This window comes from Amycolatopsis thermalba (assembly GCF_023376025.1).
In the GTDB taxonomy this organism is placed as follows: domain Bacteria; phylum Actinomycetota; class Actinomycetes; order Mycobacteriales; family Pseudonocardiaceae; genus Amycolatopsis_E; species Amycolatopsis_E thermalba.
In genome coordinates, this window is record NZ_CP091196.1 from 4815046 (window position 1) to 4872109 (window position 57064).

Annotated in this window: 52 protein-coding genes and 2 pseudogenes (2 of these 54 running past the window's edge); 12 read left to right on the top strand and 42 right to left on the bottom strand. The window is 73.0% G+C overall.

The features are described from left to right. The 5 genes from L1857_RS23315 to L1857_RS23340 form a co-directional block, all read left to right on the top strand. Positions 1 to 1130: the 3' portion of a glucose-6-phosphate isomerase gene (locus tag L1857_RS23315; protein ID WP_094008071.1), read on the top strand. 487 nt of this gene lie to the left of the window's left edge; 1130 of the gene's 1617 nt are visible here — the last part of the coding sequence; its start codon lies beyond the left edge, outside the window; it ends in the stop codon at positions 1128 to 1130. Then, on the top strand, positions 1127 to 2659 hold the full coding sequence (gene zwf, locus L1857_RS23320) for a glucose-6-phosphate dehydrogenase (RefSeq protein WP_094008072.1): 1533 nt from the start codon (positions 1127 to 1129) through the stop codon (positions 2657 to 2659). The genes L1857_RS23315 and zwf overlap by 4 nt, the downstream gene beginning before the upstream one ends. Continuing rightward, on the top strand, positions 2656 to 3630 hold the full coding sequence (gene opcA / locus L1857_RS23325; protein ID WP_094008073.1) for a glucose-6-phosphate dehydrogenase assembly protein OpcA: 975 nt from the start codon (positions 2656 to 2658) through the stop codon (positions 3628 to 3630). Before zwf ends, opcA begins: the two co-directional genes overlap by 4 nt. Continuing rightward, positions 3630 to 4409, top strand: a complete 780-nt coding sequence (pgl, locus tag L1857_RS23330) for a 6-phosphogluconolactonase (RefSeq protein ID WP_094008074.1) — start codon at positions 3630 to 3632, stop codon at positions 4407 to 4409. Before opcA ends, pgl begins: the two co-directional genes overlap by 1 nt. A gap of 516 nt (positions 4410 to 4925) precedes the next feature. Then, a complete protein-coding gene (locus tag L1857_RS23340; RefSeq protein WP_249466318.1) occupies positions 4926 to 6122 on the top strand; it encodes a sensor histidine kinase in 1197 nt (398 codons plus the stop codon). 184 nt (positions 6123 to 6306) lie between these two features. Here L1857_RS23340 and L1857_RS23345 read toward each other — a convergent pair whose 3' ends face one another. The 7 genes from L1857_RS23345 to L1857_RS23375 all read right to left on the bottom strand — a co-directional run bounded on the left by L1857_RS23345 (position 6307) and on the right by L1857_RS23375 (position 11902). Next, on the bottom strand, positions 6307 to 6648 hold the full coding sequence (locus tag L1857_RS23345; RefSeq protein ID WP_094008076.1) for an RNA polymerase-binding protein RbpA: 342 nt from the start codon (positions 6646 to 6648) through the stop codon (positions 6307 to 6309). 61 nt (positions 6649 to 6709) lie between these two features. Continuing rightward, positions 6710 to 6940, bottom strand: coding sequence for a preprotein translocase subunit SecG (secG, locus tag L1857_RS23350; RefSeq protein WP_017983033.1), 231 nt, complete (start codon positions 6938 to 6940; stop codon positions 6710 to 6712). 75 nt (positions 6941 to 7015) lie between these two features. Then, positions 7016 to 7804: a triose-phosphate isomerase gene (gene tpiA, locus L1857_RS23355; protein ID WP_116110777.1), complete on the bottom strand. Its 789-nt coding sequence runs from the start codon at positions 7802 to 7804 to the stop codon at positions 7016 to 7018. Continuing rightward, entirely contained in the window at positions 7804 to 9042 is a 1239-nt protein-coding gene (locus tag L1857_RS23360; protein WP_094008078.1) for a phosphoglycerate kinase, read from the bottom strand. Before L1857_RS23360 ends, tpiA begins: the two co-directional genes overlap by 1 nt. 4 nt (positions 9043 to 9046) lie before the next feature. Further along, entirely contained in the window at positions 9047 to 10051 is a 1005-nt protein-coding gene (gap, locus tag L1857_RS23365; RefSeq protein ID WP_094008079.1) for a type I glyceraldehyde-3-phosphate dehydrogenase, read from the bottom strand. 149 nt (positions 10052 to 10200) lie between these two features. Next, positions 10201 to 11367, bottom strand: coding sequence for a winged helix DNA-binding domain-containing protein (locus L1857_RS23370; protein ID WP_249466322.1), 1167 nt, complete (start codon positions 11365 to 11367; stop codon positions 10201 to 10203). A gap of 31 nt (positions 11368 to 11398) precedes the next feature. Further along, positions 11399 to 11902, bottom strand: a complete 504-nt coding sequence (locus tag L1857_RS23375) for a DUF6069 family protein (RefSeq protein ID WP_094008081.1) — start codon at positions 11900 to 11902, stop codon at positions 11399 to 11401. Positions 11903 to 11975: 73 nt separating this feature from the next. On the opposite strand from L1857_RS23375, the gene L1857_RS23380 reads away from it, so the two are divergent. Then, on the top strand, positions 11976 to 12620 hold the full coding sequence (locus tag L1857_RS23380; RefSeq protein WP_116110775.1) for a LysE family translocator: 645 nt from the start codon (positions 11976 to 11978) through the stop codon (positions 12618 to 12620). On the opposite strand, the gene L1857_RS23385 is transcribed toward L1857_RS23380, so the two are convergent. After that, positions 12617 to 12961: an ArsR/SmtB family transcription factor gene (locus L1857_RS23385; protein ID WP_116110798.1), complete on the bottom strand. Its 345-nt coding sequence runs from the start codon at positions 12959 to 12961 to the stop codon at positions 12617 to 12619. The two genes, L1857_RS23380 and L1857_RS23385, sit on opposite strands and share 4 nt — an antisense overlap. Positions 12962 to 13062: 101 nt before the next feature. Here L1857_RS23385 and L1857_RS23390 point away from each other — a divergent pair, with 101 nt between their 5' ends. After that, the gene (locus tag L1857_RS23390) at positions 13063 to 13320 is read left to right on the top strand and encodes a hypothetical protein (protein ID WP_240323200.1); all 258 of its coding nucleotides are present in this window, start codon (positions 13063 to 13065) and stop codon (positions 13318 to 13320) included. Positions 13321 to 13535: 215 nt separating this feature from the next. On the opposite strand, the gene L1857_RS23395 is transcribed toward L1857_RS23390, so the two are convergent. The 4 genes from L1857_RS23395 to L1857_RS23410 all read right to left on the bottom strand — a co-directional run bounded on the left by L1857_RS23395 (position 13536) and on the right by L1857_RS23410 (position 20820). After that, positions 13536 to 17978, bottom strand: a complete 4443-nt coding sequence (locus L1857_RS23395; RefSeq protein WP_249466324.1) for a coiled-coil domain-containing protein — start codon at positions 17976 to 17978, stop codon at positions 13536 to 13538. A 10-nt stretch (positions 17979 to 17988) separates the two neighbouring features. Then, complete coding sequence (locus L1857_RS23400) at positions 17989 to 18789, bottom strand: hypothetical protein (RefSeq protein ID WP_116110773.1); 801 nt, start codon at positions 18787 to 18789, stop codon at positions 17989 to 17991. An 82-nt stretch (positions 18790 to 18871) separates the two neighbouring features. Beyond that, positions 18872 to 20344: a hypothetical protein gene (locus tag L1857_RS23405; RefSeq protein ID WP_249466327.1), complete on the bottom strand. Its 1473-nt coding sequence runs from the start codon at positions 20342 to 20344 to the stop codon at positions 18872 to 18874. 11 nt (positions 20345 to 20355) lie between these two features. Further along, positions 20356 to 20820, bottom strand: a complete 465-nt coding sequence (locus L1857_RS23410) for a MarR family winged helix-turn-helix transcriptional regulator (RefSeq protein WP_094008130.1) — start codon at positions 20818 to 20820, stop codon at positions 20356 to 20358. 34 nt (positions 20821 to 20854) lie between these two features. Here L1857_RS23410 and L1857_RS23415 point away from each other — a divergent pair, with 34 nt between their 5' ends. Together L1857_RS23415 and L1857_RS23420 are read left to right on the top strand one after the other, a co-directional pair. Further along, positions 20855 to 21292, top strand: coding sequence for a PPOX class F420-dependent oxidoreductase (locus tag L1857_RS23415; RefSeq protein ID WP_094008090.1), 438 nt, complete (start codon positions 20855 to 20857; stop codon positions 21290 to 21292). 43 nt (positions 21293 to 21335) lie between these two features. Next, positions 21336 to 22037, top strand: coding sequence for a 2OG-Fe(II) oxygenase (locus L1857_RS23420; RefSeq protein ID WP_094008091.1), 702 nt, complete (start codon positions 21336 to 21338; stop codon positions 22035 to 22037). A gap of 124 nt (positions 22038 to 22161) precedes the next feature. Here the strand turns inward: L1857_RS23420 and L1857_RS23425 are convergent. From L1857_RS23425 to L1857_RS23440, 4 genes and pseudogenes are all read right to left on the bottom strand, one after another. Continuing rightward, positions 22162 to 23189: pseudogene (locus L1857_RS23425) on the bottom strand (glucosyl-3-phosphoglycerate synthase). A 153-nt stretch (positions 23190 to 23342) separates the two neighbouring features. Then, complete coding sequence (locus tag L1857_RS23430) at positions 23343 to 23870, bottom strand: GerMN domain-containing protein (RefSeq protein WP_249466330.1); 528 nt, start codon at positions 23868 to 23870, stop codon at positions 23343 to 23345. After that, positions 23867 to 25285, bottom strand: coding sequence for a sensor histidine kinase (locus L1857_RS23435; protein ID WP_094008093.1), 1419 nt, complete (start codon positions 25283 to 25285; stop codon positions 23867 to 23869). Before L1857_RS23435 ends, L1857_RS23430 begins: the two co-directional genes overlap by 4 nt. Next, the gene (locus L1857_RS23440) at positions 25282 to 25956 is read right to left on the bottom strand and encodes a response regulator transcription factor (protein WP_116110770.1); all 675 of its coding nucleotides are present in this window, start codon (positions 25954 to 25956) and stop codon (positions 25282 to 25284) included. Before L1857_RS23440 ends, L1857_RS23435 begins: the two co-directional genes overlap by 4 nt. A gap of 102 nt (positions 25957 to 26058) precedes the next feature. On the opposite strand from L1857_RS23440, the gene L1857_RS23445 reads away from it, so the two are divergent. After that, complete coding sequence (locus L1857_RS23445; protein WP_094008095.1) at positions 26059 to 26853, top strand: serine hydrolase; 795 nt, start codon at positions 26059 to 26061, stop codon at positions 26851 to 26853. Between the two features lie 408 nt (positions 26854 to 27261). Here L1857_RS23445 and whiA read toward each other — a convergent pair whose 3' ends face one another. Genes whiA through L1857_RS23470 form a run of 5 tightly spaced genes read right to left on the bottom strand, consistent with a single transcriptional unit; the run spans position 27262 to position 32965 of the window. After that, positions 27262 to 28248 carry a DNA-binding protein WhiA gene (whiA, locus tag L1857_RS23450; RefSeq protein WP_094008096.1) on the bottom strand — a complete coding sequence of 329 codons (987 nt, stop codon included), beginning with the start codon at positions 28246 to 28248 and terminating at the stop codon, positions 27262 to 27264. A gap of 9 nt (positions 28249 to 28257) precedes the next feature. Continuing rightward, the gene (locus L1857_RS23455) at positions 28258 to 29223 is read right to left on the bottom strand and encodes a gluconeogenesis factor YvcK family protein (RefSeq protein ID WP_094008132.1); all 966 of its coding nucleotides are present in this window, start codon (positions 29221 to 29223) and stop codon (positions 28258 to 28260) included. 8 nt (positions 29224 to 29231) lie between these two features. After that, positions 29232 to 30089 (bottom strand): RNase adapter RapZ, encoded by an 858-nt coding sequence (gene rapZ, locus L1857_RS23460; RefSeq protein ID WP_094008133.1) that lies wholly within the window; start codon positions 30087 to 30089, stop codon positions 29232 to 29234. 35 nt (positions 30090 to 30124) lie between these two features. After that, positions 30125 to 32068, bottom strand: coding sequence for an excinuclease ABC subunit UvrC (gene uvrC, locus L1857_RS23465; RefSeq protein ID WP_094008097.1), 1944 nt, complete (start codon positions 32066 to 32068; stop codon positions 30125 to 30127). A 51-nt stretch (positions 32069 to 32119) separates the two neighbouring features. Further along, positions 32120 to 32965 (bottom strand): esterase/lipase family protein, encoded by an 846-nt coding sequence (locus L1857_RS23470; protein WP_249466332.1) that lies wholly within the window; start codon positions 32963 to 32965, stop codon positions 32120 to 32122. A 108-nt stretch (positions 32966 to 33073) separates the two neighbouring features. Here L1857_RS23470 and L1857_RS23475 point away from each other — a divergent pair, with 108 nt between their 5' ends. Together L1857_RS23475 and L1857_RS23480 are read left to right on the top strand one after the other, a co-directional pair. Then, a complete protein-coding gene (locus L1857_RS23475) occupies positions 33074 to 33712 on the top strand; it encodes a TetR/AcrR family transcriptional regulator (protein ID WP_094008099.1) in 639 nt (212 codons plus the stop codon). Between the two features lie 13 nt (positions 33713 to 33725). Continuing rightward, on the top strand, positions 33726 to 34502 hold the full coding sequence (locus L1857_RS23480; protein ID WP_249466334.1) for an exodeoxyribonuclease III: 777 nt from the start codon (positions 33726 to 33728) through the stop codon (positions 34500 to 34502). A gap of 440 nt (positions 34503 to 34942) precedes the next feature. On the opposite strand, the gene L1857_RS23485 is transcribed toward L1857_RS23480, so the two are convergent. The 21 genes and pseudogenes from L1857_RS23485 to L1857_RS23585 all read right to left on the bottom strand — a co-directional run. Next, on the bottom strand, positions 34943 to 35407 hold the full coding sequence (locus tag L1857_RS23485; RefSeq protein WP_094008101.1) for a PH domain-containing protein: 465 nt from the start codon (positions 35405 to 35407) through the stop codon (positions 34943 to 34945). Next, on the bottom strand, positions 35404 to 35910 hold the full coding sequence (gene ribH / locus L1857_RS23490) for a 6,7-dimethyl-8-ribityllumazine synthase (RefSeq protein WP_094008102.1): 507 nt from the start codon (positions 35908 to 35910) through the stop codon (positions 35404 to 35406). The genes L1857_RS23485 and ribH overlap by 4 nt, the downstream gene beginning before the upstream one ends. Next, positions 35907 to 37184: a bifunctional 3,4-dihydroxy-2-butanone-4-phosphate synthase/GTP cyclohydrolase II gene (locus L1857_RS23495; RefSeq protein ID WP_116110763.1), complete on the bottom strand. Its 1278-nt coding sequence runs from the start codon at positions 37182 to 37184 to the stop codon at positions 35907 to 35909. Before L1857_RS23495 ends, ribH begins: the two co-directional genes overlap by 4 nt. Positions 37185 to 37213: 29 nt before the next feature. Next, entirely contained in the window at positions 37214 to 37849 is a 636-nt protein-coding gene (locus L1857_RS23500) for a riboflavin synthase (protein ID WP_116110762.1), read from the bottom strand. 23 nt (positions 37850 to 37872) lie between these two features. Then, positions 37873 to 38562 carry a ribulose-phosphate 3-epimerase gene (gene rpe, locus L1857_RS23505; RefSeq protein WP_094008105.1) on the bottom strand — a complete coding sequence of 230 codons (690 nt, stop codon included), beginning with the start codon at positions 38560 to 38562 and terminating at the stop codon, positions 37873 to 37875. A gap of 44 nt (positions 38563 to 38606) precedes the next feature. Beyond that, entirely contained in the window at positions 38607 to 39116 is a 510-nt protein-coding gene (locus L1857_RS23510; RefSeq protein WP_249466337.1) for a flavoprotein, read from the bottom strand. After that, positions 39113 to 40528, bottom strand: coding sequence for an RsmB/NOP family class I SAM-dependent RNA methyltransferase (locus tag L1857_RS23515; protein ID WP_249466341.1), 1416 nt, complete (start codon positions 40526 to 40528; stop codon positions 39113 to 39115). Before L1857_RS23515 ends, L1857_RS23510 begins: the two co-directional genes overlap by 4 nt. Further along, complete coding sequence (gene fmt / locus L1857_RS23520; protein WP_094008108.1) at positions 40525 to 41451, bottom strand: methionyl-tRNA formyltransferase; 927 nt, start codon at positions 41449 to 41451, stop codon at positions 40525 to 40527. Before fmt ends, L1857_RS23515 begins: the two co-directional genes overlap by 4 nt. A gap of 253 nt (positions 41452 to 41704) precedes the next feature. Continuing rightward, a complete protein-coding gene (gene ggt, locus L1857_RS23525; RefSeq protein WP_116110759.1) occupies positions 41705 to 43480 on the bottom strand; it encodes a gamma-glutamyltransferase in 1776 nt (591 codons plus the stop codon). 63 nt (positions 43481 to 43543) lie between these two features. Beyond that, a complete protein-coding gene (locus tag L1857_RS23530; RefSeq protein ID WP_249466343.1) occupies positions 43544 to 45607 on the bottom strand; it encodes a primosomal protein N' in 2064 nt (687 codons plus the stop codon). 30 nt (positions 45608 to 45637) lie between these two features. Then, positions 45638 to 46840, bottom strand: a complete 1203-nt coding sequence (gene metK / locus L1857_RS23535) for a methionine adenosyltransferase (RefSeq protein WP_094008134.1) — start codon at positions 46838 to 46840, stop codon at positions 45638 to 45640. A gap of 57 nt (positions 46841 to 46897) precedes the next feature. After that, complete coding sequence (coaBC, locus tag L1857_RS23540) at positions 46898 to 48118, bottom strand: bifunctional phosphopantothenoylcysteine decarboxylase/phosphopantothenate--cysteine ligase CoaBC (RefSeq protein ID WP_233157469.1); 1221 nt, start codon at positions 48116 to 48118, stop codon at positions 46898 to 46900. Next, a complete protein-coding gene (rpoZ, locus tag L1857_RS23545) occupies positions 48111 to 48383 on the bottom strand; it encodes a DNA-directed RNA polymerase subunit omega (RefSeq protein WP_017983069.1) in 273 nt (90 codons plus the stop codon). The genes coaBC and rpoZ overlap by 8 nt, the downstream gene beginning before the upstream one ends. A 4-nt stretch (positions 48384 to 48387) precedes the next feature. Next, the gene (gmk, locus tag L1857_RS23550) at positions 48388 to 49065 is read right to left on the bottom strand and encodes a guanylate kinase (RefSeq protein WP_094008113.1); all 678 of its coding nucleotides are present in this window, start codon (positions 49063 to 49065) and stop codon (positions 48388 to 48390) included. After that, positions 49062 to 49379: an integration host factor, actinobacterial type gene (mihF, locus tag L1857_RS23555; RefSeq protein ID WP_017983071.1), complete on the bottom strand. Its 318-nt coding sequence runs from the start codon at positions 49377 to 49379 to the stop codon at positions 49062 to 49064. The genes gmk and mihF overlap by 4 nt, the downstream gene beginning before the upstream one ends. A gap of 118 nt (positions 49380 to 49497) precedes the next feature. Next, positions 49498 to 50307 carry an orotidine-5'-phosphate decarboxylase gene (gene pyrF, locus L1857_RS23560; protein ID WP_116110797.1) on the bottom strand — a complete coding sequence of 270 codons (810 nt, stop codon included), beginning with the start codon at positions 50305 to 50307 and terminating at the stop codon, positions 49498 to 49500. 19 nt (positions 50308 to 50326) lie between these two features. Continuing rightward, on the bottom strand, positions 50327 to 53641 hold the full coding sequence (gene carB / locus L1857_RS23565; RefSeq protein WP_249466346.1) for a carbamoyl-phosphate synthase large subunit: 3315 nt from the start codon (positions 53639 to 53641) through the stop codon (positions 50327 to 50329). Then, positions 53641 to 54771, bottom strand: a complete 1131-nt coding sequence (gene carA, locus L1857_RS23570) for a glutamine-hydrolyzing carbamoyl-phosphate synthase small subunit (protein WP_094008115.1) — start codon at positions 54769 to 54771, stop codon at positions 53641 to 53643. Before carA ends, carB begins: the two co-directional genes overlap by 1 nt. Next, a complete protein-coding gene (locus tag L1857_RS23575) occupies positions 54768 to 55274 on the bottom strand; it encodes a PH-like domain-containing protein (protein WP_094008116.1) in 507 nt (168 codons plus the stop codon). Before L1857_RS23575 ends, carA begins: the two co-directional genes overlap by 4 nt. Continuing rightward, a pseudogene (locus L1857_RS23580) lies at positions 55274 to 56568 on the bottom strand (dihydroorotase). The gene L1857_RS23575 and the pseudogene L1857_RS23580 overlap by 1 nt, the downstream one beginning before the upstream one ends. After that, positions 56565 to 57064, bottom strand: partial view of an aspartate carbamoyltransferase catalytic subunit gene (locus tag L1857_RS23585; RefSeq protein ID WP_116110754.1) — the 3' portion only. Its footprint extends 460 nt past the window's final position; the window shows 500 of its 960 coding nt (coding positions 461-960); its start codon lies off the right edge, out of view — the gene reads right to left on this strand; the stop codon is at positions 56565 to 56567. Before L1857_RS23585 ends, L1857_RS23580 begins: the two are co-directional and overlap by 4 nt.

Consider the following 57064-nt stretch of genomic DNA (forward strand, 5'->3'; position numbering starts at 1 on the left):
CCGCGCGCCGCATCATCGTGGTCACCGACCCGGGCTCGCCCCTGTCGGAGCTCGCCGAGAAGGAGGGGTACCGCAAGGTGTTCCTCGCCGACCCGCACGTGGGCGGGCGCTACTCGGCGCTCACCGCGTTCGGGCTGGTGCCCGCGGGGCTGGCCGGGGCGGACATCGCCCGGCTGCTCGACCAGGCCGCGGCGGCCGCGCAGGTGCTCGGCGAGGACAGCGCGGACAACCCGGCGGTCAAGCTGGCCGCCGCGTGGGGCGCCGCGCACAACGCGGGCGCGGAGAAGGTCGTGCTGGCCGACACCGGGTCCGGCATCACCGGGTTCGCCGACTGGGCCGAGCAGCTGATCGCCGAGTCGACCGGCAAGCTCGGCACCGGCCTGCTGCCGGTCGCCGTGGACGGCCCGGCCGCGCCCGGGTTCGCCGACGCGGGCGCCGACGCGACCCCGGTCGCGATCGGCCCGGTCACCGGCGCCGCCAAGGTCGGCACCACCGGCTCGCTCGGCGCGCAGTTCCTGCTGTGGGAGTTCGCCACCGCGATCGCCGGGCGGCTGCTGAAGATCAACCCGTTCGACCAGCCGGACGTGGAGGCCGCGAAGAAGGCCGCCCGCTCGCTGCTGGACGACCCGTCGAAGCTGTCCGGCGGCGAGACGCCGAGCGCGGTGGACGACGCGGTGGAGATCTTCGCCCCGGCCGGGGTGTCCGGGGACGGCTCGCTGTCCGACGTGCTGCGGGAGTTCCTGGCGACCGCGCCGGAGGGCGGCTACCTCGCGGTGCAGGCCTACCTGGACCGGCTCGACGACGCCTCGGCGGCGCTGCTGCGTCCGGAGCTGGCGAAGCGGACCGGGCTGCAGACCACCTTCGGGTGGGGGCCGCGGTTCCTGCACTCGACCGGCCAGTACCACAAGGGCGGTCACCAGAACGGCATCTTCCTGCAGATCACCGGCGCGAACGAGCACGACCTCGACGTGCCGGACCGGCCCTACACCCTGGGCCAGCTGCAGCACGCGCAGGCGCTCGGCGACGGCCAGGTGCTGACCGAGCGCGGCCGTCCGGTGCTGCGGCTGCACCTGACCGACCGGGCCGCGGGCCTGGCCGAACTGATGCGCGCCGTACAGGAGGCCGAGTGACGAGTAAGGCGTGGCACAACCCGCTGCGGGATCCTCGCGACAAGCGGCTGCCGCGGATCGCCGGGCCGTCCAGCCTGGTGATCTTCGGCGTCACCGGTGACCTCTCCCGCAAGAAGCTGATGCCGGCGATCTACGACCTGGCCAACCGCGGCCTGCTGCCCGCCGGGTTCTCGCTGGTCGGTTTCGCGCGGCGGGACTGGGAGAACGAGGACTTCGGGCAGCTCGTGCACGACGCGGTCGCCGAGCACGCCCGGACCCCGTTCCGCGAGTCGGTGTGGAACCGGCTCGCCGAGGGCATCCGCTTCGTGCAGGGCACGTTCGACGACGACGACGCGTTCGACCGGCTCGCGCAGACGGTGCGCGAGCTGGACGCCGAGCGCGGCACCGGTGGCAACACCGCGTTCTACCTGTCGATCCCGCCCAGCGCGTTCCCGGTGGTGACCAAGCAGCTGGCCCGCTCGGGTCTGGCGACCTCCGACGACGAGTCGTGGCGCCGCGTGGTGATCGAGAAGCCGTTCGGCCACGACCTGGCCAGCGCCAAGGAGCTCAACGCGATCGTCAACGACGTCTTCCCCGAGGAGTCGGTGTTCCGCATCGACCACTACCTCGGCAAGGAGACCGTCCAGAACATCCTCGCGCTGCGCTTCGCCAACCAGCTGTTCGAGCCGATCTGGAACGCCAACTACGTCGACCACGTGCAGATCACCATGGCCGAGGACATCGGCCTGGGCGGTCGCGCCGGGTACTACGACGGCATCGGCGCGGCGCGGGACGTGATCCAGAACCACCTCCTCCAGCTGCTCGCGTTCACCGCGATGGAGGAGCCGCTGTCGTTCGAGCCGCGCGCGCTGCGGGCGGAGAAGATCAAGGTCCTGCGCGCCACCAAGCCGATGCAGCCGTTCGCCGAGACCACGGCGCGCGGCCAGTACACCGGCGGCTGGCAGGGCGGCAAGAAGGTGCCGGGGCTGTTGCAGGAGGCCGGGTTCGCGAAGGACTCGACCACCGAGACCTACGCCGCGGTGTCGCTGGAGGTGCAGAACCGCCGCTGGGCGGGGGTGCCGTTCTACCTGCGCACCGGCAAGCGGCTGGGCCGCCGCGTCACCGAGATCGCGGTCGTGTTCAAGCGGGCGCCGCACCTGCCGTTCGACTACACCTCCACCGAGGAGCTGGGGCAGAACGCCCTGGTGATCCGGGTGCAGCCGGACGAGGGCGTGACACTGCGGTTCGGCTCGAAGGTGCCGGGCACCACGATGGAGGTCCGGGACGTCACGATGGACTTCGGCTACGGGCACGCGTTCACCGAGTCCTCGCCGGAGGCCTACGAGCGGCTGATCCTGGACGTGCTGCTCGGGGAGCCGTCGTTGTTCCCGGTCAACGAAGAGGTCGAGCTGTCCTGGCAGATCCTCGACCCGATCCTGGAGTTCTGGGCCAAGAACGGCGCGCCGGAGCCCTACGCGCCGGGCACCTGGGGCCCGGAGACCGCGGACGAGGTCCTGGAGCGCAGCGGCCGGAACTGGAGGCGCCCGTGATCATCGACCTGCCCTCGACCACGACCTCACAGGTCAACCGGAAGATGGTCGAGCTGCGTGAGCGCGGCGGCGCCGTCGCGCTGGGCCGGGTGCTGACGCTGGTGATCGTCGACGACGACGGCGAGCACCTGGAGGCCCACATCGACGCGGCCAACGAGGCCAGCCGCGAGCACCCGTGCCGGGTGATCGTGCTGGCCCGCGGGTCGCGCACAGCCGCGGCCCGGATCGACGCGCAGATCCGCGTCGGCGGGGACGCCGGCGCGAGCGAGGTCATCATCCTGCGGCTGTACGGGCCGCTGGCATCGCAGGGCCAGAGCGCGGTGATCCCGCTGCTGCTGCCCGACGCGCCGATCGTGGCGTGGTGGCCCAGCTCCGGCCCGAAGGTGCCGGCGCAGGACCCGATCGGGGAGCTGGCGCAGCGCCGGATCACCGACTCGGCGGCAGAGCGCAACCCGATAAGGGCGCTGTCGGCGCGGCGGAAGGCGTACGTGCCGGGTGACACGGACCTGGCGTGGACGCGGCTGACCAACTGGCGCGCCCAGCTGGTCGCGGCGCTGGACCTGCCGCCGTACGAGAAGGTCACCGGTGCGACGGTGACCGGTGAGGCCGATTCGCCGTCGACCGAGCTGCTGGCCGGCTGGCTGGCGGAGTACCTGAAGGTGCCGGTGCGCCGGGTCAAGACGACGACGGCGCAGGGCATCGTGTCGGTGGAGCTGGAGCGCCGCTCGGGTGTGATCGCGCTGCACCGGCCGGACGGCAAGGTGGGCACGCTCATGCAGCCGGGCCAGCCGACGCGGCGGATCGCCCTGCACCGGCGCAACACCAAGGACTGCCTGATCGAGGAGCTGCGGCGGCTCGACCCGGACGAGGTGTTCGAGGCGTCGCTGCAGGGCCTGGACAAGCTGGCCTCGGGCGCGGTCAAGGCGGCCAAGAAGCCGGGCGCGAAGAAGCCGGCGAAGGCGGGCGCGTGATGAGCTCCTCGGAAGTGGTGGTCTACGCGAACGGTGAGCTGCTCGCGGCGGCCGCGGCGGCCCGGCTGGTGACGCGCCTGGTGGATCTCCAGGCCGCGAAGGGGTCGGCGTCGGTGGTGCTGACCGGCGGCGGCACCGGGATCGCGGTGCTGGAGCAGTTGCGCCGTTCCCCCGCCCGGGACGCGGTGGACTGGTCGCGGCTGGACATCTACTGGGGCGACGAGCGGTTCGTGCCGGCGGACGACGACGAGCGCAACGAGAAGCAGGCCCGCCAGGCGCTGCTGGACCACGTGCCCGTCGATCCGAAGCGGGTGCACGCGATGGCGGCGTCGGACGGCGAGTTCGGTGACGACGTGGACGCGGCCGCGGCGGCGTACGCGCGGGTGCTGGCGGACAACGCGCAGCCGGAGGACCACGGCGACGTGCCGCAGTTCGACATCTGCCTGCTGGGTCTGGGCGGCGAGGGCCACACGGCGTCGGTGTTCCCGGAGTCGCCGGCGGTGTACGAGACCGAGCGGTCGGTGGTGGCGGTGCGCAACTGCCCCAAGCCCCCGCCGACGCGCGTGTCGCTGACGCTGCCCGCGATCCGGCGCTCCCACGACGTCTGGCTGATGACGACGGGTGAGGCGAAGGCCGACGCGGTGGCGCTGGCGCTGTCCGGCGCGGGTGAGGTGCAGGTGCCCGTGGCGGGCGCCCGCGGCCAGCGGAGGACGCTGTGGCTGCTCGACCGCGCGGCGGCGGGCAAGCTGTCGAACGTGTACCTGCCACCCACGGCGTGAGGTGAGGGGTGAAGGCCCGCCGGTGCCGCCGGCGGGCCTTCGCTCTGTCTGGCCTGCGGCCCAGCCCCACCACGGGTTCGCCCGGCCGCCACCGACATAGCCGGCCTCGTCGCGCCGGCCCGCCACGTTGCCGCCGCCGGGCCTTCACTCTGTCTGGCCCTTGGCGCCGCGTCGGCGGCCTGCGCCGCGGAACGGGGCCGCGCCGATGCGGTCCGCGCGGCAGGCGCAGCCAGGTTGTGGCCCTCCCCCGCCACGGTTCGCCCGGCCACCACCCACTGAGCCGGCCTCGTCACCCCGGCCCGCCGGGTTGCCGCCCACCCATGGGCAGCAGCCTGGTCCAGAACGCGGCCCCAGCGGCCAGTTCCCTCCTAATGCCGGCGGCGCCCCCGCCACTCGTCCTCCCTCACGGTGTGTGAGGTCCGCGTTAGCATCCGCACATTGTTGCGGCCACTCGCGTCCCGATCGGGTGACTTCGGACTCTCATAGGCAGTCCACAAGACGAGTGAGGTCCAAACCATGAGCTCCGAGGGACTCTCCATCGGGATTTCGGTCGGCGGCCCAGGCGCGGGGGCCGCCGACCGGGCGCACCGCGGCACCCGGTCGCGCCGGGCGGCGCTCGCCCGGCGCGCGGTGTGGGTGCCGCTCGCGATCGACGCCACCGCCATCCTCATCGCCGTGCTCGACGTCTGGCTCGTCATCCCCGAGAAGGCGCCGCCCTACTCGATCTACCTGTCCGGACTCGCCTGCCTGGCGCTGGCCGGCCGCCGCTGGATGCCGTTCGGCGTGGTGCTGCTGACCGTGCCCGGCTTCCTCACCGGCTGGTCGCAGCTGGCCGCGATGATCGCGCTGGGCATGCTCGCCACCCGCAAACAGACCCACTGGCAGGTGTGGGTCGGGGCGGCGCTGGTGTGGATGTGCCGGTTCGTGCAGTGGCCGCCGAGCGACTTCGCCCAGCTGAGCTGGCGCGAGCACGTCCTGGACGGCATCTACGGCGTCCTGGTGGCCGGCATGCCGATCGCGATCGGGCTGCTCATCGGCGCCCGCGCGCAGCTGTCCCAGAAGCTGGGTGAGCTGGCCGCCAGCCGGGACCGGGAACGCAAGCTCACCGCGGACGCCGTGCGCGCCGAGGAGCGGGCGCGGCTGGCGCGCGAGATGCACGACGTGGTCTCCCACGACATCACCCTGATCGCGATGCAGGCCGGGGTGCTCACCGCGCAGGAGTCGCCGTCGGCGCGGCAGACCGCCGAGGTCATCCGGCAGCTGTCCACCCGCACCCTGGAGGAGCTGCGGTCGCTGGTGGGCGTGCTGCGGTCCGGGCTGGAGGACGACGGCCCGCAACCCGGGATCGCCGAACTCGGACGGCTGGTGCACGACAGCGCGGTCGCGGTGCGGCTGACGATGGACGAGGTGCCCGACGACGTGCCGCCGAAGGTGTCGGCAGCGGCCTACCGCACGGTGCAGGAAGCGCTGACCAACGTGCGCAAGCACGCGCCCGGCGCGACCGCGACGGTCCTCGTCCGCGGTGAGGACGGCGCGCTGAGCGTGGAGGTGCGCAACGAGCGCCCCTGCCACGAGGCGACGGAACTCCCCTCGGGCGGCTACGGTCTCACCGGGCTCGCCGAACGGGCTCGGCTGCTGGGCGGCAGCCTGGAAACGTGCCCCACCGAGGACGGCGGCTTCCGCGTGCGGGCCCGCTACCCGCTGGGCGTCTGACCCCCAGGCCCCGCCGACCGCGCAGCGGCCCGCGTGAGCCCCGGCAGCGCGCGCGGGGCCGGGCGTCGGTGCGTCAGGCCGCGGACCTCCGCGAACGGCAACCCGGAACCGTCCGGAACGCAGAACGGACCCGCTCCGCCGGTGCGCGCCGGCGAGGCGGGTCCGTGTCCGGGAAAGCGCTTCCTCAGATCTGACGGCGCTGACGCAGCCGTTCGAGCGCCTCGGCGAGGATGGCCTCACCGTCGGCGTCGCTGCGCCGTTCCTTCACGTACGCCAGGTGGGTCTTGTACGGCTCGGTCCGCGGCGCGGCCGGCGGGTTCTTCTCGTCCTGGCCGGCGGGCAGCCCGCAGCGCGGGCAGTCCCACTCGTCCGGCACCTCCGCGTCCATGGCGAACGACGGCTTGGACTCGTGCCCGTTGGCACACCAGTACGACACCCGGCGGCGGGGAGCGGTCTCACCGCGCTCCGACTCACCGGACGGACCGGCACCGACCCTGGTGCCTCTGATTGCGTTACCGCCAACCATGAATCCTCACAGTGTGGATAGGCGGCGCACCCCCCATAGGCACGCCCGTGCGTTCAGGCCGTCACACCTTCAGCAGCAGGCCCAGGCCCACGATGCTGATCAGCCAGATGGCGCCCAGCAGCAGGGTGATGCGGTCGAGGTTCTTCTCGGCCACGCTCGACCCCGCCAGGCTCGACTGCATGCCACCCCCGAACAGCGAGGACAACCCGCCACCGCGGCCGCGGTGCAGCAGCACGGCGATCACGAGCAGCACGCTGGACGCGATCAGCAGGATTTGCAGGAACAGCTTCATCTCATCCTCTGGTCTTCGGGAGTTGCCTGATCGTGTGACGGTCTGAGGTTGCCAGACTACTCGCCGACCCCCCGGTTACGGCAGCGGCCCACCCGCGGCCAGCGCGCACAGCTTGGTGAACTCGTCGGCCTGCAGGCTCGCCCCGCCGACCAGCGCACCGTCGATGTTGTCGCACGCGACCAGCTCGGCGATGTTGCCCGACTTGACCGACCCGCCGTAGAGCACGCGGACCTCGTCGGCCACCTCGGCGCCGTACTTGTCGGCCAGGGCGCCGCGCAGCGCCTTGCAGACCTCCTCGGCGTCGGTCGAGGTCGCCACCTTGCCGGTGCCGATGGCCCACACCGGCTCGTAGGCGACCACGACGTGGTCCTTGACCTGCTCGGGCTTGAGGCCCTTGAGCCCGGCGATCAGCTGCTCGACGCAGTGGGCGACGTGTCCGCCGGCCTCCCGCACCTCGAGCTTCTCGCCGACGCACAGGATCGGCTTGATGCCGTGCTTGATCGCGGCGCGGACCTTCTTGCCGACGAGCTCGTCGTCCTCGTGGTGGTACTCGCGCCGCTCGGAGTGCCCGACCGTGACGTAGGAGCAGCCGAGCTTGGCGAGCATCGGACCGGACACGTCACCGGTGTAGGCGCCGGAGTCGTGCGGCGAGAGGTCCTGCGCGCCGTAGGTCAGCAGCAGCTTGTCCCCGTCGACCAGGGTCTGGATGCTCCGGATGTCGGTGAACGGCGGCAGGACCGCGACATCGACCTTGGCGTAGTACTTCTCGGGCAGCGAGAAGGCGATCTTCTGCACCAGGGCGATGGCCTCGAGGTGGTTGAGGTTCATCTTCCAGTTGCCCGCGATGAACGGCTTGCGCGCCATCAGGCACCACCCTCCAGCACCGCGACGCCCGGCAGTTCCTTGCCCTCGAGGTACTCCAGGGAGGCGCCGCCACCGGTGGAGATGTGCGAGAACTTCTCCTCCGGCAGGCCCAGCACGCGCACCGCGGCCGCGGAGTCGCCACCGCCGACCACGCTGAACGCGTCCGAGTCGGCGATCGCCTGCGCGACACCCTTGGTGCCGGCCGCGAACGGGGCCATCTCGAACACGCCGGCCGGGCCGTTCCAGAACACCGTCTTCGCCGCGGCCACCTCGGCCGCGAAGTGCTCGGTGGTGCGCGGGCCGATGTCCAGGCCCATCCAGCCGTCCGGGATCTTCTCGGCCGCGACGGTGTCGGTCGCGGCGTCGGCCGCGAACTTGTCCGCCACCACCACGTCGGAGGGCACGACGATCTTGTCCGCGTGCTCGGCCAGCAGCTTGCGCGCGGTCTCCACGTAGTCCTGCTCCAGCAGGGACGAGCCGACGCCGTGGCCCTGGGCGGACAGGAAGGTGAAGGCCATGCCGCCGCCGATGAGCAGGCGGTCCACCTTCGGCAGGAGCGCCTCGATGACCGCGAGCTTGTCCGACACCTTCGACCCGCCGAGCACGACCACGTACGGCCGCTGCGGGTCGCCGGTCAGCTTGCTCAGCACCTCCAGCTCGGCGAGCACCAGGCCGCCGGCGTAGGCGGGCAGCGCGCGGGCCACGTCGTAGACCGAGGCCTGCTTGCGGTGCACCACGCCGAAGCCGTCCGACACGAAAGCTCCCCCGCGCCCGCCGGCGCCAGAGGCACTGGCACTGTCGCCGGTCAGGGCCGCCAGGTCGCGGGCCAGCTCGGCCCGCTCCTGATCCACCTTGCTGGTCTCGCGCGGGTCGAACCGCACGTTCTCCAGCAGGGCGACGTCGCCGTCGGCCAGGCCGGCGACGACCGCGCGGGCCTGCTCGCCGACCACATCACCGGCGAGCCGGACCTCGGCGCCGAGCAGCTCGCCGAGCCGGTCGGCGACCGGCCGCAGCGAGTACTTGGCCTCGGGGGTGCCCTTCGGGCGGCCGAGGTGGGCCGCGACGATCACCTTCGCGCCGGCCTCGGCCAGGCGCCGGATGGTCGGCAGCGCGGCGCGCACCCGGCCGTCGTCGGTGATGGTCGAGCCGTCGAGCGGCACGTTCAGGTCCGACCGGACCAGAACGCGCCGCCCGGACACACCCTCGGCGAGCAGGTCTTCGAGAGTCTTGACAGTCATGGCCTCAGCTGAGCTTCGAGCCGACGAGCTTGACCAGGTCCGCGAGGCGGTTGGAGTAGCCCCACTCGTTGTCGTACCAGCCGAAGACCTTGACCTGGTTGTCGATGACCTTGGTCAGCGGCGCGTCGAAGATGCACGAGGCCGGGTCGTTGACGATGTCGCTGGAGACGATCGGGTCCTCGCTGTAGCGCAGGATGCCGGCCAGCGGGCCCTCGGCGGCGGCCTGGTAGGCGGCGTTGATCTCCTCGACGGAGGCCTTCTTGGCCAGGTCGACGGTGAGGTCGGTGATCGAGCCGGTGGGCACCGGGACGCGCAGCGAGTAGCCGTCCAGCTTGCCGTTCAGCTCGGGCAGGACCAGGCCGATGGCCTTGGCGGCACCGGTGGAGGTCGGCACGACGTTCAGCGCGGCGGCGCGGGCGCGGCGCGGGTCCTTGTGCGGGCCGTCCTGCAGGTTCTGGTCCTGCGTGTAGGCGTGGATGGTGGTCATCAGGCCCTTTTCGATGCCGAAGGCCTCGTGCAGGACCTTGGCGAGCGGGCCGAGGCAGTTGGTGGTGCAGGACGCGTTGGAGATGATCGTCTGCGAGCCGTCGTAGAGGTCGTCGTTCACACCCAGCACGACGGTCAGGTCCTCGCCCTTGGCGGGCGCGGAGATGATGACCTTCTTGGCGCCGCCCGCGATGTGGGCCTTCGCCGCGTCGGCGTTGGTGAAGAAGCCGGTCGACTCGACGACGACGTCCACGCCCAGGTCGCCCCAGGGCAGGTTGGCCGGGTCGCGCTCGGCGAGCGCCTTGATGGTCTTGCCGCCCACGACGATGCCGTCGTCGCCGACGGTGACCTCCTCGGGGTAGCGGCCCAGGACGCTGTCGTACTTGAGCAGCTGCGCCATGGTGGCGACGTCGCCGAGGTCGTTGAACGCGACCACCTCGATGTCGTGACCCGCGGCCTGCACGGCGCGGAAGAAGTTGCGGCCGATCCGACCGAAGCCGTTCACACCTACGCGAACCGTCACTGCTGCTCTCTCCTCGGGTTCGTCCCGGTCCCCGCGAGAACCGGGCACACATCTTCGGGCTCGAGGCCAACCCTAGCGGTGCTGGCCTGCGTGTACTCGCACACCCTAACGAGATGTGCACCACCGTGGGGAATCGATCAAGAGGACGATCAAGATGACAGATCTCGCTCGACGGGCGTGCGGAATTTCGGTATGACCGCGACCCCGCCGAGACGGCCGTGCAACCGTTCGGCGGCGGCGTCGACGGCCGCTGTTCCGTCGGCGCCGATGTCCTCCAGCAGGCGGATCGCGATCTCCCCGTCCGGGCGCTGGGCCCACCCGCCGACGATCCGGCCGTCCCACCACACGGTCGGGCCGATGTTGCCGGTGCGGTCGAACAGCTGTGCCCGGTGCTCGCCGAGAAACCAGCCGCGCTCCTGCCAGCCCATCGGGGTCGGGTCGAGGGCGGGCAGCAGCGCGGCGACGGGCTCGGGGTGGTCGACGGGCTCGTCGTCGCCGGGGAGCGCGACGCCCGGGCCGTCGTCGAGGTCCACGTCCACCGGACCGATCGCGGCCAGTGCCTTCTTCACCTGCCCGGCGGTCCAGCCGGTCCACCACTTCAGATCGGCGACCGGGGCCGGGCCGAAGGCGCGCAGCCAGCGGCGGGCCAGTTCCACCCGGGCGGTCTCGGCGTCCACCGGTTCCAGCACGGGCAGCCAGGTTTCCGTGGTGGACCAGGCGTACTGGGTGGACACCCAGGTGCCGCGGGGACGGCCGCGGACGATCCGGCCGGACGCGGCGAGCAGGAACAGGACGCGGTTGGTGATGTAGGTGCGGGACTCGTACGACTTGCCCGCGGCCAGGACGATCTCGGTCCGCAGGCGGGGTTCGCCGTCCGCGACCTGCTGGGCGTACGCCGGTTCGCGGGCCCGGAGCGCGGCGTGAGCGCCCTCCTCGACTTCGGCGAGCCAGGCGTCGAGGTCGGTGTCGAGGCCGGCCGTGGCCAGGTGCTTGATCAGGTGCTTGCGCTCGCGGGTGGCGATGTCGTCGGCGCAGGCGGCCTGGACGACCGGCACGAGCGCTCGCGGGACGACGAACATCGTGCGGCGCATGCCGAGCATCCGCACCAGGGTGCGCTCGTCGTAAAGGGCCCGCTCGACGTCGGCGGTGCTCGCCGCCGAGCGGGCCAGCACCGAGAGGTGGACGGTGGCCGGATCGGTCGCGTGCAGCACGACCAGGCTCTCGGCAACCTGCTCCGGTCCGTCGGCGGGCGCCGCGAGGTGGTGCCGCGTCACCAGACGAGCGCGGCGCTGGTCGTTCCCCAGTTTTCTGTTCACCCGGCGGTTCTACCACCGGGCACCGACAGTTTCAGGAGTAGTAGTGCGGGCCCTGGTCCCACTTGAGGGTGGCCGTGGGGGCTTCGCGGTCGCGGCGGCGGCGCCGTGCCGTGGCGGCCACCGTGCTCACCAGCATCGCGATGACCGCGCCGATCGCCAGGTTGATCAGCGCGGTGGCGATCTTGGCGTCCAGCTTCACGGCCAGCGTCAGCGGCAGCACGATCGCGATCGCGGTGACCAGCACCATGATCCAGCCGAAGAACTGGCCCGGCGCCGAGGTGCCGAGGCTGAGCACGTGCATCAGCCCGGTCGCGAGCAGCGCCGCGGCGGCCGCGCACAGCGCGTAGGTGATGGTGTTGGCGTTGCCCCAGATGCCGTTGCCCTTGGGGGCCAGGACGGCGACGTCGAACAGGCCGCGGGCGATCAGCAGGCCGACGACGGTCACCAGCGCGGCGACGACCGCGGTCGCCACCCCGCCGGCCCACAGCCGGCCGTAGTCGGGCTCGGTCGGGTCACTGGGCGGGTATCCGGTCACCGTCCGGGGGTGGGCGCGGTGATCGGCGGATAAACATTCGTCACCCGGGTGGCGGCGCCGATACGCTCGGTCGATGGTCTCCCCCAGCCACTTCGCGGCGTTCGCCGCGCTGGTGTTCGTGATGGTGGTCGTCCCCGGTCCGAGCGTTCTGTTCACGGTGAGCCGCGCGCTGACCGTGGGGCGGCGGGACGCGCTGATCACGGTGCTCGGCAACGCGGTGGGCGTGTACGCGCAGGTCGTGGCGATCGCGTTCGGGATGGGCGCGATCGTGCAGACCTCGGCGGCGGTGTTCACGGTGATCAAGCTGGCCGGCGCCGCGTACCTGGTCTACCTGGGCGTGCAGGCGTTCCGGCACCGGCGCAAGCTGTCCGAGGCGCTGGCGGACGCGGTGCCCGCCACGCGCGGCCGGACGCTCGCGGTGCTGCGCGACGGGTTCATCGTCGGGTTCGCCAACCCGAAGTCGATCGTGTTCCTGGCCGCGGTGCTGCCGCAGTTCGTCGACCAGGCGGCAGGCGGGGTGGTGGCGCAGATCCTGGTGCTGGGCATCGCGCTGCCGGTGATCGCGCTGGTGTCGGACAGCGCGTGGGCGCTGGTGGCCGGCGCGGCGCGGACGTGGTTCGCCCGCTCCCCCAAGCGCCTGGAGCTGGTCGGCGGCACCGGTGGGCTGGTGATGATCGGCCTGGGTGCCGGGCTGGCGCTCAACGGCCGGAAGGACTAGCCGGAACCGAGCAGCCCCGGGAAGGCCTCGTCGAACTCGGGGCGGCGCAGGCGGTTCAGCCGTCGCGGGCCCTCGTCGCGTTGTTCGATCAGGCCGGCTGCGCGCAGGACGGCGAAGTGGTGGCTGCGGGTGGCCTTGGTGACCGGCAGGTCGAACGTGCCGCACGCCTTGGTCCAGTCGGGCGGCTCCGCCAGCTCGCGCAGGATCGCGCGGCGCACCGGGTCGGCGACCGCGGTCAGCGCGTCCCGCAGCGGCACGTCCTTCGGGTGGACGTGGGTCAGCCCGCGCGCCTTCGGCCCGGACTCCCTCAACCGCCTCGACGCGGCCACCGGGCTGGGCATCGAGGGCGCGCTGGCCGCGCTGGAGATGGACCGACGACGCGCTGGCGCAGCTGAACAACCCGCTCGGCGGGATCCTGCGCGGCGGCGCGGACATCGCCGCGTTGTACGACAAGGTCTTCCACGGACCGGCGCGGGTGACGGTGGCCTTCGGCGACGTCGTGGAGTACGCCGGGGACGGCCACGCGCTGTTCGCCGGGCGAGACGGGGTCCTACGTCGTGGACGGCGGCGAGGTGCCCCTGCGGATCCGCACGAGCCGCTACTTCCGGTACGAAGACGGCCGCTGGCGCAGTTCCACCACCACAGCAGGACCGACGACGCCGACGAGCCGGCCGCCTACCAGGCGGCGATCCGCGGCTGACCGCCGGACCGGCCGGTGCTCGCCGGCCGGAACGGCGGCCGCCGGAAGCGCGAACCACACGGGCGAACGCGGAACTCGCGCACGGGAACGCGGAACTCACGCGGCCGAGCGTGGAACTCGCGCGGCCGAGCGTGGGACTCGCGCGCCGGAGCGTGGGACTCGCCCGGCCGAGCGTGGGACTCGCGCGCCGGAGTGTGGGACTCGCGGCTGGGGGTTCAGGCGCTTTCCGCCTGCTCCCCCGGCTTGGTGAACAGCCGGGTCGCCGAGATGCGGGCCGTGCCGTCCGGGTCGGCCAGGTCGTCCAGGTGGTTGCGGATCGTGGCGTCGACCGACAGGTACTTGCGGCCCGCGCGCAGGTCCGCGTCGTTGCGCAGGCGCACGATCAGCGGGAACTCCGACAGCGCGCCGGCGTCGAACAGGCCCGTCGTGTAGATCAGCTGCACCCCGAGCGCCTCCGCGACGACCCGCTGCAGCTCCAGCAGGTACCCGGCCGACGCGCGGCCGATCGGGTTGTCCAGGAACAGCACCCCGGAATGCCGGTTGCGCACCATGCCGCGGTTGTTCGCCCGCAGCGCCGCCAGCGTGCAGTACAGGATGATCGCCGCCGTGAGCTGCTGCCCGCCGGAGAACACGTCCCTGATCTCCGACACCCGCTGGCGTTCCGTGCGCAGCACCGAATCCGGCTTGAGGATGTCCACCCGGAACCCCTTGGGCACCGCCGCCCGCACGCCGCGCAGCACCAGCGACATCCCGTCCCGCTTCACGTCGCGGCCGTCGCTGGTCCGGCCGAGCGCCGCCTCGTCGACGACCTGCCCGAGCGCCTCGGACAGCTGCGGCTCCTCCGGATCGCCGAATCGGATCCGCAGGAACTCCTGCCCGGACCAGCCGCCGAGCCCCTCCGGCAGCCGCGACAGCCGCTGCGCCGACCGCAGCATCCGCAGCGCGCCCTCGACCATGCCCTGCAGCCGCGCCACGATCCCGGACCGGTGCCGGTCGATCTGCGCCAGGTCGTCGGTCAGCGTGCGCAGCCGCGGCTTCAGCGCGGCCGACCACTCCCGCGCGTGCGACGGCAGGCTGTCCCGGCGCACCGACACGATCTGCTGCCGCACCGGGCTGGCCAGCTTCTCGAACCGCTTGTCGGTGGCGTACTGGGCCAGCGCGTCCGCCGCCGCCCGCACCCGCTTCTCCGCGGCATCCACCGCCGCCTCGGCGTCGGTCAGCGTCGTGTTCAGCTTGCGGTAGCGGGCCTGCGCGGCCTCCACGTCGCCGTCGAACACGCTCTCCGGCTCGCCCTCGGGGGCCAGGTGCGCCATCGACTCGGCGAGCATCCGGAACCCGGCCGCCGACGCGGTGGCCGCCTCCAGGGTGCGCTCGGCCTCCGCGCGCCGCGCCTGCGCCTCCTCCAGGGCGCGGGCCGCCCCCGATGCCTCCTCGCCGGCTTCGTCGATCAGTTCCCGGCCGTGCTCGACGTCGCGCGGCCGGACCTCCAGCGACGCGTTCTGCTTCGGCAGCTGGTCCAGCTCGGCCTTGCAGGTCGCGACCAGCCCGATCGCCTCGCTGTGCTCGGCCTCCAGCGCGGACACGGTCCGCCCGGCCCGCGCCAGGGCGGCGGCGCGGGTCGCGGCGTCGGAGCCGTCCGGGGTTTCCAGCAGGCGCGCCGCCTGTTCCCGCACCGCCGGCTCCAGCGCCTCCAGCGCCGCCCGTGCCGCGGACTCCGCGTTCTCCGCCTGGTCCAGCTCGGCCCGCAGGTCGCTGCCCACCTCGACGCGGGCGTAGGCGTCGCTGGCCGCGGCGAACGCGCGGCGCAGCGCGTCGACCGGTTCGGTCGGCACCGGGTCGTCCTCGGACACCGACCCCCCGCCCGGCACCTCGGTTAGCTCGGCGCGCGCGTGGGTGACCGTGCGGCGGTGGCCGTCGGCGGTGCGCTGCTCCTCGGCGGCCTCCTCACGCAGCCGCGCCGCGCGCGAAGCCGCCTGCTCCGCCTCGGCCTCGGCGCGGGTGACGATCTCCTGCGCCCGCTCGACGGTCTCGGTCCACTGTGGAATGAGGGCGACCCGCTCGGCCAGCTCGGCCAGTTTGCGGGCGCGGTCCTCGCTGCCGCGTGCTTCGGCGCGCAGGGCCGGGATCGCGTCCCGCAGCCGGGCCCGGCGCGCGGCCAGGTCCGTCACCGCGCGCTCCTGCGCGGCCACGGCGGCTTCGGCCTCGGTCTGCTCGGTGGCCGCGGCCTCGGCCTCCTCGGCGAGGGTGGCCAGCGCGCCCGCCGGGTAGTCCTCGCGCCAGGTGGTGAGCTTCCACTCCAGCGCCGCGTCGTCGCCGATCGCGCCGGCCAGCGCTTCGAGCTGCTTCTGGCGGCGGGCGTGCCGGGCGGCGATGGCCTGGCGCTCGGTGTCGGCCGCCTCCTCGTCGTACATCGCGGGGTTGGGCGGGACCAGGAAGTCCACGCCGGGCGCCGCACCTGACGCCCGCACGGCCTGGGTGGTGCCGACCGGCAGCACCACGCTCGGCAGCAGCTTGGCGTCGGCGAGCACCTGGCGGGCGCGGTCCAGCTGGGCCGGGTCGTTGATCAGCACCCCGCCGAGCAGGTGCGGCAGGTCCCGCAGCACCCGTTCCCGGCCTGCGGCGTCCATCGTGGACAGATACCGCCAGCCCGACCACGCGGTGATCCCCGCGGCCTCCAGCACGTCCAACGCGGACTGGACCTCGGGCGGCGCGGGCAGCAGGCCACCGGATCCGAGCGCGGCCAGCGCCCGTTCGTCGGCCGATTCCTCCATGCGCAGCGCGGTCTGCTCGCGCTCGGCGGCGGCGCGGGCTTCACGCAGCCGGGTCAGCAGGGCGGGGGTGTCGGTCTCCAGCTGGACGTTGTCGCCGCCGAGCAGCTCCAGCAGCCGCGGGTGCGCGGCGAGGCTGTCCGCGCGCCGGTGCGCCTTGGCCAGCTCCTCCGCCGCGTGCGCCGCCCGGGACTGCGCGGTCGCGGCCCGCTGCTGCGCGGCGTGCAGGGCGGCCTGGGCCTGGGCGTGGTCCTCGGCGACACCCTCCAGCTCGCTCTCCCGCGCGGCCAGCTCCGTGATCGCGTTCTCGCCGCGGGTGCGGGCTTCGTGGGCCGCGGCGGCGACCTGGGTGCCGTCGGTGAGCAGCCCGTCGCGGACGGCCTGCTGCACCTGTGCGCGCACCTCCTCGATGCGGCGGGTCAGCTGCCCCAGCTCGGCGCGGTGGCCGGCGGCGGTCGCGGTCGCCTCGTCGCGCTGGTTCTGCGCGGCCGCGGCGGCGGTGCGGGCGGTCTCGGCTCGGGCTTCCGCGGCCTGCGCCTGCTCCTCGGCTTCCCGCGCCAGCGCCAGCAACCCTCGGGCGAGCGCGGTGGCCGCGGCGTTCTTGGCCTCCAGGGCCGGTTTCGCGCTCTGCTCGCGGTCGCCGACCAGCTTGCGGATGCCGGTCGCCTTACGCGCGGCGTTGACGTGGGCCAGCACCGTGCCGGTCTCGCGCCACGCGGCCGCGGTCTCGCGCGCCTTCGCCAGCTCCTCGTCGATCCGCGCCTTCTCCGCGGTCGCGTCGGCCAGCCGCATCTCCGCGACCACGCGGCGCAGCTCGGCGACGACGGCGTTGCGGCGCCGGTGGTCGCCTTCGGCCAGCTTCTCCGCGTCCCGCGTTTCGTCCACATAGGACTTCAGCCCGTCGAGGCGCTCGGCCTCCAGCTCGTGCCGGGCGATGACGGATCCGGCCAGCGCGCGGGCCTCCTCGCGCGCGACCGCGGCGAGCTTGCGGGACGCGGCGGCGAGGGACTCCTCCTCGGTGAGCGGCGTCAGCAGGTCCAGCGCCCCGGCCACGAAGTCGCGTTCGGACATCAGCTCGCCGCGCTGCCCGAGGTTGTGTGCGTAGGTCTGCACGACCTCGGCCAGGTCCTTCGGGTCGTCCTCGGGGATCACCGCGCGCAGCAGGAACTCCACGAACGCCTCGTCGGAGGTGAAGGCGAACGCGTCGGCCGCCTCACCCTCGCCGGCGTTCATCGCGCGCTGGTAGCGGAACAGCTCGGTGTCCAGGCCGAGGGTGTCCAGCCGCTCGGTCCACTCGTGGTGGCGGCGGGTGGTGAACAGCTCCAGCTCGGGCTCGGCCTTGTGCGCGCGCTCCAGCTGCTCGGCGAACCCGGACATGGTCAGCAGGCGGCCGTCCTCGGTGAACGGCAGCGACTCCAGCCCCAGCGCGGCGGTGGGCCGGAAGCCGTACCACGAGTCGACCAGGTTCGCCGGGTCGTTGGACACGACGTGCCCGCGCCACTCCGACACCTTGCCGGTGATCACCCGCTGCCCGGTCTCGGTGTGCTGCCACTCCAGGACGACGTGCGCGACGTCCTTGGCCATCACGAACTTCTCCAGCACGCGCGTGCTGGTCGTGCCCACCACCTGGCGGCGGCCGGGCAGCATGACCGAGAAGATCAGCTTGATCAGCACGGACTTGCCGCCGCCGTTCTCCAGGAACAGCACGCTCGCCGGGGACGGCCGCCGCGGCAGGCTCCCGTCGGCGGAGTGGATCCCGGCGGTGAACAACGCGTCCTGCGCCGGGGCCTTGACCAGCGGGCCGACGCCGCTGAAGTCCAGCAGCACGTTCTGGTAGCGCGCGCCCGCCGGTCCGACGGAGTGCAGGCGCACCCGCGCAAGCTCGTACACCGATCTCCCCCTACAGAGTGTCCGAAATGGACGGGCGCAGCGTGCCCCCGCCGCCGGAGACCGCGACCACGCCGAGGGCCAGCAGCTCCTCGAACGCGCTGTCCGCGGCCAGTTCCCGCACCTGCACCTGGTACCGCGGCGTGGTCCGGTAGGTGCCGCCCTGCTCGCCGCTCACCTGCACCAGGAACCCCTGGTCGGCCAGGAACCGCAGGGCGCGGGACACCATGCCGCGCGTGGTGTCCGAGGCCAGCCGGCCGTCCTTGGTGGCCGCCGCCTCGGGACGGCGGGCGTAGGCGCGCCAGGCCTGTTCCAGCTCCGGCGAGTCGGACAGCGGGTCGTTGTTGGCCTCGGCCTTGGCGGCGCGCTCGTCGAGGATCCGGCACGCCTCGCGCACCACGCCGTCGACCTGGTCGACGCTGACCCGGCCGATGTAGGTGTCGTTGGCCAGGTCGTCGGGGCGCGGGTAGCCGAGCGCGGCGGTGGCGAGGTGGACGAGACCGTGCAGCACCTTCTCGGTGTCGCGGCGCTCGCGGATCTTGCTCTGCCGCGCGTAGCTGTCCATCTTGACCTCGAACACCGACTCGTCGGTGGCGGCCAGGACCGCGCCGGCCTGGTGGCTCACGTCGAGCACCATCAGGCCCAGCCCCGCGGCGACCGAGTTGGTCAGCTGCTTGAACGCGCTGTCCTCGCCGTAGCGGCGGACCAGGTCGGCGTAGACGACGTCGCGCGAGGGCAGGTGCTTGGGCCGCATGCCGAACGAGATCAGCCGTGCCGCCGACTCCGCATCCCCGGTCGTGACCGGACGCGTCATGCCGCCCCCTCAACGGACGCGGCAAGCCGCGGCAGTGCCTTGGCAGGCATGGCGCTGAATGATTCGGACCTGCGAGCAGTCCTCATGCCGCCCCCTCTTCGTCTTCCCGTTCCAGGCGTGCCGTGCTCAGCAGCAGGTCGGCGCCACCGAACTCGGTGTCCTCCAGCAGCGTGCCGTCGTCGACGGCGAGCAGCGCGCGATCGTCCCCCTGCCGGACGGCGGCGCCCACCTCGGGACTGTAGGAGTGCAGCGCCCGCAGCGCCACCAGGCGCGGCAGCTGCGGGTCGAGCTCGCGGGCCTCGGCCAGCAGGCCGGACAGCCGCCGCGGCACCTCCGGCAGGTCCAGCAGCTCGTCGGCCCGCCGCCACTGCTCGTCACTGTAGTGGTCGAGGCTCTCCGGCGGGACGAGCTCCGGCTCGGGCACCTCGCCGACCACCTTGTCGCGCTCGGGCGCGGGCCGCAGCAGCAGCGAGACCAGCGACGGCAGCGCGGGCACGGTGGGCACCACCAGCCCGGCCGCGGCGTGGAAGTACGACTCCAGCGGCGACACGGCGTCGGCGATCGGCAGTTCCAGCGCGGGCATCAGGATCTGGCCGAACAGGTCGACGGTGGCGCGCTGCGGCGGGCCGGAGAACTGCTGCCGGTCCTGCTCGGCGCGGAAGACCGCCCCGGCGGCCTGCAGCCGGGCCTGCAGCTGAGTGTGCCGGCTGATGCAGTCGCTGACGATGTCGACCAGCTCGGCGGCGCGGCGCTTGTGGTCGACGTCCTCGGCCTCGTCGCGGGCGGCGGTGATGTTGCGCAGGATCGCGTTCTCCGCGCGGAAGCGGGCCTCGATGTGGGTCAGCGCGGAGTCCAGCAGCTCGGGCATCTCGCGGTCCCAGTCCACCGCGCGCACGTCGCGGCGGGTCGCGTCCAGCTTGGCGCGCAGCGTCTCGCCGTACTGGACGGTGCGGTAGCGGGCCTGCTCGGCGGCGAGCTTGGCGCCGGCGAGGCGGCCGCGGCTGATCAGGTTCTCCAGCTTGACCTCGGCCGCGATCTGGGCGGACTCGACGTCGGTGTCCAGCGCGCCGACCAGCACGTTGATCGCCTCGTCGCTGGCCCGCAGGTACACCTCGCCGTCCGGGGCGGCCAGCTCGACGAGCAGCTTGAAGTCGAACGCGCGGCGCCGGTAGGTGCCGTGCGCGTCGAGGCTGCCGTAGACACGGCGGAAGCCGCGGTCGGTGGTGCCGACGTTGATCAGGTTGTCCAGCACCCAGCGGGCGACGCGCAGGTGCTCCTCGGCCGGGCGGCGCGGGGCCTGCGCGGCGATGAACGGCTGCAGGCGCCGGACGACGTCGTCGTGGTCGGCGCCGGTGTCGAAGTCCATCGCGATGGTGACCAGGTCGATCGTGTGCAGCGCGATCTCGGCCATCTGGTAGACGGTCGCGTCGGCCCAGTCCAGTTTCGCCTTGCGCGCGTCCAGGTCGTGCAGGGGCGCGGTGCAGGCGAGCGCCTTGAGCCGCCGGGCCAGGCCCTCGTCCACCAGCCCCCCGCTGATCAGGTCCGAGTCACGCACAGCGGGCCAGACTACCGGTCCGTTCGTTCCCGCTCGACTTCACGCTCGTAGGTGCGCAGCGTGTCGATGACCAGGCGCCGCTGCTCGGGGGTGAGTGGCTCCAGGGCGGTGCGCCAGGCGCGGGCGCCGGCGGCGAGCCAGCCCTCGACCTCGGCGCGGTAGGTCCCGGCGATGCTGACGATCGTGCGGCGGCGGTCGTTGTCGTCCTCGGCGCGGTCGAGGACGCCGCGGCGGCTGAGATCGCCGACCATCAGGCTCACCGTGGTGGGCGCGACCTCGAGCCGCGCGGCCAGCTCGGTGACCGTCATCGGCCCGTCGAACAGCAGGTAGGACAGCAGCGACAGGTGCCGCGGAGCGAGGTTGAAATCGCGCAGCCGCTCCGGCACCGGCAGCTTCTTGGCGCGGCCGACCAGGCGCGGCAGGAGCAGCAGCATGGTGCGGACGGCCTCGTCGGCGGTCGGTGCGTCGCTCGCCATGCGGGTCATGATCCCACGTCGCTAGGGTCGCCCCATGCACGCATTGAGCAGGGACGAGTGGCTGGAGTTCGCCTCCGTCGGCACGCGCACCGGGAAGCTGGGCATCACGCGCGCCGACGGCAGCCCCCACGTGACGCCGGTCTGGTTCGTCGTCAACACCGACGACGGCGCCGACGAGCTGATCTTCAACACCGGCGCGGAGTCGGTGAAGGGGCGGGCGCTGCGGCGGGACCCGCGGTTGTCGCTGTGCGTGGACGACCAGGAGCCGCCGTTCGCGTTCGTCCAGTTCACCGCCGAGGCGACGGTGCACGAGGACCTGGACGAGATGCTGCACTGGTCGACCCGCATCGGCGCGCGCTACATGGGCGAGGACCGGGCGGACGAGTTCGGCAAGCGCAACGCCGTGCCGGGTGAACTGCTGGTCCGGGCACGCATCACGAAGGTGGTCGCGTTCGGCGGTCTCGCCGACTGATTCCCGCCAGCCCGCGGCCGACCGGGCGCGCAGACTGGGCGGGGTGATCTCGGACGTCGCGGGCTTCGACTGGCCCGCCCTCACGGCAGAACTGAACGACACCGGCTGCGCCCTCACGCCGCCGATCCTGAGCGCGCGCGAGTGCCGGGAGCTGTCGGCGCTGTACGACGACGCGGGCCGGTTCCGGTCCACGATCGACATGGCGCGCTTCCGGTTCGGGTCCGGGCAGTATCGCTACTTCGGCTACCCGCTGCCCGAGCCGGTCGCCCGGCTGCGCGCGGCGTTCTACCCGCACCTGCTGCCGATCGCCCGCGACTGGGCCGCCAAGCTGGGCTGGGACGCGCCGTGGCCGGACGACCTGGAAACCTGGCTCGACCGGTGCCACCGCGCGGGCCAGATCCGGCCGACGCCGATCCTGCTGCGCTACCGGGCCGGCGACTGGAACGCGCTGCACCGCGACCTGTACGGGGAGCTGGTGTTCCCGCTGCAGGTCGTGATCGGGCTCGACGTGCCCGGCGCCGACCACACCGGCGGCGAGTTCCTGCTGGTCGAGCAGCGGCCCCGGGCCCAGTCCCGCGGCACGGTGACCCAGCTGCCGCAGGGTCACGCGCTGATCTTCACCACCCGGGACCGCCCGGTGCGCTCGTCCCGCGGCTGGTCGGCGGCGCCGGTGCGGCACGGCGTGAGCACCGTCCGCACCGGCATCCGCCACACACTGGGCCTGGTGTTCCACGACGCCACCTGAGCGCAGAGTTCGCGCACCCGAACGCAGAACTCGCGCGCCTGAACGTGGGACTCGCCGGCGCCGCGCGAGTCCTGCGCTCCTGGGCGCGAGTTCTACGTTCGTGAGCGCGAGTTCTACGTTCGTGTCAGGCGATCTCCCGCAATCCCGAGCCGTCGGCGGCGCGCAGGGTGGCCAGCGGCGGGCGCTGCTCGCACGCCAGGTCGGTGACCACCAGCTCGCGGTCGACGCCGTGCCCGGACTCGCCGCGGCGGAACTGCGCGAGCAGCGTCGCCGGGGGCTCGGCCGACACCAGGCGCCCGTAGCGCTCCAGGCGGTCGAACACGGTGAGCATGATCTGGCCGGACATGCGGCCCAGCGCCTGGGTGTTCTGGTGCCGGTGGGTGCGCTTGCCGAGATCGACCTGCGCGAGCGCGTCCAGGCCGTGGGCCTCCAGGATGTCGATCAGGTGCCCGACCTCGACCCCGTAGTTCGCCACGAACGGCACCCGCTCCAGCACCTCGCGCCGTCCGGCGTACTCGCCGGCCAGTGGCTGCACGAACCCGGCCAGCTCGGGCCAGTACAGGTTCAGCAGCGGGCGCGCCACCAGCTCGGTGACCCGGCCGCCGCCGTCGGCGTCGGTGCTCACCGGCCCGACCAGCGGCCGGTGGTAGAAGCCCTTGACGTAGGCGATCGAGTCGTCGGTGAGCAGCGGGCCGAGCAGGCCGGTCACGTAGTCGCTGGTGAAGTCGTACAGGTCGCCGTCGACGAACACGACGATGTCGCCGCGGGAGGCGGCCAGCCCCTTCCACAGCGCCTCCCCTTGCCCTGCAGCCCGGGCAGGGCAGGCAGGACCGAGTCCTGCGCCACGACGGTCGCCCCCGCTTCCACGGCCACCCGCGCGGTCGCGTCCCGCGAGCGCGAGTCGACGACCATCACCTCGTCGACCAGCTGGTGGCGCTCGACCAGGTCACGGCGGATCGTGCGCACGATGTCACCGACCGTGGCCTCCTCGTCCCTGGCCGGGATCACCACGCTGACGGTCGTGTCCCCCTTGGCGGCGATCAGGCCGGCTACCGGCCAGTCGCCCGCCTGGCTGCTGCGCCGGGGCAGCCAGGAGCCGACGTCGGCGGACACCTGCGGCGCCGCCACCTTCCTCGCCCTGAAGCCACGCATGCGCATCCCCTTCCCCGAACCGGACATCGGCCAGACCGATGCTTCGGCAGACGGGTTTCGCCAGCCGCTCCGGGATGAAACCGGCAGGTTACGAGTTCGTACCCGGCAGCGGGCGGTCGTAACACGCCTTGCACATCCGGTGCGTTCCGGACGTCAGCGGATGAGGGGGCAGGTCCGGCCCTGCGCCGCTTCCGCGCCGTCCGGCCGCGCCTTGGTGGTGACGTATTCGTCCGCCGGCATCACGCCGGGGGGCCCGGCCAGCCGCACGACCACGCCGTAGGCGCTGGCGCCCGCCTGCGCGTGCACCGCGATCACCGTGCAGACGATCTGGTCCTTCGCCGTCTCGGGCAGGACGTCCAGGGGCACGGTGAGGTGCACGGTCACGACGCCCTGGTCCAGCGTCCCCACGGACGCGCCGATCGCGCCGGGGGGCAGCATGGACGCGTAGTTCACGGCGTATTCGTCCGGGGTCGGGCCGGCCAGGAGCAGGGCGACCGCGTCGGCGACCGTGCCGAGGTGGCCGGTCGCGCGGACGACGGGTTGCAGCTCGCCGGCCTGCAGGAAGTACAGGATCGGCCCGGGCGCCGCGCCGACCGGCGGGTCGCCCGCCGACACCGGATTTGTCGGGCGCACCCCGCACCCGGCGAGCACCAGCACCAGCAGCAGCCCGATCCACCTCATCGCCGCACCTCCGCCCGCGGCAGCCGGAGCACGAACCGGGCACCGCCGCCCGGGTGGTTGCCGGCCTCGATCGTGCCGCCGTGCAGGCCGGCGTTCTTCTCCGCGATGGACAACCCGAGACCACTCCCCTCCGACCGCGACCGCGCGGTGTCGGCCTTGTAGAACCGGGCGAACACGTGTGGCAGCACGTCGTCGGCCAGTCCCGGCCCGTGGTCGGTGACCTCGACGACGGCCTCCCCGCCGGCCGCGGACAGGCGCACCCGCACCGGCGGGGCGCCGTGCCGCAACGCGTTGCCGACCAGGTTCGCCACGATCACGTCGAAGCGGCGCGCGTCCACCGCGGCGACGATCCCGGGCGGCAGCTCGGCCTCGACGCGGTCGCTCCACTGCCGGGTGCGCAGGGTCGCGGCGATCAGCTCGCCGAGGTCGGCCTCGCGCCGGTCCATGCGGGCGCGGCCGTTGTCGAAGCGGGAGATCTCGATGAGGTCGTCGACGAGCCGGGTCAGCTTGCGGGTCTCCTCGCTCACCAGGCGGGTGGCGGTGGCCGCGTCGCCCTGCAGCCGCGCGGCCTCCTCGTCGAGCACCTCGGTCACGGCGGTCATCGCGGCGAGCGGGGTGCGCAGCTCGTGCGACACGTCGGCGACGAACCGGCGCGCGTCGGCCTCCATGCGGCGCAGCTCCCCCACCGACTTCTCCAGGCTCGCGGCGGATTCGTTGAACGTGCGCGCGAGCTCGGCCAGCTCGTCAGCGCCCCGCTCGGGCAGCCGGGTGGCAAGCCGGCCGTGGGCCAGCTGGCGCGCGCCGTCGCGCAGGCGCCGCACCGGCCGCAGCACCGCGCCCGCGGCGAGCCAGGCGAGGAGCACCGCCAGCGGCACCGCGACGGCCGCGGTGCGCCAGCCGTTGAGCGCGAACTCGCTGATCTGCTGCTGCTCGGCCGTCAGCGAGAACCACCCGTACACCTCCAGCCCGGACGGGACGCGGCGGAAGCTGGTGTCGACGGTCATGACGGGCATGCCGACCAGCAGCTGGGGGGTGCCGTAGGAGTCGACCCGCTGGAACACCACCTGCTTTTCCGCGTCGATCCGGGCGATCAGCTCAGGCGGCACCCCGGCCATGGAACCGCCGACGGTGGAGGTCAGTGTGCCGTAGCGCGCGACGGCGGCGGACGGGACGGCGCGCAGGAGCTGGTTGAGCGTCTCCACGTCGGGCGGCATCCGCAGGGTGGGGGCGATGGCGTCCACGTCGTCGCGCAGCTTGGTGATCAGCGAGTCCTGTGTCGCGGCGAGCACGGTGCGCCGCGCGGCGACGTAGTTGACCCCGGTCGCGCCGACGATCGCCGCCACCGCGACCAGGCTGATGATGAGCACCAGCCGCGCGCGGATCCCCCGCAGCCGCGCGAGAACGCGTCTGATCACAGTGGACCGAACCGGTAGCCGAAGCCGCGCACGGTCCGCACGTACACCGGCGCCGCGGGCTGGTCCTCCAGCTTCGCGCGCAACCGCTGCACGCACGCGTCCACCAGCCGCGAGTCGCCGAGGTAGTCGTGGTCCCACACCAGTTCCAGCAGCTGCTGGCGGCTGAGCACGCGGCCGGGCACGCGGGACAGCTCGAGCAGCAGCCGCAGCTCGGTGGGTGTCAGCCGGACCGGTTCGCCGTGCTTGGAGACCTCGCAGGCGGCGCGGTCGATCACCAGCGCGCCGTGTCGTTCGCGGTCCTGGCCCGCCGCGCCGCCGCGGCGCAGGACGGCCTTGATGCGGGCGTCCAGGACGCGGGGCTGGACGGGTTTGACCACGTAGTCGTCGGCGCCGGCTTCGAGCCCGCCGACGACGTCGATGTCGTCGCCGCGGGCGGTGAGCATGATGATCGGGATGGGGCCGGTGGCGCGGATGCGGCGGCACACCTCGAACCCGTCGATGCCGGGCAGCATCAGGTCGAGCAGCACGAGGTCGGGCCTGCGGGCGGCGAGCAGGCGCAGGCCGCCTTCGCCGTCCGCGGCCGGTTCCACGTCGTGGCCGTGCCGGCGCAGGCCCAGGCACAGTCCTTCCCGGACCGCCGGGTCGTCCTCGATCAACAGCACAGTCGGCACGCGGCCGATTATGGCGGTGTTTCACCAACTGCCGCGACTCTGTTGCAAAACCATGACATGACGACGACGGGACGCGGACATCGGCGGCGGAAGGTGATCACCATGTCCGTGCAGACCAGGCCACTGCGCCGTGGCCCGATCGTCGTCCTCGTCACCGCGGTCGTCGTGATCGCCCTGGCACTGGGCCTCGCGCTCGCGCTCCGCGGCAGCAGCTCCGGCACCTCCGGACCGGCCGAGGACTCGGCGACGAGCGTGCTCGTCTACGACCGCGAGAAGGACCGCATCCTGCGCGGCGCGGGACTCGACACGCGGTACCGGTCGGCGTCGCTGGTGAAGCTGCTGATCGCGATCGACCTCGTGCAGCGCGGCCACGTGACACCGCAGCGGCCGAGCCCGCGCGTGGCGAAAATGCTGTCCTCCAGCGACGACGCGATCGCCAGCCAGCTGTGGGAGTCCGGGGGCGGACCGGAGATCGTCCGCCGCACGGCCGGTTCACTCGGTTTGACGGCCACCGAGCCACCCTCGGACCCGGGCCGCTGGGGCGACACGCTCCTGACGGCCGAGGACGTGCTGACGATCTACCGGGCGGTGCTGGCCCTGCCTGCGGGTGAGCGGCGCTTGATCCTCGACCCGCTGCGGGACACGCCCCCGGTGGCGGCCGACGGGGTCGACCAGTACTTCGGAATCCCGGACGCGTTGCCGGGCCGCCCGTGGGCGATCAAGCAGGGATGGGCGGCGGGCCGCGGCGGGGTCGACGCGCACACCAGCGGGCTGGTGGGTGCCGGGGACCGGTACGTCGTGGTGGTGCTGAGCCACCGCCCCAGCGGCACGGCGATGGAGACGGCGATGCGAGAGGTCACCCAGGCGACGGCCGCGGTGGAAGGACTGCTGGGGTAACTAACAGGCACGAGTCTTTTCAAAGCCCCACGGAAACCGGCGGCCGGCAACGCAAGTGGACCGACCAAGCTCCACACCCAATGTGACCGTTAGGCGCCGTAGGCGCCTAACGGTCACGGGGCGGGCTCTCCGCCTGCCCAACGTCACCTCTAAAGATCAAGAGATGTCCTCGCCGGACGGGCAGGCTCCGGGATGACGGGGGACCGTTGTCATCTCACCTTGACGAGGTGGTCGCTGTGTGGTCATCCCGTCGCCTTCCGGTTTGTGCATATCACCTTGAGCCAGGGCCGCAAGGTTGGCATGTCAACTCACGCTGGCAGCGGAGGTTGCGGCCCTGGCTCAAGGTGATCGTCACGTGTCAGGCGACGGGATGACCACCCAGCTCGTTGGGTTCGCTGTCCCGGCGCTTTAGACGCTCTCCTCGAGCATTTCCGGCGTGACGGCGCTTTCGGTGTCCGGGATGTTCAGTTCCTTCGCCCGCTTGTCGGCCATCGCCAGCAATCTCCGGATCCGGCCGGCCACCGCGTCCTTCGTCATCGGGGGGTCGGCCAGCTGGCCCAGCTCCTCCAGGGATGCCTGACGATTCTCCAGCCGCAACCGTCCGGCGGCGAGCAGGTGTTCGGGTGCGGTGTCGGCCAGGATGTCCAGCGCTCGTTCCACCCGGGCGGCCGCCGCGACCGCCGCCCGGGCGCTCCGGCGCAGGTTGGCGTCGTCGAAGTTGGCCAGGCGGTTCGCCGTCGCGCGGACCTCGCGGCGCATCCGGCGCTCCTCCCACTGCAGGACGCTCGCGTGGGCGCCCAGCCGGGTCAGCAGCGCACCGATGGCGTCCCCGTCCCGGACCACCACCCGGTCGGCTCCCCGCACCTCACGCGACTTCGCCTGGATGCCCATCCGCCGCGCCGCCCCCACCAGCGCCAGCGCCGCCTCCGGGCCGGGGCACGTGACCTCCAGCGACGACGACCGGCCCGGCTCGGTCAGCGAACCGTGCGCCAGGAACGCGCCCCGCCACGCGGCCTCGGCGTCGGCGATCCCGCCGGACACCACCGCCGCCGGCAGGCCCCGCACCGGGCGGCCCCGCTGGTCGATCAACCCCGTCTGCCGGGCCAGGCTCTCCCCGTCCTGAACCACCCGGACGATGTACCTCGTCGTCTTCCGCAGCCCGCCCGCGGACAACACGTGCACGTCCGAATGGTGGCCGTACAGCTCGTGGATCTCCTTGCGCAGGCGCCGCGCGACCGAACCCGTGTCCAGCTCGGCCTCCACCACCACCCGTCCCCCCACGATGTGCAGGCCACCGGCGAAGCGCAGCATCGACGCGACTTCGGACCGGCGCGGCCCGATCTTCGTGATCTGCAGCCTGCTGAGCTCGTCCTTCACGGCGGCGGTCATCGCCATGGCCCCTCCCTACCCTTTCCGGCCCTCGGTCCCGCTGAGACCGAGAGCTTCCCGCACACAGCTCGCCAGCGCATCCGGATCGTGCACACCCTCGCGACCAGGGTCCGCCACATCCGCCAGAAGCGCCGTGGCCCCCAGTCCCGCCGCCGCGTCCCGCAAGCGGGCCGGTGCCGGCACCGAGTCCCGGTCGGCGATCACCGCGTCCACCCGCAGCCCGGGCGCGTGCTGGAAGAGTACGTCCAGGTGCCGTTCGGGTGAGAACCCCGCCGTCTCACCCGGCTGAGGGACGAGGTTCAGGACCACGATCTTCGTCGCCGCCGTGCGCATCAGCGCGTCGTGCAGGGCGGGCACCATCAGGTGCGGGATGACGCTGGTGAACCACGAACCCGGCCCCAGGAACACCGCCTCGGCGTCCAGCACGGCCTGCACCGCCTCGTCGCACGCCGCCGGCACCCCGCCCGGCCGCCGCGGCGTGCGCAGCGTGATCCGCTCGACCCGCCCCGGGGTACTCGCCACCGCGACCTGGCCGCGGATGCGGCGCAACGACCCGTCGTCGTCGAGGCCGGACACCTCCGCCTCGATCTCCAGCGGCTCCGGCGACATCGGCAGCACCCGCCCGGACACGCCCAGCAGCCGGCGCGCCTCGTCCAGCGCGGCCACCGGATCGCCCAGCACCTCGAACAACCCGGCCAGCACCAGGTTGCCCACCGCGTGCCCGGTGAGCGCGCCGCTGCCGCCGAACCGGTGCTGGAACACCTCCGCCCACAACGACTCGCCCTTCTCGGCGACCGCCAGCGCGGACAACGCCTGCCGCAGGTCCCCCGGCGGCAGCAGGCCCAGCTCCCGCCGCAACCGCCCGGACGAGCCGCCGTCGTCGGCGACCGTGACCACCGCGGTCACGTCCGGGGTCAGCCGCCGCAGGGCGGTCAGCGTCGCGTGCAGCCCGTGGCCGCCGCCCAGCGCGACGGCTCGCAACGGCCCGGTCACTCGCGTCCCAGGTCCCGGTGGATGACCTTCACCGCCATACCGTCCTCATTGGACAGCAACCGGGACAGCTCCTCGGAGATCGCGACACTCCGGTGCTTCCCGCCGGTGCAGCCCACCGCCAGCGTCAGGTACCGCTTGCCCTCCCGCCGGTAGCCGGCGCCGATCAGGCGCAGCAGCTGGTGGTAGCGGTCCAGGAACTCCTCGGCGCCCTCCTGCGACAGCACGTAGTTGCGCACCTCGGCGTCCAGGCCGGTGTGGTCGCGCAGCTCGGGGATCCAGAACGGGTTGGGCAGGAACCGCACGTCCATCACCAGATCCGCGTCCATCGGCAGGCCGTACTTGTAGCCGAACGACAGCACGGTGACCCGCGTCTGCGTGGCCGATTCGGAGCCGAACGCGTCCTCGATCTTCGCGCGCAGGTCATGCACCGACAGCGCGGAGGTCTCCAGCACCAGGTCGGCCTCCTCGCGCAGCGGCGCGAGCATCTGGCGCTCGGCGGTGATGCCGTCGATCAGCCGGCCGTCCCCCTGCAGCGGGTGGCCGCGGCGCACCTGCTCGAACCGCCGCACCAGCACCGCGTCGGTGGCCTCCAGGAACAGCACCCGCGGCTTGTAGCCCCGCGCGTCGAGGTCCTTGATGATCGACGACAGGTCGTCGGTGAACGCGCGCGAGCGCACGTCCATCACCACGGCCACCTTCGTGATCGCGCCGCGGGCCTGCGCCCCCAGCTCGACCATCGTCGCGATCAGCTCGGGCGGCAGGTTGTCCACCACGAACCAGCCCAGATCCTCCAGGCACTTCGCGGCGGTGCTGCGGCCGGCGCCGGACAGCCCGGTCACCACCGCCACCTCCATGCCGGTGCCGCGATCCTCGGCCATCGTCTCTCCCGTCACTTCCGCTCCGACTCCCCACCTGAGGCCAACGCGGCGAAGATCGCTTCGGCGGTGCGCTTCCCCACGCCCGGCACCTGCGCGATCTCGTCCACCCCTGCTTCCTTCAGCCGCTTCACCGACCCGAAGTGCTTGATCAACGCGGCCCGCCGCGCCTGCCCCAGCCCCGGCACACCGTCCAAAGCGGACACCTGCACGCGCTTGGCGCGCTTCTGCCGGTGGTAGGCGATGGCGAACCGGTGCGCCTCGTCCCGCACCCGCTGCAACAGGTACAGCGCCTCGGAGGTGCGCGGCAGGATCACCGGGTCCGGGTCACCGGGCAGCCACACCTCCTCCAGCCGCTTCGCCAGGCCCACCACGGCGATGTCGGTGATGCCCATCTCCGCCAGCACGTCCGCCGCCGCCGTCGCCTGCGGGCCCGCGCCGTCGACCACGAGCAGGTTCGGCGGGTAGGCGAACTTGCGCGGCCGTCCGGTCTCCGGGTCGATCCCCGGCTTCTCGCCGGCCAGGCCCTCCTGCGTTTCGGTCTGGTAGCGAGCGAACCGCCGCCGCACCACCTCGGCAATGGAGGCGACATCCCCCTCGGTGGCGGCCTCCCGCAACGCGAACCGGCGGTACTCCGACTTGCGCGCCACGCCGTCCTCGAACACCACGAGCGAGGCGACCACGTCGGTGCCCTGCGTGTGGCTGATGTCGACGCACTCGATGCGCAGCGGCGCGCTGTCCAGGCCCAGGTGCTCCTGCAGCTCCGCCAGCGCGGCCGAACGGGCCGTGAGGTCGCCGGCGCGGCGCAGCTTGTGCTGCTGGAACGCCTCCTCGGCGTTGCGCTGCACGGTCTCGGCCAGCGCGCGCTTGTCGCCGCGCTGCGGCACCCGCAGCTGCACCCGGGAGCCGCGCAGCCCGGACAGCCACTCGGTCATCGCCTCGGGATCGGCGGGCAGTTCCGGCACCAGCACCTCGCGCGGCACCGGCGTGCCCAGGTCGGTGCCCTGCTCGGCCAGCTCGACCTGCTCGCCGTAGAACTGGGTGAGGAACTGCTCGACCAGGCCGGCCACGCCCATCTCGTCGGCCTTGTCGATCACCCAGCCGCGCTGGCCGCGGACCCGCCCGCCGCGCACGTGGAAGACCTGGACCGCGGCCTCCAGCTCGTCGTGGGCGAACGCGACCAGGTCGGCGTCCGTGCCGTCGCCGAGCACCACGGCCTGCTTCTCCATGGCCCGACGCAGCGCGCCGATGTCGTCGCGCAGCCGGGCGGCCTTCTCGAACTCCAGGTTCTCGGCGGCCTCGGCCATGTCCCGCTCCAGCTTGCGCACCATCGCGTCGGTCTTGCCGGAGAGGAAGTCGCAGAAGTCCTCGACGATCCGCCGGTGCTCGTCGGCGCTGACCTTGCCCACGCACGGCGCGGAGCACTTGTCGATGTAGCCGAGCAGGCACGGGCGGCCGATCTGACCGTGGCGGCGGAACACGCCGGTGGAGCACGTGCGGGCGGGGAACACGCGCAGCAGCAGGTCGAGCGTCTCGCGGATCGCCCAGGCGTGGGCGTACGGGCCGAAGTACCGCACGCCCTTCTTGCGCGGGCCGCGGTAGACGTGCAGCCGCGGGAACTCCTCGTGCAGCGTCACCGCCAGCACCGGGTAGGACTTGTCGTCGCGGTAGCGGACGTTGAACCGCGGGTCGAACTCCTTGATCCAGTTGTACTCCAGCTGGAGCGCCTCGACCTCGGTGGTGACGACGGTCCATTCGACGCCGGCCGCGGTGGTCACCATCTGCCGGGTGCGCGGGTGCAGCCCGGACAGGTCGGCGAAGTAGGAGTTCAGCCGGCTGCGCAGGCTCTTGGCCTTGCCGACGTAGATGACCCGCTTGGTCGCGTCGCGGAACTTGTAGACGCCGGGCTCGTCCGGGATGCTCCCCGGCGAGGGACGGTAGGTGGACGGGTCAGCCACGCCCTCCAGCCTATGGCTCCCCTCCGACAGGTTTGCGCACCCCTCCCGCGCTCAGAACGGCAGGCCCGGGGTACAGAGCACCGGCGCGGGGTGCTCCGGGTCGAGCGCGTTGGCGACCAGCCCGGCCACGGCGGTGTCGAAGGCCATGCCGACGTGCCCCACCGGGTCGGCCGGGCAGGTGTCCTGGACGAAGGCGTTGCGCACACCGGGTTCGCGGACGAACGACGTCTCGTGCGGGGTGACCAGGGCGTCGAAGCGGGTGGCGAGGATCGTGTAGGCCACGCCGTCCTGGGCGATCGGGCCGTCGGTGAGGTCGGCGACCGGTTCGCCGCCGGTGATCAGGCCCGCGCACGCCGGGCAGCCGAAGGTGGCGAGGATCGGGTCGAGCGAGGGGCGCAGGCCCAGGTGGTCGGCCACGGTGACCAGCCCGCCGAAGGTGGTGCCGTCAGTGGGCGGCGCGAGCGCGACGACGCGGCGCACCTCGCCGGCGTAGCCCAGCACCTTCGGCCCGTACAGCGCGTGGAACCCACCCTCGGAGTGGCCGACGAGATCGACCCGCTCGGCGCCGGTGGTCTCCCGCACGCGGTCGACGAACGCCTCGATCTCGCGGGCCGAGTCCTCGATCGCGATGGTGCCGCCGACCGGGATCTCCGGCACGGCCTGGCCGTAGGTGAGCGTGAAGGCGCAGTAGCCGCGCTGGGCGAGGTACGGGCCGAGGTAGGCGAAGTTGCCCGGCCCGTTGCCGCCGAGCCCGTGCAGCAGCACGACCGGTTCGGGGTGGGCGGCCGACGGGCGGCAGGACCAGTCGCCGAACCCGGAGGTGGGCGCGGCGGAGGCGGCGGGCGCCGCGGCGATCGTGAGCAGGGCGGCGGCGAGTGCGGTGAACACGGCACGCATGGCGACCTCGGCTTCGTCGGCGAGAGCGGATGCCCTCGATTAGAACACGGTGCCTTATTGCAAACAAGAGAGCTTTTCCGTAACCGGGCGGCCGGGTACGGTCGCGGTGTGGGACGCCGGATCCGCGGCCTGGACGCCGAACAGCGCCGCGAGCAACGACGGGAGCAGCTGCTCGACGCCGCGCTGGAGCTGTTCGCGCGGCAGGGGTACGCGGGCACCTCGATCGAGCAGATCTGCCAGGCCGGGTTCGTCGGCACCAAGGCGTTCTACGAGGTGTTCACCGGCCGCGAGGACTGCTACCTGGCGCTGCTGCGGCGGATCACCGAAAGCCTGATGGCGCGGATGGTCTCGGCGCTGGAGCAGGCGCCGGACGACGAGGCGGCGGCGACCCGGCTGCTGGTCGCGGAGTTCGCGCACGGGCTGGTCGACGACCCGCGGCTGGCGAAGGTCACCTTCGGCGAGTCCGGGGCGATGTCCCGGGCGGTCGAGCAGCAGCGCCGCGCGAACCGGCGGGGCGCGGCCGCGTTCCTGGAGCAGGTGTGGCTGCGCTACGGCGTGCGGCCGCGCGGGGTGGACGCGCACCGCATGGCGGTCGGGGCGATCGGGGGCATGTTCGACCTCGTCGCGGACTGGGTGCTCGACGCCGATCCGGCCGATCCCGCGCAGGTCGAGGCGCTGATCGGTGATCTCGGCGACTTCTACCGCGTGATCGTCGCGGGGCTGCGCGGCGGAGCGGGGCCCGTGTGAAATCCTCGGCGCCATGCGCATCGCCACCTGGAACGTCAACTCCGTCACCGCGCGGCTGCCGCGTCTGCTGTCCTGGCTGGAATCGGCCGAGCCGGACGTGGTGTGCCTGCAGGAGCTGAAGTGCGCGACGGAGGCGTTCCCGGCCGAGGTGGCGCAGGCCGGCTACGAGGTGGCGGCCTACGGGACGGGCCGGTGGAACGGTGTCGCGATCCTGTCGCGCGTCGGGCTGGCGGACGTGCGGCGCGGGCTGGACGGCGAGCCGACGTTCGACGACGCGTCCGAGCCGCGCGCGATCGGCGCGACCTGCGGCGGGGTGCGGCTGTGGTCGGTGTACGTGCCCAACGGCCGCGAGCCGTCGCACCCGCACTACGCGTACAAGCTGCGGTGGCTGGAGGCGCTGCGGGCGACGGTGGCGGCCGAGGCTGTGCAGGACCGCCCGTTCGCCGTGCTGGGTGACTTCAACATCGCCCCCACCGACAACGACGTCTGGGACATCACGCTGTTCGACGGCATGACGCACGTGACCGAGGCGGAGCGCGCGGCGCTGGCGGCGCTGCGCGAGGCGGGCCTGACCGACGTGATGCCGCGCGCGCTGAAGTACGACACGCCCTACACCTACTGGGACTACCGGCAGCTGGCGTTCCCGAAGAACAACGGGATGCGCATCGACCTGGTCTACGCGTCGGCGAAGTTCGCCGGCTCGGTGAGCGACGCGTACGTGGACCGGGAGGCCCGCAAGGGCAAGGGCACCTCGGACCACGCGCCGGTGGTGGTGGACCTGACGGTCTGAGCGCGGGCCGCCGGTGGGTTTCACGCACCCGAACGCAGAACTCGGTGTCCCGAGCGTGGAACTCGCCGCCCCCCGGCGAGTCCCACGCTCACGCGCGCGAGTCCCACGCTCGGGTGCGCGAGTCCCACGCTCGGGCGCGCGAGTTCTGCGCTCAGGTGCGCGAGTTCTGCGTTCGCTCCGGCGGGGGCGCTCAGGCGCGCGAGTTCTGCGCTCGCTCCGGCGGGGGCGCTCAGTCCTGGGCGACCGGTGGTCGTGGACCTGACGCTTTCTGAACCGGGGCCGCTGGTGAAGTTCACGCTCCCGAACGAAGAACTCACCGTCCCCAACGCAGAACTCACCGTCCCGAGCGTGGAACTCGCCCACCCCGGCGAGTTCTGCGCTCAGGCGCGCGAGTTCCACGCTCAGGTGCGCGAGTTCTGCGGTCGATCCGGTGGGGGTGCTCAGTCCTGGGCGGCCCAGGCCTCCCGGTGCAGGCGGCGCAGCGTGCGCACGGCCTCCACGGCGCGGTCCCGGTCCACGGCCTGGATCGCGAGCATCGCGTAGTACTCGTCCTCCGGCAGCTCCAGCCGGGCGAACGAGGCGCCGTCGGGGAAGCTCACCGACAGCACCTCCAGCCAGCTGAACCGGCGCCCCACGAGAACGTTCCGCACCTGCACCCCGGAGGCGTCCGCCCGCACCCGCGGCGTCGCGAACAGCATCGTCGCGCCCGCGAGCAGCAGGCCGATGAACACCATGGCGATCTGGTCGGACCGCTGGAAGATCACGCCGGTGTCGGAGCCGCGCAGCAGGATCGCCACCACCACGAACACCGCGAGCAGCACGACCGCCAGGATCGCCGACATCCACGTCGCCCGGTGCGGCCGGAACACCACGGCCTCCGACTTCTCCGCCACGGCTGCGCTCACACGAACTTCCGATCGGTCCACGGCTGCCGCAGCGACCGCAGCACGTGCGCCGCGTCCAGCGCCGCCTGCGTCGCCTCGCGGCCCTTGTCCTCCTTCGACCCGGGCAGCCCGGAGCGGTCCAGCGCCTGCTGCTCGGTGTCGCAGGTGAGCACGCCGTTGCCGACCGGCGTGCCCTCGTCCAGCGCGACCCGCGTCAGGCCCGCCGTCACCGCGTCGCACACGTACTCGAAGTGCGGGGTGCCGCCGCGGATGACCACGCCGAGCGCGACCACCGCGTCGTGCGTGCGGGCCAGCGCCTGCGCCACGACGGGCAGCTCCACGGCCCCGGCGACGCGCACCACGGTCGGCTCCTCGGACAGCTTCGCCTCCCGCGCCGCCTTCAGCGCGTTGTCCAGCAGCGCGTCGGTGATCTTCGCGTGCCACCGCGTCGCCACGATCGCCAGCCGGAGGTTCGCGCACTCGCTCAGGTCGAGCTCGACGTCCGGCCTGCCCTCACCACTCACTGTGCAGCACCGTTCCCGTTCCGTGCCTCCAGGTCCGCGCCGACCTGGTCGAACTCCTCCAGGTTGGACAGGTCGTGGCCCATCCGGTCCCGCTTCGTGCGCAGGTAACGCAGGTTCTCCGGGTTCGGCGAGATCGGCAGCGGCACCCGGCCGGTGACCTTCAGGCCGTAGCCCTCCAGGCCGATCCGCTTCGCCGGGTTGTTCGTCAGCAGCCGCATCGACCGCACACCCAGGTCGCACAGGATCTGCGCGCCCGTGCCGTAGTCGCGCGCGTCCGCGGGCACGCCGAGCGCCAGGTTCGCGTCCACCGTGTCCGCGCCCAGGTCCTGCAGCTGGTAGGCCTGCAGCTTGTGCAGCAGGCCGATGCCGCGGCCCTCGTGACCGCGGATGTAGAGCACCACGCCGCGGCCCTCGTCGGCGACGATCCGCAGCGCGGCGTCCAGCTGCGGGCCGCAGTCGCAGCGCAGCGAGCCGAACACGTCCCCGGTGAGGCACTCCGAGTGCACCCGCACCAGGATGTCCTCGCCGTCGCCGATCTCGCCGTAGACGAACGCCACGTGCTCGATGCCGTCCAGCAGGCTGTCGTAGCCGACCGCGCGGAACACGCCGGCCTCGAGCGGGATGCGTGCCTCGGCGACCCGCTCGACCTGCTTCTCGTGCCGGCGGCGGTAGGCGATCAGGTCGGCGATCGTGATGATCTGCAGGTCGTGGTCGGAGGCGAACACCTCCAGCTCGTCCCGGCGCGCCATGTCCCCCTCGTCCTTCTGGGAGACGATCTCGCACAGCACCCCGGCGGGGTGCAGCCCGGCCATGCGGGCCAGGTCGACCGAGGCCTCGGTGTGCCCGGGGCGGCGCAGCACACCACCCTCCTTGGCGCGCAGCGGGACCACGTGACCCGGGCGCCGGAAGTCACCGGCCTGCGACTTCGGGTCGGCCAGCAGCCGGATCGTGTGCGCCCGGTCGGCGGCGGAGATGCCGGTGGTGATGCCCTCGGCCGCGTCCACCGTGACCGTGTACGCGGTGCCGCGCTGGTCCTGGTTCGTGTGGTACATCGGCGGGAGGTCCAGCCGGTCGCAGTCCTGCTCGGTGAGCGCCACGCAGACGTAGCCCGAGGTGTAGCGCACCATGAAGGCGAGCAGCTCCGGCGTCGCCTTCTCGGCGGCGAAGATCAGGTCGCCCTCGTTCTCGCGGTCCTCGTCGTCGACGACGACCACCGGCCGCCCGGCGGCGATGTCCGCGATCGCCTTCTCGATGCCGGCGATGTCGACCGGCACCCCCGTCCCGCACGGTGTCCCTGCGCTGCTCACGCGTCCTCCTTCGAGCCTGCCCCGGCTCCAGTGTGCTCCGTGCGGCCGGGCAGATGGGGCGTCGCGAGCTTCTCCACGTACTTGGCGAGCACGTCGACCTCGAGGTTCACCAGATCACCCGGCTCGGCACGGCCGAGGGTGGTCAGTTCCAGTGTCGTCGGAATCAGCGCCACGGAGAACTCGTCGTTCGTCACACTCGTCACGGTGAGCGAGATGCCGTCGACCGCGATCGAGCCCTTCTCCACGATGTAGCGGGACAGGCCCGCGGGCAGCGCGAACCGGGTGAGCCCGGCCGCGTCGCGGGACAGGAACACCCCGGTGCCGTCGACGTGGCCCTGCATGATGTGCCCGCCGAGCCGGTCCCCCACCGGGGTCGCCCGCTCCAGGTTCACCCGGTCCCCGACGGCGATCTTGGCCAGCCGGGACCGCTGCAGCGTCTCGTGCACCACGTCGACGGTGAACTCGGAGCCGAACACGTCCACGACGGTCAGGCACACCCCGCTGACGGCGATCGAGTCGCCGTGCTTGGCGTCGGAGGTCACCACGGGGCCGCGCACGGTGAGCCGCGCGGCGTTGGGAACCTGCTCGACGGCGGTGATCTCGCCGAGCTCCTCCACGATGCCGGTGAACACTGGCGCGCGCCTCCTTGTCGGTGTCAGTGTGCCGCGCCGACGCGGGCGGCACGTTCGCGCAGGGCCGCGACGGCCTTGCCGGGGTCTTCCGCGCCGTAGACGGCCGAGCCGGCGACGAAACAGTCCACGCCGGCCTCGGCGGCCTGCTCGATCGTGTCGGCGTTGATGCCGCCGTCGATCTCCACGACGAGCTTGAGGTGGCCGGTGTCGACCAGGCGGCGCGCGGTGCGGACCTTCTCCAGCACGTCCGGGATGAACGACTGGCCGCCGAAGCCCGGCTCGACCGACATCACCAGCAGCGTGTCGTAGTGCTTGAGGGTCTCGACGTGGTCCTCCAGCGGCGTGCCCGGCTTGATGGACAGGCCGGCCCTGGCGCCCGCGGCGCGCAGGTTCTTCGCCAGCATCACCGGGTCGGCGGCCGCCTCCACGTGCACGGTGACGTTGTAGGCCCCGGCCTCGGCGTAGCCGATGGCCCAGCGGTCCGGGTCCTCGATCATCAGGTGGCAGTCCAGCGGGATGTCCGTGGTCTTCAGCAGCGACTGGACGACCGGCAGGCCCAGCGTCAGGTTGGGCACGAAGTGGTTGTCCATGACGTCCACGTGGACCCAGTCGGCGCGCGCGGCGCCGTCCCCGGCGATGGCGTGGATCTCCTCGCCCAGACGGGCGAAGTCGGCGGACAGGATGCTGGGCGCGATGAGAGGTCGGTGGGCCACGGTTACGGAGTGTAGATCGTGGGTCCGGGCAGCCGTGGCCCCACTCATCCTGTGGGTGCCGGCAACAGGTCCAGGATCTGCGACCAGGGCTTGCCGTACTCCAGCCGCCGCACCCGCACCCCGGCCTCGGCCAGCGTGTCCAGGTGCCGCCGCCAGGCCGGGTGCCGGAAGCGGGCGTCGGTGACCTGGTAGCCGACGATGATCGTGACGGCCGGGTCGCCGAGCACGTCACCCAGGGCGGTGAGGGCCTGGTTGTCGGCGATGCCGAGCGCGAGTTTGGCGACCGAGTTGGCCGAGGCCGGTGCGAACAGGAAGACCGGCGGGTCCGGGTGCGGGCGCGGCTCACCGGGCAGGCGCGAGGCGGAGCGGACCGGCAGGTCGGTGAGCGCGGCCAGCCCGTCCAGCTCCCCGGCCGCGTCCAGCCAGCGGTGGGCGGTCGGCGTGAGCGTGACGGCGAGCCGGTGGCCGCGGGCGGCGGCCGGCGCGGCCAGCTCGGCGCGGAACCGGGTGTCCAGTCCCCCGCACGAGCTGCCGATCAGGCCGAGCAGGCTCACGGCTTGCGCAGCACGGCGCAGAACATCGCGTCCGTGCCGTGCCGGTGCGGCCACAGCTGCACGTACGGTCCCTCACCCAGGTGGGGCACGCCGGGGAAGAACTCGCGCGTGTCCAGCACTTCGGCCTTGGTGCGGCGGGCGATCTCGCCGACCACGCCCTCGGTCTCGGCCAGGTGCGGCGAGCAGACGACGTAGGCGACCACACCGCCGGAGCGGGTGAGGTCCAGCGCGGCGGTGAGCAGTTCGCCCTGCAGCCTGGTCAGGTCCGGCACGTCGGAGGGCTTGCGCCGCCAGCGCGCCTCCGGGCGGCGGCGCAGTGCGCCCAGCCCGGTGCACGGCGCGTCGACCAGGACGCGGTCGAAGCCCGGCTCCAGGCCGGTGTCCCGGCCGTCGGCGACGTGCACGGTCACCGGCAGGCCCTCGGTGGCCTGCTCGACGAGCTTCGCGCGGTGCGGGGCCTGCTCGACGGCGTCGACGTGCGCGCCCTGCGTCGCGGCGAGCGCGCCGAGCATCCCGGCCTTGCCGCCGGGGCCCGCGCACAGGTCCAGCCAGCGCTCGTCGGCGCCCTCCAGCGGCACCCGGGTGAGCGCGACGGCGCACAGCTGGCTGCCCTCGTCCTGCACCACGGCCAGGCGCTCGCGGATCGGCTCGGAGTCGCCCGGGTCGCCCGAGCCGGCGGGCAGGTGCACGCCGTAGGGCGAGTACGGGGCGACGTCGCCACCGGTGATGGCGGCGAGTTCGTCGGCGCTGATCTCACCCGGGCGGGCGGCCAGGTGGACGGCCGGGCGGGCGTCGTCGGCCTCCAGCGCCGCCTGCAGGTCGTCACCCTTGTCGCCGAGCGCCTCGGCGAACGCGCGCGCCACCCAGCGCGGGTGGGCGGTGCGCATCGCCAGGTGCCCGATCGGGTCCTTGTCGCGGTCCGGGGTGAGCTGCGCCATCCAGGCGTCCTCGTCCTGCTCGGAGATCTTGCGCAGGACGGCGTTGACGAACCCGGCGACGTGCGAGCCGGCGTCGGCACGGGCCAGGTCGACGGTGGAGGTGACCGCGGCGTGCTGCGGGATGCGGGTGCGCAGCAGCTGGTAGACGCCCAGGCGGAGGCAGTCCAGGACCGGGCCGTCGACCTTGTCCAGCGGGCGGTCCAGGCACGCGGCGATGATGGCGTCGAGCATGCCCTGGGCGCGGGAGGCGCCGTAGGCGAGTTCGGTGGCCAGCGCGGCGTCGCGGCCGGAGACGCGGTTGCGGCGGAGCAGGTCCGGCAGCACGAGGTTGGCGTAGGCGTCGCGCTGGCGGACGGCACGCAGCACGTCCAGCGCGACGCGGCGCGCCGGGTCCTCGGCCGGCGGGCGGCGGGGGCCCTGCTTGCGGGGCGCCGGGCGGCCGCGCTGGGGCCGGGAGGGCCTGCGCTCGTTCATGACAGCCGTTCTCCTTGCTCGATGCGGGTGCCGCGGGCCCAGTCGGTGGCCGCCATGCGTTTCTTGCCCTGTGCCTGGACCTCGCCCAGCCGCACCGGTTTCGTCGCCGTGCCGGCCAGGACGCGCTTGCGCTCGACACGCAGCTCCCCCGGCTCCAGCGCGGGCTCGTCCACGACCGTGACCGGGCCGAGCTTGAGGCGCTCGCCGCGGAACTCCGTCCACGCGCCGGGTTCCGGGGTGACCGCGCGGATGTGGCGGTCGACCGCGTGCGCCGGGCCGGTGAACGAGACGCGCGCGTCGTCGACGGTGACCTTGGGGGCGTAGGTGACGCCGTCGGCGGGCTGGGGCACCGCCTGGACCTCGCCGTCCTCGATGCCGTCCAATGTGGACGCCAGCAGGCGGGCGCCGGAGACCGCGAGGCGGTCCAGGAGCGCGCCGGCGGTGTCGTCGTCGGCGATCTTCTCGGTGACCACGCCGAAGACGGGGCCGGCGTCGAGTTCCTTGACGATGCGGAAGGTGGAGGCGCCGGTGATCTCGTCGCCGGCGCGGATCGCCGCCTGCACCGGGGCGGCGCCGCGCCACGCGGGCAGCAGCGAGAAGTGCAGGTTGATCCAGCCATGCCGCGGGATGTCCAGTGCGCGCTGGGGCAGGAGCGCCCCGTAGGCGACGACCGGGCAGGCGTCGGGCGCGAGTTCGGTCAGGCGCTGCAGGAAGTCGGGGTCACCGGCCTTGGCCGGGGTGAGGACCTCGATGCCGTGCTCGTCGGCGAGCGCGCCGACGGGTGAGCGCAGGAGCTTGCGGCCCCGGCCGGCGGGCGCGTCGGGCCGCGTGACGACGGCGACGACCTCGTGCCGCGGCGAGTCGAGCAGCGCCCGCAGCGACGGCACGGCGGGTTCGGGGGTACCGGCGAAGACGAGGCGCATCAACGCACCTCGGCGACGGGCGTGGAGTGGGTGGGCATCGGAGCCAGTCTAGTGACCGGCCCCGGCGCCCCGCCCGGCCGGATCACGCGCCGGAACGTGGAACTCGCGCGCCCGAGTGTTCAACTCGCGCGCCGGAACGTGGGACACGCGCGCCCGAGTGTTCAACTCGCGCCCGGCGCGAGTCCCACGCTCACGCGCGCGAGTCCCACGCTCGCGCGCGTGAGTTCCGCGTTCGCGGGCGTGACATCCGCGCTCACGGTGCCGGGTGCACCACCTGCGCGGCTCCGCCGCCACGGCGCACCGGCTCGGCGGCGGCCAGCCAGCGGCCGTCCGGCAGGCGCTCCACGCCGGTGGCGGCGCCGATCTCGGCCGGGGACGTCGAGAACAGCTGGCCCCGCGCCCGCAGGTCGGACGATTCCCGCAGCGCGAGGAACGCCGGTTCCACCTGGGCGGGCCCGGAGTTGCGCTGCGAGGCCCGCGGCGCGGCGATCGCCTCCTCCAGGGTCAGCCCGCGGTCCAGCCTGCCGAGCAGCACCTGCAGCACCGTGGTGATGATCGACGCCCCACCGGGCGAACCGGCGGCCAGCAGCGGCTTGCCGTGCTCCAGGACGATCGTCGGCGCCATCGACGACCGCGGGCGCTTGCCGGGGCCGGGCAGGTTCGGGTCGGGCACGCCCGGGGTGACCGGGGTGAAGGAGAAGTCGGTCAGCTCGTTGTTCAGCAGGAAACCGCGGCCGGGCACCACGATGCCGCTGCCGCCCTCCTGCTCGATGGTCAGCGTGTAGGCGACCACGTTGCCCCACCTGTCGGCGACGGTCAGGTGCGTGGTGTTCTCGCCCTCGTACGGAGTCGGCGCCGCGGCACCCGCCGCGCACGGCTGCGGATGGCGCGGGTCCCCGGCGGCAACGGTGCCCACGGCCGCGCGGTCCGGGTCGATCAGGCACGCGCGGCTGTCCGCGAACCGCTGGCTGAGCAGCTGACGGGCGGGCACGTCGACGAACGCCGGGTCGCCGATCCACCGGTTGCGGTCGGCGAAGGCCAGACGGCTGGCCTCCAGGAAGTGGTGCAGGTAGTCGCCCTCGCCGAAGCGGGCGACGTCGAAGTTCTCCAGGATGTTCAGCGCCTCGCCGACCGTGAGACCGCCCGAGGACGGCGCCGGCATGCCGTAGACGTCCAGGCCGCGGTAGCGCGTGTGGGTGGGTTCCCGCTCGATGGTGCGGTAGGCGGCGATGTCGTCGGTGGTGAGCTTGCCGGGCCGGACGTTCAGCCCGGCGGCCGGATCGACCGGCGGCTGCTGCACGGTCGCGGCGATCTCGTCGGCGATCGGGCCGCGGTAGAGCGCGCGGGCGCCCTGGCGGGCGAGCGTTTCGTAGGTGGCCGCGAGGTCCGGGTTGGTGAACGTGCTGCCGACCGCGGGCGGCGCGCCGCCGGGCAGGTACAGCTCGCGCGTGCTCGGGAACGCGGAGAAGCGCTCCGCGTTGCCGGCGATCTGCGTGTGGAACGTCTGGTCCACGGTGAAGCCGTCGCGGGCCAGGCGCGCGGCGGGGCGCAGCATCTGGTTCAGCGACCGGGTGCCCCACTTGCGCAGCGCGTCCTGCCAGGTGGCGGGCGTGCCCGGGACGCCGACGGACAGGCCGCTGGTGACGGCCTCGTCGAACGGGATCGGCTCACCGTTCTCGACGAAGAGGTTCTCGTCGGCGGAGGCGGGCGCGGTCTCCCGGCCGTCGAGGGTGTGCACCTGGCGGGTGCGGGCGTCGTAGTAGACGAAGAACCCGCCGCCGCCGATGCCGGCCGAGAACGGGTCGGTGACGCCGAGGGCCGCGGCGGTGGCGACGGCCGCGTCGACCGCGTTGCCGCCGTCGGCCAGAACCCGGGTGCCGATGGCGGTGGCGTCGGCGTCGATGCTGGCGACCGCACCCCCGAACCCGATCGCGACGGGCTGTTTCGGCGCGGCCTGCTCGGCGTACGCCACGCCCGGGGCGAGCAGGACCGCACTGACGAGAACCGCGAGAGCACGCAGAGTCCGCATTTCCGGCAGTCTGCCCGGTTCCGGCCCCGCGCTCAACCGGAGGACGGGTGGCTTCGCCGGGCGTCAGATCAGCGCCAGCGGGTCCAGCTGGATGCGCACCGCCGCGGTTTCCTTCCGCGCGGCGCGTACCGCCTGCACCGCGGCCAGGCAGGACGCCAGCGCCCGGCCCTCGCCGCGGGGGACGCGGATCAGGGCGCGCTCCCGCTCGGAGCGGCCCTCCTCGTCGGGCTCGGTCAGCGGCACCGGGCCCAGGACCTCCGCCGACGGCGGGAGCTCCGTCTCCGCCAGCAGCGCCGCCACCGCCTCGGGGGTGCCCTCCACGCTCGCCATCCGCACCACCGGCGGGAACCCCAGCTCGCGCCGCTCCGCCAGTTCCCGCTCGGCGTGCCAGGCCGGGTCCCAGCGGACCAGGGCCTGCACCGGCGCCAGCGGGGCCTCCGCGCCGACGACCACCCGGCCGCCCACCGACGACGGCCGCACCAGGGCCGCCGCCGCCATCCACCGCCGCAGCGTCTCCTCCGCCGCCCGCAGGTCCTGCCGCCCCAGCAACGCCCAGCCGTCCAGCAGCAGCGCCGCGCCGTACCCGCCCTCGGCCACCGGCTCGGCCCCGGGTGTGCAGACCACCAGCGCGGGCCGCCCGGGCACGGTCGCCAGCACCTCCCGCGCCCCCGACGTCCGCACCGGCACCCCCGGGAAGGCCCGGCCCAGCTCCTCGGCGGTCCGCTTCGCGCCGACGACCACGGCCCGCAGCCGCGCCGAACCACAGGCCGGGCACCGGAAATGCGCCTCCGGCGTGCCGCACCACCGGCAGCTCGGCGGGTGCGCCACGTCCGCGCCCGCCCCGCCCGGCAGCCCGAGCGGACCGGCGCACCTGCGGCAGTGCGCGGGGGTGCGGCACTGCGCGCACGCCAGCGCGGGCACGTAGCCGCGCCGGGGCACCTGCACCAGCACCGGCGCCCCCGCGGCCAGCGACTGCCGCGCGGCCTCGAACGCCACCGACGGCAACCGGGCCACGCGCGCCGCCTCGTCGCGCGCCACGTCGAAGTCCTCCCCGACCGGGGTCACCCGCGGCGCCGCTTTCCGCAGCTCGTCCCGCGATCCGGTGATCGGATGCGCCCACCGGGTTTCGACCAGCAGCTGGGCTTCCGCGGTCCGGGCGAACCCGCCGGCCACGAACGACGCGCCCTGGGCGTGCGCCCGCAACGCCAGCACGTCCCGCACCTGCGGGTAGGGCATGTGCGGGTCGGCGTGCAGGTCGTCGCCGTCGTCCCACACCACGAACAGCCCGGGGTCGGCGACCGGCGCGAACATCGCCGCGCGGGTCCCGACCACGATCGGCACCGCTCCCCGGGACACCGCGAGCCACCGCCGGTACCGCTCGGCCGGCCCGGTGTCGGCGGACAACGCGACCACGGCGCCGGCCCCCGCCACCCGCACGCAGGCGTCGTGCACCCGCGTCAGATCACGGTGGTCGGGCACCACCAGCAACGCGCCCCGGCCACTGGCGGCGGCGAGAGCCGCCAGTTCGGCCAGCCGCGCCGGCCAGTCCTCCCCCGGCAGCGCCTGCCACACCGCGTGCGCCTGCCGTGCGGCCCGCACCGCGTCGGTGAACGACTCCCCGAACTGGTACCGCTGCCACGCCGTCACCGGAGGCGCCTCGGTCACCTCGGCGCGCTCCCGGGCGGGCTCGGACTCGGCCTTGGCGTGCCGGGGCGGGATCGCCAGCCGCAGCACGTCCATGAGGGTGCCGCCGTAGTGGTCGGCGACGCGGCGGGCCAGCGCGTACAGCGTCGGGGACAGCACTGGCTCGGGCGAGGTGACCCGCTCCAGGAACGCCAGCCGCCCCTTGTGCTCGGCGGTCGACGCGCGCTCGACGAGGAACCCGTCAACGAGCTGCCCGGCGAACCGCACCCGCACCCGGCAGCCGGGCACCGCGTCGGCGTCCAGCTTGTCCGGCACCTGGTAGTCGAACGTGCGGTCCAGGTGCGCCAGCGGCACGTCCACGACGACGCGGGCGACCGGGTCGTGCTCCGCCGGCTTCTGCTGCCCCTTCCGGGACGGTGGACGCTTCGCCGCGGCCCGTTTCGGGGGCGCGGGGAGGTCCCAGAGCGCGTCGGAAGAGGTCACGCTTGTTCTCTACCAGACGCGTCCCGGGGCTCAGGCCCCGGCGAGGGAGCGCAGCGCGTCGGCGCGGTCGGTGTTCTCCCACGGCAGCTTGACGTCGGTGCGGCCGAAGTGGCCGTACGCGGCGGTCGCGGCGTAGATCGGGTGCAGCAGGTCCAGGTCGCGGATGATCGCGGCGGGACGCAGGTCGAACACCTCGGTGATCGCGGCCTGGATCTTGGCCGGGTCGACCGTCTCGGTGCCGAAGGTCTCCACGAACAGGCCGACCGGCGAGGCCTTGCCGATCGCGTAGGCGACCTGCACCTCGATCCGCCCGGCCAGGCCCGCGGCGACGACGTTCTTGGCGACCCAGCGCATCGCGTAGGCCGCGGAGCGGTCCACCTTCGACGGGTCCTTGCCGGAGAACGCGCCACCACCGTGGCGGGCCATGCCGCCGTAGGTGTCCACGATGATCTTGCGGCCGGTCAGCCCGGCGTCGCCCATCGGGCCGCCGATCACGAACCGCCCGGTGGGGTTGACCAGCAGCTTCACGTCGCTGTGGTCGAGCTGGATCTCGTTCAGCTCGGGCATCACGACCTGCTCGCGCACGTCGACGCCGAGCATGGTGTCCAGGTCGATCCCGTCGGCGTGCTGGGTGGACACGACGACGGTGTCCAGCCGCACCGGCTGGTCGCCGGCGTACTCGATGGTGACCTGGGTCTTTCCGTCCGGGCGCAGGTAGGGCAGCACGCCGTCCTTGCGCACCCGGGCCAGCCGGCGGGACAGGCGGTGGGCCAGCGCGATCGGCAGCGGCATCAGCTCGGGCGTGTCGGAGCACGCGTAGCCGAACATCAAGCCCTGGTCGCCGGCGCCCTGCCGGTCGATCTCGTCGATCGCGTTCTCCACGCGCGACTCGTAGGCGGTGTCCACGCCCTGCGCGATGTCCGGGGACTGCGCGCCGATCGCGACGTTCACGCCGCACGAGTTGCCGTCGAAGCCCTTGGCGGAGGAGTCGTAGCCGATGTCGAGGATCCGCTCGCGCACGATCGTCGGGATGTCGGCGTAGGCCTCGGTGGTCACCTCGCCGGCGACGTGCACCTGCCCGGTGGTGATCAGCGTTTCCACGGCGACGCGGGAGCGCGGGTCCTTGGCCAGGAGGGCGTCCAGGATCGAGTCGCTGATGGCGTCACAGATCTTGTCCGGGTGCCCCTCGGTCACCGACTCCGAAGTGAACAACCTGCGGTTAGACGCGGTCACCACGCTCACATCCCATCAACTCTTCTGTCCCTCCGGCGTCCAGACTAGGCGCGCCGGTCAGTGCCTGATGAATTCCCCGACGGCGTCCCACACCGCGGCCGCCAGTTGCGCTTTGGAGCCCAGCGGGATGGGCCGCTCGGTGCCGTCGGCGGCCAGCAGCCAGCCGCCGTTCTCCTCGACCTCGAACGCCCTTCCATCCCCGACGGCGTTGAGAACCAGCAGGTCACAGCCCTTGCGCCGCAGTTTGGCACGGCCGTGGTCGAGTACGCTACCGCGCTCGTCACCCGTTTCCGCGGCGAAACCGACGATGACCTGTCCCGGCAATCGATTCGTGACCAGTTCCGCGAGAATGTCCGGATTCCGGGAAAGCGTGATGACCGGATCGGGCTGGTCGTCCGTTTTCTTGATTTTGTGGCCGGATCGGCTCGCGGGACGAAAATCGGCGACGGCGGCGGCCATCACGACGACGTCCGCCTCCTTGGCGGCCTCGGTGACGGCCTCGCGCATCTGCTCGGCGGTCGACACGCGCCGCAGCACGGCGCCGGCCGGCTCGGGCAGCTCCACGGTGTGGCCGGCCACCAGCGTGACCTCGGCGCCCCGCTGCGCGGCGACGCGGGCCAGCGCGTAGCCCTGCTTGCCCGACGAGCGGTTGCCCAGGTAGCGGACCGGGTCCAGCGGCTCGCGGGTGCCGCCGGCGGAGACGACGACGCGCAGGCCCTCCAGGTCGCGCGGCAGCGCCGCGGGCGCGGCCAGCAGCAGGCGGGCGAGGTCGACAATCTCGGCCGGGTCGGCCAGCCGTCCCTTGCCGGTGTCGGCGCCGGTGAGCCGTCCCGCGGCGGGTTCGGTGACCACGGCGCCCCGGGACCGCAGCAGCGCCACGTTGTCCCGGGTGGCCGGGTGCTCCCACATCTCGGTGTGCATCGCCGGGAAGAAGGCGACCGGGCAGCGCGCGGTGAGCAGCGTGCCGGTGAGCAGGTCGTCGGCACGGCCCTGGGCCGCACGGGCCAGCAGGTCCGCGGTCGCCGGGACGACCAGCACGAGGTCCGCTTCCTTGCCGATGCGGACGTGCTGCACCTGGTCCACCTCGGTGAACACGCCGGTGTGCACCGGGTGGCCGGACAGCGCCTCGAAGGTGGCCGCGCCGACGAACTTCAGCGCGGCCTCGGTGGGCACCACGCGGACGTCGTGACCGGACTCGGTCAGCCCGCGCAGCACCTCACAGGCCTTGTAGGCGGCGATCCCGCCGCCCACCCCGAGCACGACGCGGGGTTTACTCACCCTCGGTGTGCTCGAGCAGGCCGGCGTGGATCTCGCGCAGCGCGATCGACAGCGGCTTCTCCCGCGGGCCCGGCTCCACGAGCGGGCCGACGTATTCGAGCAGCCCCTCGCCGAGCTGGGCGTAGTAGTCGTTGATCTGACGAGCGCGCTTCGCGGCGTAGATCACCAGCGCGTACTTCGAGCTGACCTTGGCCAGAAGGTCGTCGATCGGCGGGTTGGTGATGCCCTCGAGTTCCTCGCCGTAAATGCCGAGCGATGCGGTCACGCGCTTATGCTCCTGAGTTCTGTTCGTGAAGTCGGTGGTCTCCCCGCAGCAAGTCTAACAACTGCCGCGCGGCTTCCCCGACGTCGGCGTTCACCAGCCGCACGTCGAACTCCCCCGCCGCGGCGAGCTCGCGCTCGGCCTCGGCGAGACGGGCGGTGACGGCGGTCTCCTCCTCGGTGCCGCGGCCCTTGAGCCGGCCGACCAGCTCGTCCCAGGACGGCGGCATGAGCATGACCAGCCGGGCGTCCGGCATGGCCGCGCGCACCTGCCGCGCGCCCTGGAGTTCGATCTCCAGCACGGCGGGCCTGCCCTCGGCCAGCGCCCGCTCGACCGGTTCCCGGGGCGTGCCGTAGCAGTTGCCGGTGAACTCGGCGTGCTCGAGCAGCTCGCCCGCGGCGACCATCGCGTCGAACGTGGCGCGGTCGATGAAGTGGTAGTGCACCCCGTCGACCTCGCCGGGGCGGGGCGCCCGCGTGGTCACCGAAACACTGAAGTAGATGTCCGGGTCCAGCCGGCGCAGCGCGCCGACCACGCTGGACTTCCCGACCCCGGACGGGCCGGAGACGACCGTGAGCCGGCTCCGGGACCCACGTCGCGCCTGGTCCGGAGCCGGCTCACGGTGCGTCGCCGGGCCGGCATGCCCGCCGGCCCCGGTGACGCGGTCGCTGCCGGTGTCGCTCACTCGCCGCTGAACTCGGCCAGCAGCGCCTTGCGCTGCCGGTCACCAAGGCCGCGCAGCCGCCGGCTCGGTGCGATCTCCAGGCGCTCCATGGTCTGCTGAGCGCGCACCTTGCCGACGCCGGGGAGGGCTTCGAGCAGGGCGGAGACCTTCATCTTGCCGAGAACCTCGTCCTCGTCGGCCTGCTTCAGCACGTCGGTGAGCGTGGTGCCGCCTCGCTTGAGGCGCTCCTTCAGCTCAGCGCGGGCACGACGAGCGGCAGCGGCCTTCTCCAGCGCCGCCTTGCGCTGTTCCTCGGTCAGCTGGGGAAGTGCCACGTTTTCCTCCGTAGTACTCAAAATTCTGGGTGGGTGACGCGACGGTACCCACCCCGCGCCACCGGCCACAATGCGGGGGGTGGTCGCTCGGTTCCGGGACAGGGACCTGATATTGGCGCTATCCGGTCAGACTCGCCTGGGTGCGGCGCACCGCGTCGCGCAGCGCGACGGGGTCCGGACCGTGCCTGAGAACGTCCCTGGACGACGCGGGCAGCACCCCCGGCAGGTCCGCACCGAACAGGCGGCGAAGATCGTCCACGGTGGCTCCCTGGGCCCCGAAACCGGGCGCCAGGACCGGCCCGTTCAGCCCGGTCAGGTCGAGTTCCCCGGCCGGGATGGTGGCCCCCACGACGACGCCGACGTCGCCGAGGGAGGCGGCGCCGGCGTTGCACCGGGCCGCCTCGTCCACAATCGACTGTGCGACGGTCTTTCCGTTGGGCAGCAACGCGTTCTGCAGCGCGCCCGAATCCGGGTTGGAGGTGCGGGCGAGCACGAACAGGCCCTCGCCGGTGCCCAGCGCGGGCGCCAGCGAGCCGAACCCGAGGTAGGGCGAGACGGTGATCGCGTCCGCCCGGACCGGCGCGTCCGGGCCCAGGTAGGCCGCCGTGTAGGCGGCCATCGTCGACCCGATGTCGCCCCGTTTGACGTCCAGCAGGACCAGCGCGCCGCGGTCGCGGGCGTGCTCGGCCACGCGGGCCAGGACGGCCACCCCGGGCGGCCCGAAGGCCTCGAAGAAGGCCGACTGGGGCTTGACGACGGAGACCTCCTCGGCGAGGACGTCAACCGCCGTCAGGGCGAACTTCTCCAGCCCGCCCGGATCGCGGTCCAGGCCCCAGGCGTCGAGCAGGCCGGGGTGGGGGTCGATCCCCGCGCACAGGTTCCCGCGCGCGGCGACCGCCTCCACCAGCCGGGCGCCGAAGCCCGTCACGCTCACGCCTTGGCCCCCCTCACGACTTGGACCGCAGCGCGGCCTGCAGGTCCTGCAGGGACCGGACGCCGATGTCGCCCCGGATGAGCGCCTCGATGCCGTGCACGGCCGCCGCGGCGCCCTGCACGGTGGTGATGCACGGGATGTCCCGCGACACGGCCGCGGTGCGGATCTCGTAGCCGTCGATCCGCGGTCCGCTGTTGCCGTACGGGGTGTTGATCACCATGTCCACCTCGCCTGCGGTGATGACCTCGACCACGTTCGGCTCGCCGGGCGCGCTGCCCTCGGAGTACTTGCGGACCACCGTGCAGGGCACCCCGTTGCGCCGCAGCACCTCGGCGGTGCCCGAGGTCGCGAGGATCTCGAAGCCGAGGTCGGCCAGGCGCTTGATCGGGAACACCAGGGCCCGCTTGTCGCGGTTGGCGACCGAGACGAACACCTTGCCCGACGTCGGCAGCGACCCGTAGGCCCCGGCCTGGGACTTCGCGAACGCCTCGCCGAAGGAGGTGTCCACGCCCATGACCTCGCCGGTGGACTTCATCTCCGGCCCGAGCAGCGAGTCCACGCCCTTGCCCTCCGGCGTGCGGAAGCGGTGGAAGGGCAGGACCGCCTCCTTGACCGCGACCGGCGCGTCGATCGGCAGGTGCCCGCCGTCGCCCTCGGCGGGCAGCACGCCGCGGGTGCGCAGGTCCTTGATCGAGGAGCCGGTCATGATCAGCGACGCCGCCTTGGCCAGCTGGACGCCGGTCGCCTTGGACACGAACGGCACGGTGCGGCTGGCGCGCGGGTTGGCCTCCAGGACGTAGAGCACGTCGTCCTTGAGCGCGTACTGCACGTTGAGCAGGCCGCGCACGCCGACGCCGCGGGCGATCGCCTCGGTGGAGGCGCGCACCGCCTCGACGTCCTGGCGGCCCAGCGTGATCGGCGGCAGCGCGCACGAGGAGTCGCCGGAGTGGATGCCGGCCTCCTCGATGTGCTCCATGACGCCGCCCAGGTACAGCTCCTCGCCGTCGAACAGGGCGTCCACGTCGATCTCGATGGCGTCGTCGAGGAACCGGTCCACCAGCACCGGGTGCTCGGGGGTGACCTCGGTGGCGCGCTGGATGTAGCCGGCCAGGGAGGCCTCGTCGTAGACGATCTCCATGCCGCGGCCGCCGAGCACGTAGGAGGGCCGCACCAGGACCGGGTAGCCGATCTCGTCGGCGATCCGCTTGGCGCCCTCGAACGAGGTGGCGGTGCCGTACTTCGGGGCGGGCAGGCCCGCGGCCATCAGCACGTCGCCGAACGCGCCGCGGTCCTCGGCCAGGTTGATCGCCTCGGGCGAGGTGCCCACGATCGGCACCCCGGCGTCGGCCAGCCGCTGCGCCAGCTTCAGCGGGGTCTGGCCGCCGAGCTGGACGATCACGCCGGCCACGGTGCCCGAGCGCTGCTCGGCGTAGACGACCTCGAGCACGTCCTCGAAGGTCAGCGGCTCGAAGTAGAGGCGGTCGGAGGTGTCGTAGTCGGTGGACACCGTCTCCGGGTTGCAGTTGACCATGACGGCCTCGAACCCGGCCTCGCGCAGCGCCAGCGCGGCGTGCACGCACGAGTAGTCGAACTCGATGCCCTGGCCGATGCGGTTCGGGCCGGAGCCCAGGATCAGCACCTTGGGCTTGTCCGGCTGGGCCGTGATCTCGGATTCGGCCGCGGGGTCGGACTCGTAGGCCGAGTAGTGGTACGGCGTCTTCGCGGCGAACTCGGCCGCGCAGGTGTCCACCGTCTTGTACACCGGCCGCACGCCGAGGCGGTGCCGCAGCGCGCGCACGCCGTCCTCACCGGCCAGCTCCGGCCGCAGCGCGGCGATCTGCTGGTCGGACAGGCCGACGCGCTTGGCCTCGCGCAGCAGCGGCGCGTCCAGCACCGGGGCGTCGCGCACCTCGGCGCCGACCTCGCCGATCAGCGCGATCTGGTCGATGAACCACGGGTCGATGCCGCTGGCCTCGTGCACCTGCTGCACGGTGGCGCCCAGGCGCAGGGCGCGCTCGACCGCGTAGAGGCGGCCGTCGTGCGGGGTGCGCAGCGCTTCGAGCGTGTTCTCCAGCGTGGCGCCCTCGGGGTCCGGAGTGGTCCAGAACCCGGCCGCCTTGGTGTCGATCGAGCGCAGCGCCTTGCCCAGCGCCTCCGGGAAGCTGCGGCCCAGCGCCATCGCCTCGCCGACGCTCTTCATCGTGGTGGTCAGCTCCGGGTCGGCGCCCGGGAACTTCTCGAACGCGAACCGCGGCACCTTGACCACGACGTAGTCCAGGGTCGGCTCGAACGAGGCCGGGGTCTCGCCGGTGATGTCGTTGCGGATCTCGTCCAGCGAGTAGCCGATGGCCAGCTTCGCGGCGATCTTGGCGATCGGGAAGCCGGTGGCCTTCGACGCCAGCGCGCTGGAGCGGGACACGCGCGGGTTCATCTCGATGACGACCATCCGGCCGTCGCGCGGGTTGATCGCGAACTGGATGTTGCAGCCGCCGGTGTCGACGCCGACCTCGCGCAGCACGGCGATGCCCACGTCGCGCATGTGCTGGTACTCGCGGTCGGTCAGGGTCATCGCCGGGGCGACGGTCACCGAGTCACCGGTGTGCACGCCCATCGCGTCGATGTTCTCGATCGAGCAGATCACCACCACGTTGTCGTGGCGGTCGCGCATCAGCTCGAGCTCGTACTCCTTCCAGCCGAGCACGCTCTCCTCGATGAGCACCTCGGTGACCGGCGACTCGGCCAGGCCGATGGAGGCCAGGCGCTCCAGCTCCTCGTCGGTGTGCGCCATGCCCGATCCCAGGCCGCCCATGGTGAACGAGGGCCGGATGACGACCGGCAGGCCCAGCTCGGCGACGGTCTCGCGGACCTCGTCCATCGAGTGGCACACGCGGCTGCGCGGCACGTCGCCGCCGATGGCGCGCACGATGTCCTTGAACTTCTGCCGGTCCTCGCCGCGCTGGATGGCGTCGATGTCGGCGCCGATCAGCTCGACGCCGTACTTCTCCAGCACGCCGCGCTCGTGCAGCGCGACGGCGGTGTTCAGCGCGGTCTGCCCGCCCAGGGTCGCCAGCAGGGCGTCGGGGCGCTCGGCCGCGATGACCTTCTCCACGAAGTCCGGGGTGACCGGCTCGATGTAGGTCGAGTCGGCGAACTCCGGGTCGGTCATGATCGTGGCCGGGTTGGAGTTCACCAGCGAGACCCGCAGGCCCTCCTGGCGCAGCACCCGGCAGGCCTGCGTGCCCGAGTAGTCGAACTCGGCGGCCTGGCCGATGACGATCGGGCCGGATCCGATGACGAGCACGTGCTCGATGTCTGTACGTTTCGGCATCAGCGGCTCTTCTTCTCCATCAGGGTCACGAACTCGTCGAACAGCGGCGCGGCGTCGTGCGGGCCGGCGGCCGCCTCGGGGTGGTACTGCACCGAGAAGGCCGGCACGTCCGCGCAGCGCACGCCCTCGACCGTGTCGTCGTTGGGGCAGTAGTGGCTGACCCGGGCGGCGCCGAAGGGCGAGTCGAACCGCTGCCCGGGCTCACCCTCCAGGGCGAAGCCGTGGTTCTGCGCGGTGATCGCCACCCGCCCGGTCTCCACGTCGATCACCGGGATGTTGATGCCCCGGTGGCCGTAGCGCATCTTGTAGGTGCCCAGCCCCAGCGCGCGGCCGAGGATCTGGTTGCCGAAGCAGATGCCGAACAGCGGGATCTCGCGGCGCAGGACCTCCTCGGTCAGCGCGACCGCGTGGTCCTGCGTGGCCGGGTCGCCGGGGCCGTTGGACAGGAACACCCCGTCCGGCTCGACGGCCAGCAGCTCCTCGGCCGAGCTGGTCGAGGGCAGCACGTGCAGCTCGATGCCGCGGCGGCTCATCTGGCGCGGGGTGTTGGACTTGATGCCCAGGTCCAGCGCGGCGACGCGGAAGCGGCGCTCGCCCTCCGGCGCGACGACGTAGGGCTCCTTGGTGGTGACTTCGCCGGCCAGGTCGGCGCCCTTCATCGGCGGGCTCGCCAGCACCTGGGCGGTCATCGCCTCCTCGGTGTCCAGCGCGTCGCCGGAGAACACGCCGGCCCGCATCGCGCCCCGCTCACGCAGGTGGCGGGTCAGGGTGCGGGTGTCGACGCCGCTGATGCCGACCACGCCCTGGCGGGCCAGCTCCTCGTCGAGCGTGCGGCGGGACCGCCAGTTCGACGGGGTCCGGGCCGGGTCGCGCACGACGTAGCCGGACACCCAGATGCGGGCGGACTCGTCGTCCTCGTCGTTCCAGCCGGTGTTGCCGATCTGCGGCGCGGTCTGCACCACGATCTGGCGGTGGTAGGACGGATCGGTCAGCGTCTCCTGGTAGCCGGTCATCCCGGTGCAGAACACGGCCTCGCCCAGCGTGCGGCCCTGGGCGCCGTAGGCCGATCCGCGGAACACCCGCCCGTCCTCCAGCACCAATGCGGCCGGTGTCCTGGTGCCCACGGTCACTGGGCCCCTCCCTTGATCTCTCGTTCGGACAAGCTTTCGATCCACTGTGGATAGACGTCGAGGTCGTCGCCGCGGAAGCCGGTGTCCAGCTCCTTGTCACCGAGCCGCCAGGTGATGACGATCAGGCTGTCGGTGCCCATCACCTTCCCGGCGATCCCGCTCGCGCGCTTGACCTCCACAATGGACTCGCGCGGGATGAAGAACCCGGGCGCGCCGGCCCGGTCGATCTCCACGCCGTCGCGGTAGAGCCGCAGCACCGCCCGCCCGCGCAGGCCGACCCCGCGCGTGACGATGCGATCCTGCCAGTCACCCGCCGTGGTGGTGCTCACGTAGAGCCCCTTGGCCGGCGGCAGCAGCTCCTCCCCCGGCTCGGCGGGGGTCTGCGGGAACGGCGGCAGCTGCGCGCTCTGCGAGCGCGCGCGGCGCCGCCAGCTTCGTCGCATGGCCCAGAGGCCGAGCAGGAAGCAGGCGAACACCAGCAGGGTGAGCAGCAACCGTTCCATCAGCAGATCTTCCCTTCGCGGGCGGTCACGCGCCCGCGCAGCAGCGTCGCGGTCACCACGGCGGGCAACCGCATTCCCTCGTACGGGGTGTTGGCGGCGAGGCTGGCCAGCTCCGCCCCCGCACGGTCCATTGTGCGCCCGGGTCGACCAGCGCGAGGTTGGCGGGTTCGCCCACGGCGAGCGGTCGTCCCTGGTCAGGCAGGCCGGCGATCTCCGCGGGGCGCTCGCTCATGACCTTCGCCACGCCGCGCCAGTCCAGCAGGCCGGTCTCCACCATGGTGGCGGCGACCACGGACAGCGCCGTCTGCAGGCCGAGCATGCCGGGGCGGGCCGCCGACCACTCGCAGTCCTTGTCCTGCGGCGCGTGCGGGGCGTGGTCGGTGGCGACGCAGTCGATGACGCCCTCGGCCAGCGCGGCGCGCAGCTTCTCGACGTCGGCGTCGGTGCGCAGCGGCGGGTTGACCTTGTTCACCGGGTCGTAGGTGGCCAGGCGCTCGTCGGTGAGCAGCAGGTGGTGCGGCGTGACCTCGGCGGACACCCGGGTACCGCGGTCTTTCGCCCAGCGCAGCACGTCGGCGGTGCCACTCGTGGAGACGTGGCAGACGTGCAGGCGGGCGCCGGCGTGCTCGGCGAGCAGGCAGTCACGCGCGACGATCGACTCCTCGGCCGAGGCGGGCCAGCCCGCGTAGCCCAGGCGCGAGGCCTGCTCGCCCTCGTGGGCCTGCGCGCCGACGGTCAGCCGCGGCTCCTCGGCGTGCTGCGCGATGACCACGTCCAGCGCGGTGGAGTACTCCAGGGCGCGGCGCATGATGAGCGGGTCGTGCACGCAGTGGCCGTCGTCGGAGAAGACCCGGACCCCGGCGGCGGACTTCGCCATCGTGCCCAGCTCGGCCAGCCGCTCCCCCCGCAGGCCGACGGTCACGGCGCCGACCGGGTGCACGTCGACCAGGCCTACCTCGCGGCCGCGGCGCCACACGTGCTCGACGATCACCGCGTTGTCGGCGACCGGGTCGGTGTTGGCCATCGCGAAGACCGCGGTGTAGCCGCCGAGCGCGGCCGCGGCCGAGCCGGTCTCGATGGTCTCGGTGTCCTCGCGGCCGGGTTCGCGCAGGTGGGTGTGCAGGTCGACGAAGCCGGGCAGCAGGACCTGGCCGTCCGCCTCGATCACCTCGGCGTCCTCGGAAACGGACCCGATCGCTGTGTCTATCTGACTGATGGTGCCGTTCGCGACCAGGACGTCGGCCGGGTCGCCCTCGCCGTAGAGCCGGGCGCCCTTGATCAGAACCTGGTTCACTTCGCGTCTTCCTCTCCGGCGAGCAGGTGGTAGAGCACGGCCATCCGCACGTGCACCCCGTTGCGGACCTGTTCGGTGATGGCCGCGGACGGCGCGTCGGCGACCGCGGAGGCGATCTCCATGCCGCGCAGCATCGGCCCGGGGTGCAGCACCACGGCGTGCTCGGGCAGCAGCCGCAGCCGCGCCTCGTTCAGGCCGTAGGCGATCGAGTACTCGCGGGCAGAAGGAAAGAACCCCGCGAACTTGCCTCCGGGGCCGGCGGGCCCGGCTATCCGCTCCGCCTGGACCCGCAGCATCATGACCGCGTCCAGGGCGGGCAGCTCGGCGTCCAGGTCGTGCGACACGGTCACCGGCAGCGCGCTCACCCCGGCGGGCAGCAGCGTGGGCGGGGCGACGAGCACCACCTCGGCGCCGAGCGCGGACAGCAGGTGGATGTTGGAGCGGGCGACCCGGCTGTGCAGCACGTCGCCGACGATCGCGATGCGGCGGTCCTTGA

What these genes read in the sequence shown, in the direction of transcription:
- pgl (WP_094008074.1), top strand. Translation starts at nt 3,630, where the DNA reads ATGAGCTCCTCGGAAGTGGTGGTCTACGCGAACGGTGAGCTGCTCGCG.
- L1857_RS23340 (WP_249466318.1), top strand. Translation starts at nt 4,926, where the DNA reads ATGAGCTCCGAGGGACTCTCCATCGGGATTTCGGTCGGCGGCCCAGGC.
- L1857_RS23345 (WP_094008076.1), bottom strand. Translation starts at nt 6,648, where the DNA reads ATGGTTGGCGGTAACGCAATCAGAGGCACCAGGGTCGGTGCCGGTCCG.
- secG (WP_017983033.1), bottom strand. Translation starts at nt 6,940, where the DNA reads ATGAAGCTGTTCCTGCAAATCCTGCTGATCGCGTCCAGCGTGCTGCTC.
- tpiA (WP_116110777.1), bottom strand. Translation starts at nt 7,804, where the DNA reads ATGGCGCGCAAGCCGTTCATCGCGGGCAACTGGAAGATGAACCTCAAC.
- L1857_RS23360 (WP_094008078.1), bottom strand. Translation starts at nt 9,042, where the DNA reads ATGACTGTCAAGACTCTCGAAGACCTGCTCGCCGAGGGTGTGTCCGGG.
- L1857_RS23380 (WP_116110775.1), top strand. Translation starts at nt 11,976, where the DNA reads ATGGTCTCCCCCAGCCACTTCGCGGCGTTCGCCGCGCTGGTGTTCGTG.
- L1857_RS23385 (WP_116110798.1), bottom strand. Translation starts at nt 12,961, where the DNA reads ATGCCCAGCCCGGTGGCCGCGTCGAGGCGGTTGAGGGAGTCCGGGCCG.
- L1857_RS23400 (WP_116110773.1), bottom strand. Translation starts at nt 18,789, where the DNA reads ATGACGCGTCCGGTCACGACCGGGGATGCGGAGTCGGCGGCACGGCTG.
- L1857_RS23410 (WP_094008130.1), bottom strand. Translation starts at nt 20,820, where the DNA reads ATGGCGAGCGACGCACCGACCGCCGACGAGGCCGTCCGCACCATGCTG.
- L1857_RS23415 (WP_094008090.1), top strand. Translation starts at nt 20,855, where the DNA reads ATGCACGCATTGAGCAGGGACGAGTGGCTGGAGTTCGCCTCCGTCGGC.
- L1857_RS23430 (WP_249466330.1), bottom strand. Translation starts at nt 23,870, where the DNA reads ATGAGGTGGATCGGGCTGCTGCTGGTGCTGGTGCTCGCCGGGTGCGGG.
- L1857_RS23445 (WP_094008095.1), top strand. Translation starts at nt 26,059, where the DNA reads ATGTCCGTGCAGACCAGGCCACTGCGCCGTGGCCCGATCGTCGTCCTC.
- whiA (WP_094008096.1), bottom strand. Translation starts at nt 28,248, where the DNA reads ATGGCGATGACCGCCGCCGTGAAGGACGAGCTCAGCAGGCTGCAGATC.
- rapZ (WP_094008133.1), bottom strand. Translation starts at nt 30,089, where the DNA reads ATGGAGGTGGCGGTGGTGACCGGGCTGTCCGGCGCCGGCCGCAGCACC.
- L1857_RS23470 (WP_249466332.1), bottom strand. Translation starts at nt 32,965, where the DNA reads ATGCGTGCCGTGTTCACCGCACTCGCCGCCGCCCTGCTCACGATCGCC.
- L1857_RS23480 (WP_249466334.1), top strand. Translation starts at nt 33,726, where the DNA reads ATGCGCATCGCCACCTGGAACGTCAACTCCGTCACCGCGCGGCTGCCG.
- L1857_RS23515 (WP_249466341.1), bottom strand. Translation starts at nt 40,528, where the DNA reads ATGAACGAGCGCAGGCCCTCCCGGCCCCAGCGCGGCCGCCCGGCGCCC.
- fmt (WP_094008108.1), bottom strand. Translation starts at nt 41,451, where the DNA reads ATGCGCCTCGTCTTCGCCGGTACCCCCGAACCCGCCGTGCCGTCGCTG.
- ggt (WP_116110759.1), bottom strand. Translation starts at nt 43,480, where the DNA reads ATGCGGACTCTGCGTGCTCTCGCGGTTCTCGTCAGTGCGGTCCTGCTC.
- carB (WP_249466346.1), bottom strand. Translation starts at nt 53,641, where the DNA reads ATGCCGAAACGTACAGACATCGAGCACGTGCTCGTCATCGGATCCGGC.
- L1857_RS23575 (WP_094008116.1), bottom strand. Translation starts at nt 55,274, where the DNA reads ATGGAACGGTTGCTGCTCACCCTGCTGGTGTTCGCCTGCTTCCTGCTC.